The organism is Pedobacter superstes (genome assembly GCF_037622515.1).
GTDB lineage: Bacteria > Bacteroidota > Bacteroidia > Sphingobacteriales > Sphingobacteriaceae > Paradesertivirga > Paradesertivirga superstes.
Window position 1 is genome coordinate 346,030 of record NZ_JBBJCN010000005.1, and the last position, 57,671, is coordinate 403,700.

The 57,671-nt window shown below is 39.0% G+C and carries 49 protein-coding genes, 1 tRNA gene and 1 riboswitch (2 of these 51 only partly in view); of the genes, 43 read left to right on the top strand and 7 right to left on the bottom strand.

What is annotated here, in order from left to right:
* From dnaK to WG906_RS15540, 9 genes are all read left to right on the top strand, one after another.
* Window positions 1-845 carry the 3' end of a molecular chaperone DnaK gene (gene dnaK, locus WG906_RS15500; protein ID WP_339993730.1) on the top strand. Its footprint begins 1,066 nt before the window's first position, so 845 of the gene's 1,911 nt are visible here — the last part of the coding sequence; its start codon lies off the left edge, out of view; its stop codon occupies window positions 843-845.
* Between the two features lie 164 nt (window positions 846-1,009).
* On the top strand, window positions 1,010-1,522 hold the full coding sequence (locus WG906_RS15505) for a glutathione peroxidase (protein WP_339993731.1): 513 nt from the start codon (window positions 1,010-1,012) through the stop codon (window positions 1,520-1,522).
* Window positions 1,523-1,598: 76 nt separating this feature from the next.
* Window positions 1,599-1,673: transfer RNA gene (locus WG906_RS15510), tRNA-Val, on the top strand.
* A gap of 494 nt (window positions 1,674-2,167) precedes the next feature.
* Window positions 2,168-3,142, top strand: a complete 975-nt coding sequence (locus WG906_RS15515; RefSeq protein ID WP_339993732.1) for a PAS domain S-box protein — start codon at window positions 2,168-2,170, stop codon at window positions 3,140-3,142.
* A gap of 797 nt (window positions 3,143-3,939) precedes the next feature.
* Window positions 3,940-4,119, top strand: a complete 180-nt coding sequence (locus WG906_RS15520; protein ID WP_339993733.1) for a histone H1 — start codon at window positions 3,940-3,942, stop codon at window positions 4,117-4,119.
* 371 nt (window positions 4,120-4,490) lie between these two features.
* Window positions 4,491-5,033 carry a hypothetical protein gene (locus tag WG906_RS15525; RefSeq protein WP_339993735.1) on the top strand — a complete coding sequence of 181 codons (543 nt, stop codon included), beginning with the start codon at window positions 4,491-4,493 and terminating at the stop codon, window positions 5,031-5,033.
* Between the two features lie 35 nt (window positions 5,034-5,068).
* On the top strand, window positions 5,069-5,575 hold the full coding sequence (locus tag WG906_RS15530; RefSeq protein ID WP_339993737.1) for a YciE/YciF ferroxidase family protein: 507 nt from the start codon (window positions 5,069-5,071) through the stop codon (window positions 5,573-5,575).
* Window positions 5,576-5,781: 206 nt separating this feature from the next.
* Window positions 5,782-7,776 carry an ATP-dependent zinc metalloprotease FtsH gene (ftsH, locus tag WG906_RS15535; protein ID WP_339993739.1) on the top strand — a complete coding sequence of 665 codons (1,995 nt, stop codon included), beginning with the start codon at window positions 5,782-5,784 and terminating at the stop codon, window positions 7,774-7,776.
* Window positions 7,777-7,992: 216 nt separating this feature from the next.
* Window positions 7,993-8,784 (top strand): universal stress protein, encoded by a 792-nt coding sequence (locus WG906_RS15540; protein ID WP_339993740.1) that lies wholly within the window; start codon window positions 7,993-7,995, stop codon window positions 8,782-8,784.
* A 65-nt stretch (window positions 8,785-8,849) separates the two neighbouring features.
* Here WG906_RS15540 and WG906_RS15545 read toward each other — a convergent pair whose 3' ends face one another.
* Both WG906_RS15545 and WG906_RS15550 read right to left on the bottom strand, forming a co-directional pair.
* The gene (locus WG906_RS15545; RefSeq protein WP_339993742.1) at window positions 8,850-9,491 is read right to left on the bottom strand and encodes a YbhB/YbcL family Raf kinase inhibitor-like protein; all 642 of its coding nucleotides are present in this window, start codon (window positions 9,489-9,491) and stop codon (window positions 8,850-8,852) included.
* A 23-nt stretch (window positions 9,492-9,514) separates the two neighbouring features.
* Window positions 9,515-10,849: an erythromycin esterase family protein gene (locus WG906_RS15550; protein WP_339993743.1), complete on the bottom strand. Its 1,335-nt coding sequence runs from the start codon at window positions 10,847-10,849 to the stop codon at window positions 9,515-9,517.
* Between the two features lie 229 nt (window positions 10,850-11,078).
* Between WG906_RS15550 and WG906_RS15555 the strand changes: the two genes are divergently transcribed.
* The 4 genes from WG906_RS15555 to WG906_RS15570 all read left to right on the top strand — a co-directional run bounded on the left by WG906_RS15555 (window position 11,079) and on the right by WG906_RS15570 (window position 13,710).
* Window positions 11,079-11,606, top strand: coding sequence for a YciE/YciF ferroxidase family protein (locus WG906_RS15555; protein WP_339993744.1), 528 nt, complete (start codon window positions 11,079-11,081; stop codon window positions 11,604-11,606).
* A 2-nt stretch (window positions 11,607-11,608) separates the two neighbouring features.
* Entirely contained in the window at window positions 11,609-12,259 is a 651-nt protein-coding gene (locus WG906_RS15560) for a dienelactone hydrolase family protein (RefSeq protein ID WP_339993745.1), read from the top strand.
* A gap of 35 nt (window positions 12,260-12,294) precedes the next feature.
* Window positions 12,295-12,930 (top strand): phosphoribosyltransferase, encoded by a 636-nt coding sequence (locus WG906_RS15565; RefSeq protein ID WP_339993746.1) that lies wholly within the window; start codon window positions 12,295-12,297, stop codon window positions 12,928-12,930.
* Between the two features lie 75 nt (window positions 12,931-13,005).
* Entirely contained in the window at window positions 13,006-13,710 is a 705-nt protein-coding gene (locus tag WG906_RS15570; RefSeq protein WP_339993747.1) for a BON domain-containing protein, read from the top strand.
* A 2-nt stretch (window positions 13,711-13,712) separates the two neighbouring features.
* On the opposite strand, the gene WG906_RS15575 is transcribed toward WG906_RS15570, so the two are convergent.
* Window positions 13,713-13,955, bottom strand: coding sequence for a hypothetical protein (locus tag WG906_RS15575; RefSeq protein ID WP_339993748.1), 243 nt, complete (start codon window positions 13,953-13,955; stop codon window positions 13,713-13,715).
* A 408-nt stretch (window positions 13,956-14,363) separates the two neighbouring features.
* Window positions 14,364-14,954, bottom strand: a complete 591-nt coding sequence (locus tag WG906_RS15580; RefSeq protein ID WP_339993749.1) for a hypothetical protein — start codon at window positions 14,952-14,954, stop codon at window positions 14,364-14,366.
* A gap of 131 nt (window positions 14,955-15,085) precedes the next feature.
* Here WG906_RS15580 and WG906_RS15585 point away from each other — a divergent pair, with 131 nt between their 5' ends.
* The 18 genes from WG906_RS15585 to WG906_RS15670 all read left to right on the top strand — a co-directional run bounded on the left by WG906_RS15585 (window position 15,086) and on the right by WG906_RS15670 (window position 40,567).
* On the top strand, window positions 15,086-15,523 hold the full coding sequence (locus WG906_RS15585; RefSeq protein ID WP_339993751.1) for an HYC_CC_PP family protein: 438 nt from the start codon (window positions 15,086-15,088) through the stop codon (window positions 15,521-15,523).
* Between the two features lie 173 nt (window positions 15,524-15,696).
* Window positions 15,697-16,995, top strand: a complete 1,299-nt coding sequence (locus tag WG906_RS15590) for an efflux RND transporter permease subunit (protein WP_339993752.1) — start codon at window positions 15,697-15,699, stop codon at window positions 16,993-16,995.
* Window positions 16,988-18,931, top strand: a complete 1,944-nt coding sequence (locus tag WG906_RS15595) for an efflux RND transporter permease subunit (protein WP_339993753.1) — start codon at window positions 16,988-16,990, stop codon at window positions 18,929-18,931. Before WG906_RS15590 ends, WG906_RS15595 begins: the two co-directional genes overlap by 8 nt.
* Window positions 18,918-20,357, top strand: coding sequence for a TolC family protein (locus WG906_RS15600; protein WP_339993754.1), 1,440 nt, complete (start codon window positions 18,918-18,920; stop codon window positions 20,355-20,357). The genes WG906_RS15595 and WG906_RS15600 overlap by 14 nt, the downstream gene beginning before the upstream one ends.
* The gene (locus tag WG906_RS15605; protein WP_339993755.1) at window positions 20,335-21,675 is read left to right on the top strand and encodes a heavy metal-binding domain-containing protein; all 1,341 of its coding nucleotides are present in this window, start codon (window positions 20,335-20,337) and stop codon (window positions 21,673-21,675) included. Before WG906_RS15600 ends, WG906_RS15605 begins: the two co-directional genes overlap by 23 nt.
* A 177-nt stretch (window positions 21,676-21,852) precedes the next feature.
* Window positions 21,853-23,061 carry an efflux RND transporter periplasmic adaptor subunit gene (locus tag WG906_RS15610; RefSeq protein WP_339993756.1) on the top strand — a complete coding sequence of 403 codons (1,209 nt, stop codon included), beginning with the start codon at window positions 21,853-21,855 and terminating at the stop codon, window positions 23,059-23,061.
* A gap of 22 nt (window positions 23,062-23,083) precedes the next feature.
* Window positions 23,084-23,623: a DUF3347 domain-containing protein gene (locus tag WG906_RS15615; RefSeq protein ID WP_339993757.1), complete on the top strand. Its 540-nt coding sequence runs from the start codon at window positions 23,084-23,086 to the stop codon at window positions 23,621-23,623.
* Between the two features lie 297 nt (window positions 23,624-23,920).
* A complete protein-coding gene (rhaT, locus tag WG906_RS15620; RefSeq protein ID WP_339993758.1) occupies window positions 23,921-24,994 on the top strand; it encodes an L-rhamnose/proton symporter RhaT in 1,074 nt (357 codons plus the stop codon).
* 15 nt (window positions 24,995-25,009) lie between these two features.
* Window positions 25,010-27,130 carry a bifunctional aldolase/short-chain dehydrogenase gene (locus WG906_RS15625; protein WP_339993759.1) on the top strand — a complete coding sequence of 707 codons (2,121 nt, stop codon included), beginning with the start codon at window positions 25,010-25,012 and terminating at the stop codon, window positions 27,128-27,130.
* A 165-nt stretch (window positions 27,131-27,295) separates the two neighbouring features.
* Window positions 27,296-28,570: a sugar isomerase gene (locus tag WG906_RS15630; RefSeq protein WP_339993760.1), complete on the top strand. Its 1,275-nt coding sequence runs from the start codon at window positions 27,296-27,298 to the stop codon at window positions 28,568-28,570.
* Between the two features lie 152 nt (window positions 28,571-28,722).
* Complete coding sequence (locus WG906_RS15635; RefSeq protein WP_339993761.1) at window positions 28,723-30,114, top strand: FGGY-family carbohydrate kinase; 1,392 nt, start codon at window positions 28,723-28,725, stop codon at window positions 30,112-30,114.
* Complete coding sequence (locus WG906_RS15640; protein WP_339993762.1) at window positions 30,111-30,845, top strand: (Fe-S)-binding protein; 735 nt, start codon at window positions 30,111-30,113, stop codon at window positions 30,843-30,845. The genes WG906_RS15635 and WG906_RS15640 overlap by 4 nt, the downstream gene beginning before the upstream one ends.
* Window positions 30,846-30,873: 28 nt before the next feature.
* The gene (locus WG906_RS15645; protein WP_339993763.1) at window positions 30,874-32,256 is read left to right on the top strand and encodes a lactate utilization protein B; all 1,383 of its coding nucleotides are present in this window, start codon (window positions 30,874-30,876) and stop codon (window positions 32,254-32,256) included.
* A 50-nt stretch (window positions 32,257-32,306) separates the two neighbouring features.
* Complete coding sequence (locus tag WG906_RS15650) at window positions 32,307-32,888, top strand: LutC/YkgG family protein (protein WP_339993764.1); 582 nt, start codon at window positions 32,307-32,309, stop codon at window positions 32,886-32,888.
* 108 nt (window positions 32,889-32,996) lie between these two features.
* Entirely contained in the window at window positions 32,997-33,584 is a 588-nt protein-coding gene (locus tag WG906_RS15655) for an RNA polymerase sigma-70 factor (protein ID WP_339993765.1), read from the top strand.
* Between the two features lie 73 nt (window positions 33,585-33,657).
* Entirely contained in the window at window positions 33,658-34,680 is a 1,023-nt protein-coding gene (locus WG906_RS15660) for a FecR family protein (protein WP_339993767.1), read from the top strand.
* Window positions 34,681-34,858: 178 nt separating this feature from the next.
* Window positions 34,859-38,446, top strand: coding sequence for a SusC/RagA family TonB-linked outer membrane protein (locus WG906_RS15665; protein WP_339993768.1), 3,588 nt, complete (start codon window positions 34,859-34,861; stop codon window positions 38,444-38,446).
* Between the two features lie 105 nt (window positions 38,447-38,551).
* Window positions 38,552-40,567, top strand: coding sequence for a RagB/SusD family nutrient uptake outer membrane protein (locus tag WG906_RS15670; protein WP_339993770.1), 2,016 nt, complete (start codon window positions 38,552-38,554; stop codon window positions 40,565-40,567).
* A 322-nt stretch (window positions 40,568-40,889) separates the two neighbouring features.
* Here the strand turns inward: WG906_RS15670 and pruA are convergent, their stop codons facing one another.
* The gene (pruA, locus tag WG906_RS15675; protein WP_339993772.1) at window positions 40,890-42,524 is read right to left on the bottom strand and encodes an L-glutamate gamma-semialdehyde dehydrogenase; all 1,635 of its coding nucleotides are present in this window, start codon (window positions 42,522-42,524) and stop codon (window positions 40,890-40,892) included.
* 122 nt (window positions 42,525-42,646) lie between these two features.
* Between pruA and lpxK the strand changes: the two genes are divergently transcribed.
* Genes lpxK through WG906_RS15690 form a run of 3 tightly spaced genes read left to right on the top strand, consistent with a single transcriptional unit; the run spans window position 42,647 to window position 46,520 of the window.
* On the top strand, window positions 42,647-43,717 hold the full coding sequence (lpxK, locus tag WG906_RS15680; protein WP_339993773.1) for a tetraacyldisaccharide 4'-kinase: 1,071 nt from the start codon (window positions 42,647-42,649) through the stop codon (window positions 43,715-43,717).
* Complete coding sequence (locus WG906_RS15685; RefSeq protein WP_339993774.1) at window positions 43,680-44,495, top strand: purine-nucleoside phosphorylase; 816 nt, start codon at window positions 43,680-43,682, stop codon at window positions 44,493-44,495. Before lpxK ends, WG906_RS15685 begins: the two co-directional genes overlap by 38 nt.
* Window positions 44,496-44,498: 3 nt before the next feature.
* Window positions 44,499-46,520 carry a putative porin gene (locus WG906_RS15690; RefSeq protein ID WP_339993775.1) on the top strand — a complete coding sequence of 674 codons (2,022 nt, stop codon included), beginning with the start codon at window positions 44,499-44,501 and terminating at the stop codon, window positions 46,518-46,520.
* 104 nt (window positions 46,521-46,624) lie between these two features.
* On the opposite strand, the gene WG906_RS15695 is transcribed toward WG906_RS15690, so the two are convergent.
* On the bottom strand, window positions 46,625-47,806 hold the full coding sequence (locus WG906_RS15695; RefSeq protein WP_339993828.1) for an asparagine synthetase B: 1,182 nt from the start codon (window positions 47,804-47,806) through the stop codon (window positions 46,625-46,627).
* Between the two features lie 200 nt (window positions 47,807-48,006).
* Between WG906_RS15695 and WG906_RS15700 the strand changes: the two genes are divergently transcribed.
* A complete protein-coding gene (locus tag WG906_RS15700; RefSeq protein WP_339993776.1) occupies window positions 48,007-48,444 on the top strand; it encodes a peptidylprolyl isomerase in 438 nt (145 codons plus the stop codon).
* Window positions 48,445-48,586: 142 nt separating this feature from the next.
* Entirely contained in the window at window positions 48,587-49,105 is a 519-nt protein-coding gene (locus tag WG906_RS15705) for a DUF5606 family protein (RefSeq protein ID WP_339993777.1), read from the top strand.
* A 164-nt stretch (window positions 49,106-49,269) separates the two neighbouring features.
* Here the strand turns inward: WG906_RS15705 and rlmH are convergent, their stop codons facing one another.
* Window positions 49,270-49,743 (bottom strand): 23S rRNA (pseudouridine(1915)-N(3))-methyltransferase RlmH, encoded by a 474-nt coding sequence (gene rlmH, locus WG906_RS15710; RefSeq protein WP_339993779.1) that lies wholly within the window; start codon window positions 49,741-49,743, stop codon window positions 49,270-49,272.
* Window positions 49,744-49,873: 130 nt separating this feature from the next.
* On the opposite strand from rlmH, the gene WG906_RS15715 reads away from it, so the two are divergent.
* The 7 genes from WG906_RS15715 to WG906_RS15745 all read left to right on the top strand — a co-directional run.
* Entirely contained in the window at window positions 49,874-50,347 is a 474-nt protein-coding gene (locus WG906_RS15715) for a methionine-R-sulfoxide reductase (RefSeq protein ID WP_339993780.1), read from the top strand.
* Window positions 50,348-50,448: 101 nt separating this feature from the next.
* Complete coding sequence (locus WG906_RS15720; RefSeq protein WP_339993781.1) at window positions 50,449-50,799, top strand: septal ring lytic transglycosylase RlpA family protein; 351 nt, start codon at window positions 50,449-50,451, stop codon at window positions 50,797-50,799.
* A gap of 105 nt (window positions 50,800-50,904) precedes the next feature.
* Window positions 50,905-51,121, top strand: a riboswitch (cobalamin riboswitch).
* Between the two features lie 109 nt (window positions 51,122-51,230).
* Window positions 51,231-52,202 (top strand): ribonucleoside-diphosphate reductase small subunit, encoded by a 972-nt coding sequence (locus tag WG906_RS15725; RefSeq protein WP_339993782.1) that lies wholly within the window; start codon window positions 51,231-51,233, stop codon window positions 52,200-52,202.
* Window positions 52,203-52,348: 146 nt separating this feature from the next.
* Window positions 52,349-54,727: a ribonucleoside-diphosphate reductase subunit alpha gene (locus WG906_RS15730; RefSeq protein WP_339993784.1), complete on the top strand. Its 2,379-nt coding sequence runs from the start codon at window positions 52,349-52,351 to the stop codon at window positions 54,725-54,727.
* 56 nt (window positions 54,728-54,783) lie between these two features.
* Window positions 54,784-55,056 carry a cysteine-rich CWC family protein gene (locus tag WG906_RS15735; protein WP_339993785.1) on the top strand — a complete coding sequence of 91 codons (273 nt, stop codon included), beginning with the start codon at window positions 54,784-54,786 and terminating at the stop codon, window positions 55,054-55,056.
* A gap of 60 nt (window positions 55,057-55,116) precedes the next feature.
* Entirely contained in the window at window positions 55,117-55,860 is a 744-nt protein-coding gene (fabG, locus tag WG906_RS15740; RefSeq protein WP_339993786.1) for a 3-oxoacyl-[acyl-carrier-protein] reductase, read from the top strand.
* Between the two features lie 39 nt (window positions 55,861-55,899).
* A protein-coding gene (locus WG906_RS15745; RefSeq protein ID WP_339993787.1) for a hypothetical protein crosses the window boundary here: on the top strand, window positions 55,900-57,671 show its 5' portion. It continues 337 nt past the right edge of the window; 1,772 of the gene's 2,109 nt are visible here — the first part of the coding sequence; it begins with the start codon at window positions 55,900-55,902; its stop codon lies off the right edge, out of view.

Genomic DNA, 57,671 nt, shown 5'->3' on the forward strand with positions numbered 1-57,671 from the left:
CAAAAGGTGTTAACCCGGATGAGGTTGTGGCAATTGGCGCTGCAATTCAAGGAGGTGTATTAACAGGAGAGGTAAAAGATGTATTGCTTCTTGACGTTACCCCGCTTTCTTTAGGTATTGAAACTATGGGTGGTGTAATGACCAAATTAATCGAGTCAAATACTACTATTCCATCTAAAAAGTCGGAGACCTTCTCTACAGCGTCGGATAATCAGCCATCAGTTGAGATCCACATTCTGCAGGGTGAGCGCCCGATGGCTAGTCAGAACCGTACAATTGGAAGATTCCATTTAGACGGAATTCCGCCTGCACCACGCGGAGTACCTCAAATCGAAGTAACATTTGATATTGATGCTAATGGAATTTTACACGTAGGAGCAAAAGATAAAGCTACTGGTAAAGAGCAGAAGATCCGTATAGAGGCTTCTTCAGGCTTATCTGATGAAGATATCCAAAAGATGAAACAAGAAGCTGAGGCGAATGCTGAGGCGGATAAAAAAGCCAGAGAGGAAGTAGATCAGTTAAATGCTGCTGACGCTTTGATTTTCTCAACTGAAAAACAGCTGAAAGAGTATGGCGATAAAATTTCTGCTGATAAGAAAGCTCCTATTGAGGAATCTTTAACTAAATTGAAAGCAGCACATGCTTCCAGAAGCTTTGCAGATATTGAGACAGCTCAAACAGAATTAAATGCTGCATGGGCTGCTGCTTCCGAAGAGATGTATAAAGCTACAGAAGGCGCAGGTGCACAAGCACAGGGCGCTCAGCCAGGTGCTGAAGGTCAGGCGACATCGAATGATGCCGGTGACACTGTAACAGATGTAGACTTCGAAGAAGTGAAATAAATTTTATAGAATTAACTAAATAAAAACCGTTCCATTAAGTTGGAGCGGTTTTTTTTATACCCCGGACTATTGATGTTGTGATAATAGCTATAGTAATTTTACAAAGGGGTTTATTTTCTTGTTGTCTTAATGGTTAACTTTGTCAAAATTGAAAAAAAGAAATTATGAAAGTTCTTGTATTCCTTCTTCTGACTTTATTTATTGCACCAACGCAGTCTGTACATGATTTCAAAATAAAAACCATTGATGGTAAGTCTCTTTCTCTGAAAAAATTTAAAGGGAAGAAAATTTTAATTGTGAATACTGCTTCGAAGTGTGGCTACACCCCTCAATATACTGAATTACAGAAATTGTCGGAGCAATACAAAGGCAAGCTGGTTGTGATCGGGATTCCAGCTAACAACTTCAAAGACCAGGAACCGGGATCAAACCTAACCATTAAGGAGTTCTGCAAACAGAATTACGGAGTGTCTTTTACGCTGGGTGAAAAGATGAGTGTAAAAGGCGACGATATGGCGCAATTATTTAAATATCTTACTTCTGTTGATAATCCTGATTTTAAGGGCGACATTAAATGGAATTTTGAGAAGTTTTTAATTGATGAAAACGGCAAGTTGATTCATCGTTTTCGTTCTGCAGTGAAACCATTGTCCCCTGAGCTTACTAAGTATCTGTAAAAAAGGCAGTTAAAATTATTGTAAAATTTATTTTGAATAATAGACTAAGCCTCCTATATTTGCAGTCCCAAACGAGGGGAGATTAGCTCAGCTGGTTCAGAGCATCTGCCTTACAAGCAGAGGGTCACTGGTTCGAACCCAGTATCTCCCACAACGAAAGCCCTTCAGATTAAGTTTCTGAGGGGTTTGTTGTTTTAAAGCCAGGGCGCGGAAAGTGCGGAAACCATCAGTTTTGTAAAGCGTGTTTGTACATGATCACTAGACGAACAAAGATCTAAAAAGGCAGAGAAGCTGCCATTAATAAATACTTACCATTAAATAAAAACAACTGAGATACCCGCTGGTCTATACAGGCTTCTGTATTATCATCAATATTCACTACTCCTCTGGTTGGCTTTGCAGTAATATATTATTTAAATCCAGAGCAAAGTAATCGTTTTGACCTAAGTTGAAAATTTTGGTGTTTGCAAACAGAGGAGTAAAATGTCCAGAAGAGATATGACATTACTTACCTCTGATAGTTTATGTTTATCATCGGTTCCTTGTTTCTAGTGTGGCTCATATTTTCAATGGCAGACTCTTTAGATTCAGATGCATTAATGTATTTTTATATCCTAAATATTCATTCTTAGACCGAAACTAAACATGTTAGATTCCTATATCAAAGCGATATTGGACAATAGTCCGGAAAGCATCGTGCTTATTGGAAAGAACCATGAAGTTCTAGCCTACAACAAAACTATTAGTAAGGTTCTGAAGCAATATCATGGGAGAGAGGTTAAGGTTAATGACTTGTATTATCCCGACTTCGTTATTGAAGCGAATAAAAAACTATATCTAGACACTTTCAACAGAGCTATCAGAGGCGAATCTGTAACAGTTGAAGATCTAACGGAGAATGAAAATGTTTCAATCTGGTTTGAATATCGAATGACTCCGGTATACGATGCTCAAGATATTCTACTTGGCGTTACTTTAAGTGCAAAAGATATTACAACCAGGAAAAAGTACGAGATTAGCTTGAAAGAGAGTGAGATCCGATTTAGGAAAATATCGAATTTGGCACCAATCGGGATTTTAATAACAGATGAAAAACTTGGGATTACTTATGCTAATAATTCAGCTCGTACGATCTTTGACTATGAAGCAGGAGAACTCACCAGTCTTTCGCTGTCCGATCTGATTAATGGCCTTTCATTTAATGAAAACAGTGGAATAAATACAGACTCAGTCAGCTTCGAAACAGAAAAGCCCGTGTTTTATCAAGAACACTTTGAGGGACGGAGTAAGAACGGTAGAAAAGTTGACATCCTCTTGAGTTCAAGCACCTTTCATAGTAAGGAAAAGCTATTCTACATCTTTATTATTCAGGATGTTACAGATGCAATGATGAAAGAAAATAAGATTTCTCAGCAAAATGACAAGTTGAGAGATATCGCGTGGTCTCAGGCACACATAATAAGAGCGCCTTTGGCGAATATTATGGGTATCATATCCTTATTTGAAGACAAAAACGTGGATATGGATCAATTAGAAAGGGACACCATGAATCGGGCGCTGATTCAAAGTGCTAAAGATCTCGATAAAGTCATTTGTGAGATTATAAAGAAGGCTGAATAGGCTTAGTCCAAAATTTAAATAACTTTTTATAATCAATAATACGTTTTAAAAACGTAGCCTTCACTGAAGCCTCTAAAAGATACCGAGCATAAATCCTCAAACCCGATCTTTTATTCAATCACACTGTGTTGGTCTAATTCTGTATAGGGGTAAAGAGCGGGTGTAACTAAAAATTAATGGATCGGGCTCCAAATTAATTGGAATGCTTTCAAAAAGAAAGGTCTTCAAACGGGGAGAATGAAGACCTTTTAACTAACCAATTATAAACCTGAGACAAATATACAGTAATTGCCATAATTGCAAGAAATATTTAAAATATTTAACATTTTTTTAATTGCTGTGCAGGAAGGTTGCTAAAATAAGAAAGCCACTACTTTTCTAAGTAATGGCTTTTAGGTGTATTTGGATAGTTTGGTTTTTAAAAGTACGTTTTTTTATGATATTATCAAATTTTATTAAAAAAAGCGTAGTTTTTTTAATGAAATACTAAATTAGCATCACGATGCAATATTGCCTTCTTTATATAGTTAGAGGATAATTGTACTGGTTCAGTATTTTTTTTTTCATTTTTATTTTGTATCCGTAGATTAATCTCTGCATTTATTAAGCTTAAAAATTAATCTAAAATTGAAAATAATGGGCTGGCGAGCTCCAAAGTTTTCAAATAATTTAAATTATTATAAAAAACGAAAAAAAATGCGTTGATTAGTAAACTTAAAATCATCTCTGTAAAGGGTTATTTAAGACATTTAAAAAATTGTTGAATTTTATATATTAGAGCTTAAACTTAAAAAAACATGGAAAAATACAATCAGTTAAAAAGCCTTCTTGCATCAGTAGAAGAAGATGCCGACAAATTTTATAACAAAGGAGTTAATGCTGCGGGAACTCGCGTTCGTAAAGCTTTACAAGACATGAAAGCACTTGCTTCTGATATGAGAAAAGAAGTAACTGACATTAAGAATAAAGAGAAATAAAAAGTTTAATTCTTTCTGGAAAGCCGCCTCACAATATTTGCGAGGCGGCTTTCTGTTGTATTGTTTTTTCATCTTGTTTTACTTCGGGCACTAATTTTCACGTCTTCCTTCCAGTACGGTGTTGAGTTAATTCACCTCTTCCTTTAGATCTAAGCCGCGGCATTTTTCTTGCAATTTCTTCACCTCTCCGGCTCTTATAATATTTATAGTCTACTAGGATCGCAAATAATTATTCTAATTAGCTTAAAACTTGATTTTAGTTTTTTGCTTCTGATAATAATCAGTGAAGTATGTAATCATTATCAGGGATAATAAACTCATTCCTTCTGAAATTTACAGCCTCATGTACTTTAAGTCTAAATACGAATATCATGAAAACTCAATTTAACTTATGTAATGCAGCAGTAATAGTATTCTTACTGTGTGCCCTCAATGTTTCTGGTCAGGTGGGAAATATTGATACTTCGTCTAAAATAATTGATACCTTATCTGCCGGAAATATTGATACTCTGCCTACTGTATTAATTACGAGCTCCTCATCTGTCAATCAAAAAGTATCACAGGCTTTCAACAAAGATTTTCAAAATGCTTTATCACCCAAATGGTTTGAGATTAATAAAAGATATCTGGTGAAATTTATCTCTGAAGACCAAAGGAATACGGCCCTGTATAATAAAAGAGGATATTTAATTTACCATATTAGTTACGGCACCGAAAAGAATCTTCCGGTAATTGTAAAAAATCAAATTCTGGCGCAATATCCTAATGCTAACATCAATACCGCTATTCACGTAATTCAAAACAATAGAAAAATTTGGGTGGTAAGTCTGGAGCAAGATAAATATTATGTTTTGGCCCGGATCGAAGAAGATCAGCTTGACGAAGTAGACCGATTTAAAAATGCTTCAATGTAATATGGTATTTCAATGAATGGGTAAATTGAATCATTATGAGAGCCATAAATACACTCAATGACCTTATAAGCTATTATTTGCAGTCGTTATTGGATACTGAAATGAGATGGTCTGAAGAGATGGATGCCGTTTTATTTGAAGTTTGGTCACCTGATTTGATATCACTTTTAATTAAATACGAAGGTCTTTCCAGAAACCACCTCAGAATTTTGGGCGAAACTTTGGAGGGATTTCATAATGGAGAATGTTTTAAGGAGGGACTAGCGATAGATGGATTAATTGAGGAAATGAAGGAGTTTATTAAAATAACAACAGATCCTCAGGTTAAAGATGCAGCCATACTTGTTTTTCATCAATGTGTCGTACATTACAAAATCGCTCTGTATGGTACGGTGATCTCCTATGCAAGTATTTTAAAAATAGATGAAATACTCACGGTCATAAGTCATTTGCTAGAAGAGGAAAAGACAGCTGATAATGTTTTTACTCATCTTGCCGAAACCAAGATTAATCCCAGTGCACGATCTCCCTTATTGCAATAGAGAATTGTCTATTGAAAGTATTAATTATGGCGAAGAAAGTAGTACGTGCTTTTTTTAAACCGCCTTCTGTTAATTGATCCTGTTGTTTTGACTTTTCGCTTGTTGTAACCTGATCATAATCAATATATTACTTGATAAAATGGGGGTATTTTGAGTCCGGTATTTTGTTTATTTGTCCTTTAACGATGAAATAAAGGGCGATTCATATGGGAAAAAATCCTCCAGGGCCTGTAGAGAAAAAAGAGGAGCCGGATTTTATGGGACAAAACTTTCCTGAGGGCAGGAGCTTTAATACGGGATGGATTTATGTTTTGATATTTGCCCTAATTTTGGCCATTTCATTTTTTAGGGATTCTTCGTCTTCTACCCGAGAAATAACCTGGCAGGAGTTTAACCGGAACATGCTGCAACGTGGTGCAGTAGAACGGGTTGAAGTTATCAATAACGAGATAGTATCTGTTTATATCAAAAAAAGTTTTGCCAGGAGTCCGGAATTTAAGGAAGTATTCAAGCCATCTTTTGGAAAGGAACTTAATCCTGGGCCTCATTATCAGTTTACTATTGGTTCGGTTGATGCTTTTGAACGTAATCTAAACGAAGCTCAAAGCAATTTTAAAGATGAAGCCAAAGTTTCGGTAAGATACGTGAAACGCTCTAACTGGCTGCTTCATCTGTTTGGCTGGCTGTTCCTGTTTCTTTTTATAACGTTTATATGGCAATTCGTGTTCCGTAGAATGATGAGCGGAGGAGATAGTTCTTCTGTTTTTTCTTTTGGGAAATCGACGGCTTTACTCATGGAAAAGGAAAACAAAAGTACAGTTACCTTTGATGACGTTGCCGGACTGGAGGAAGCAAAAGTCGAGATTAAAGAAATTGTTGATTTTTTAAAGGACCCCAGCACGTACACCAGATTGGGAGCCAAAATTCCGAAAGGTATTATTATTGTTGGCCCCCCAGGAACGGGTAAAACGCTCTTGATAAAGGCTGTGGCAGGCGAAGCTCAGGTACCATTCTTTTCAATTTCAGGATCTGAATTTGTAGAGATGTTTGTAGGTGTAGGGGCGTCAAGAGTGCGCGATTTGTTTAAAAAGGCAAAAGAAAAGGCTCCATGTATTGTTTTTATTGATGAAATTGATGCTGTGGGGAGATCTCGTGGAAAAAACAACTTATATACCGGAGCTAACGATGAAAGGGAAAATACCTTAAATCAATTACTTACCGAAATGGATGGTTTCGGAACAAATAGCGGTGTAATTGTTCTGGCAGCTACCAATCGGGCCGATATGCTTGATCCCGCCTTATTAAGACCGGGCAGGTTTGACCGGCATATTTATCTGGAACTACCAAACTTTAACGAACGCCGGGCTATATTTAAGGTGCATCTGCGGCCGCTTGTGTTAGATTCTTCGTTGGAGATAGATTTCCTTGCAGCGCAAACACCGGGTTTCTCTGGTGCCGATATTGCAAACATTTGTAATGAAGCAGCATTAATAGCCGCCCGTCATAAAAAGGAAAAAGTAGACCGGCAGGATTTTTTGGAGGCTACCGACCGGGTTGTAGCGGGTTTGGAAAGGAAAAGCAAAATCATTTCTCCGGAGGAGAAGAAAATTATTGCTTACCATGAAGCAGGTCATGCAATTGTTAGCTGGCTACTAAGGTATGTGGACCCCATTACAAAAGTTTCTATTATCCCAAGAGGAAAATCACTTGGATCTGCATGGTATTTACCTGAAGAACGGCAATTGAGAACAGCAACTGAGTTTACCGAGCGCCTTTGTGCAGCGCTGGGTGGCCGTGCGGCTGAGGAAATAATTTGGGGTGAGGTTTCTTCGGGGGCCTTGGATGATTTAGAGAAAGTTACCAAGGATGCCTATATGATGGTAGCCTATTACGGGTTTAATAAAAAAATAGGCAATACAAGTTTTTATGATTCCACCGGAATGCGGGACACAGGTTTTCAAAAACCTTACAGTGAAGAAACCGCAAAAATGATCGATCAGGAGGTCCGAAAACTGGTAGAAGAGGCTTACCAGAAAACAAAGAATATTTTAACTGACCATAAAGATCAACTAGTTCAGATTGCTGGTCGTTTGTTAGAAAAGGAGGTGATTTTTAAAGAGGATTTAGAGGATATACTTGGTAAACGCCCCACAAACCGTGCTCATCAACCAGACATTGAGGAAATAAGATCTGGTGTTTAAGATAATTTAAGATTTTCATAAGCAAAAAAAGTAAGGCGGGCAAGAACTCTGTTGATATTCTCGAATGATGATGATGATGATCAGTTATCATGCTGATTATAAGAAATGAATTTGACTTTCTTATCAGCTCTTTGAGCGATGAAAGTCATAGGTTTTTACTCTTTTTCTGCTCAATTTTATTGCTTTCTGTTTTTTTTTTCAACCAATTTTTTTACTATGAAAAAGATATTGGTACCAATAGATTTCTCTCGGGGAGCCCGGGCAGCTAGCGAATATGCAGCTTCTCTTGCCAGGATATTTATGGGCGAAATATACCTTGTATACGTTTTTACAGAACCAATAGCTGTTATAGAAGGAACTGCGGTGGCATGGCCCGTAAAGGGAGGCGAGTCGCAGGAAAAGAATGATGCCCTGGTAGAGAATGAAATCAATTATTTAAAAGATACGTACGGTGTAAATGTTGAAGGATATGCCCTGATTGGTTCCAGGACAGATACAATAAATGATCTGATAAATGAGATCAGTGCGGATTTAGTGGTTATGGGTACAGGAAATACTGCCTTAAGTATAATAAGAAAAATTAAAACACCCGTTCTGTTGGTTCCGGAAAACGCTTCTTTTGTGCCTGTTAAACATATTGTATTAGCTGCTGATTTTAATGAAGTAACTAATATTGAATGTTTTAATCTTTTATTAGAATTCGCAGGTAAAATCGATGCCATGCTTCAGGTATTACATGTGAAAAGACAACATGACGAAGATCAGCCTGATAGTCCCGGAAAACAGCAGCTGCACGATGTTTTATCTAAAATTACTTATTGGTACCAGGAGGTGGAAGCTGAAAGTGTTGAACAAGGGATCGGAAATTTTATTGAGAGTCATCCTGCGGAATTACTGGTAATGGTTGCACATTCTCACAATGTTTTTGAACGGATTTTCGGCACTGTTCATACCAGTTCTATGATCTATGAAACCAAATTACCCTTATTGGTTTTAGAAGACAAATAGTAATTATACCTTTTTTCTAAGCTTAGTTAGCTTGAGATGATTTCCAGCCCAATATGTCAGTGGTTTCATTGTGTTCTTTTGTATGTCCCGATTAATTCTCCAAATCCAATTATGTGACCGCTCATTGCTTTTTCCAATTGTATTTTCCTTGTATTCTGACTCAAGTCGAGTAATGCATTTAGGGCATAAACTTTAAAGAAATAACGATGTGTACCCGAAGGAGGGCAAGGGCCGCCATAGCCATTTTTCTCAAAATCATTAACTCCAACTGTTCCATGTATCACATTTTCTTTAATGTGATGGGTAAGGGGAATATTCCATACAAGCCAATGCGCCCAGGTTGCGATGGGTGCATCTGGGTCATCCACAATTATTGCCAGGCATTTAGCTTCATCCGGAATGTGTTCAATTTCAAGCGGAGGATTAACGTTTTTACCATCGCAAGTAAATTTTGCCGGTATCGATTCCATGTTTTGGAATACCGGACTGCTAACCTTCAATTCTTTATAATAGACAGAGGTAGTTGCCTCAACTTCGTCATTAAGATCGCCGGTAGTTTCTTCAGTCCCGGAAGTAAACGTGTCCACTCCTTTAATAAAATCCGGATCTTCTAAATGAATGATCGGATCATCGGCATCAAGGGGTATTTGAGTTTGCGGAATATTTGTTGGTAAGGCTGTGTCGATTGTTTTTCTTGTCTTTTTCATGTAGAGTGTTTAATAGATAATAATTACTCGCCAAATGGATAAGTTTCAGGTATTTGCGATTTATCGGGTTGTAAATGAAGGGCGTGCAGAGCCCTGGTTTCATCCAGATATATAAAAGCATCATATCGCAGGGGCAAAATACTTGGTACATAATTTCCATATTCATTCGCAGGGTTATAGACAACTCCAATAGCGCGGTGTCCCAGATGATTTTCCATCAGGATATCATGATTAGCGAAATCATCCATTATCAGTAATTTGTTTTGTTGTCCTGCTGCATGCAGGTAATATTCCCAGCTGCCTTTTTTTGCCTCAGGCATTTCCATTATTTGCATAGGCGCACCCCAGCTTTTCCCGGCAGTTACCGAGCCTTTATACGATCCAAATCCTACTAGTACAACACCTTTATCTGCATGCTGCATTCTTGCCAGTTCGCCAATATTAAACATTCCCTCATCAATCATGTCTGTTGCTCTTGCATCTCCAATATGTGTATTATGTTCCCATACAATAGCTTTGGAATTTTCTCCATGAAAGGCAAGCAGGCGGTTTAAAGTTTCAGTCATGTGCCTGTCGCGTACATTCCAGCTATGCGGTCCTCCTTCTACCATGGCTCTGTAATATTTTTCAGCATGCACTGTTACCAGGGCATTCTGCTCGGCGCTAAATACATTTTCATGATCAGAGTTGTAATGAGGAGACTTTTGCTGTATCACTTTAAGAAGGTTAACAACTTCATGCTGACAAAGTTGTGGAACAAGCCTCGCGGCCCGGGCATAAGCTCTTCCTTCGTCTTTCCGGTAAGGCTCAAAACAATGGAAAGCATCTTCAGCTACTTTAAAAGCAGCAGGATCAATTTTTTTAAGGTAATTCATTATGCTCTCCATGCTTTCCCATAAGCTATATACATCCAGACCATAAAATCCGGCCTTCTTATTTGCAGGTAGCACGGAGTTATGTTTCTGCATCAATCCGGCAAGGGCAGCTATTTCCCAGTTGCCCCACATCCACGTTGGCCAGCGGTTAAATTGGTGCAATACCTTTAAAGCGGTGTAGTTATCAGTGTCATAACCTTTAATAAAACGGTTCAAACGATAACAATCGGGCCAGTCGCCCTCCACAGCAATAAAATTAAATCCTTTTTCTTCAATAAGCTTCTTTGAAATATGAGTGCGCCAGGTATAATACTCATGCGTGCCGTGACTGGCCTCTCCCAGCATTACAATTCTTGAATTCCCTATACGGTCAAATAGCGGTTGTAAATCTTCCTTTGCATTCAGGGGATAGCTCCACTGCTTAATGGCCCCGATTGTCGCAGGCTCATCTATAGTGATTTTATGTCTGCTATCTCGTCTCATAACGCTGCTTTTTATTTGTCATTTCAGATCCTAAATCCGGACTCAGAAAGGTGATGTTTTCGTTAGTTTTCGCCGGATCAGCTCAATTTTTTTTCTTTTAAAGAGATACATCAAAACAAGCTCATTTTGTGGGTTTTATGGATGATAATTGTCAGATGTTAGTCTGATGATTATCATGCCGTTAGCCTCGAAAGCAGGCTAAATTTGAGATTAAATAATATAAAACACCATGGAAAATAATTCTCATATCAGCACTCTTCATAATCTGATAGATTATGATATCAGCCGGTTTATAAGCGCAGAAGTGCAGTTAAAAAACAGCATACCAGAATGGATGGTTAAAGCCAGTTCGTTACAGTTAAAAAATGTTCTGCAGAAATATCTCAATTTTGTACAACAGCATGTAGAGAGGTTAGAAGATTTTTTTGAAGAGGAAAAAATAGATTCTTTGAGCTTAAATAATCCTTTGATGCAGGCATATATTAATGATACAAATGAGAAGATCTCTATTTGTACTCATATTGAGGTTAAGGATGCTTGTCTGCTTTCCTGTATACAGGCTATTAATCATTTTAAAATAAGTACTTACGGAACAGCGGCGGCATTCGCAAATGCCCTTGGGATGGAAAAATCTGCAGCGATTTTTCATGAAGCCGAAATTAATGAGAAGCACATCGACGACCGCTTATCTCAACTGGCGGAACACGAGATTAATTTTAAAGCGAAGTCGCCGATTGTTTTGCCGGAAAATAATTAAAAATGGAAATGCGTTTTGCTAAAGAAGTAGTCATTCCGGTTAACAAAGTAACCTTGAGGGGCGAACTGATTATACCGATGAGGGCAAGTGCGATTATCGTTTTTTCGCATGGCAGCGGAAGCGGCAGATTTAGCGTACGCAATCAAATGGTGGCAAAATACCTTCAGGAAAAGAACTTCGGTACCCTTTTATTTGATTTACTTACCGAGGAGGAGGACGAGGATTATGATAACAGGTTTAACATCGACCTATTAAGTAAACGGTTGACCGGAGTTACAGAATGGTTAAGCATCTATCATGCCTCAAAAGACAGCAGTATCGGATATTTTGGCGCAAGCACAGGTGCTGCATCAGCTTTACAGGCTGCCTCTGAGTTAAAAACCGTCAAAGCTATTGTTTCGAGAGGGGGCAGGCCAGATCTGGCAATGAAATCTTTATTTGGTGTAGTTGCGCCTACTTTATTAATTGTTGGAGGATTTGATAAGGTGGTGCTGGAGCTCAATCAGCGGGTGTTTGAGAAACTTCAATGCCCTAAAAAGTTAGTTGTAGTGGAGGGTGCAACGCATTTATTTCAGGAACCGGGTAAATTGGATAAGGTGGCAAGGCTGGCATACGATTGGTTTGAAAAATACCTAAACCCGGTAACAGTTTAAATCTGCCATATTTTTAATTAGTAAACATCTATCATATGTTTCTCGACAGATTAGAAGCGGGTTCGTTATTGGCTATTAAGCTTAAAAAGTATAAAAATGACCCAGGGGTAGTATTGGCAGTGCCAAGAGGAGGAGTGCCGGTTGCTTATGGGGTAGCCAATGAACTGGGATTCCCATTAGAAGTGATCTTCACCAGGAAGATCGGGCATCCCGGAAACGAAGAATATGCTATTGGAGCTGCAAGTCTCACTGATTATTTCATAATACCTCATGCAAATGTCTCAGAAGAATATATCACTCAGGAAGTGCAGAAGGTGAGAATAAGGTTGAAAGAAATGTATACTAAGTTTATGGGAGACAGTGTTCCTATAAATCTTAAAGGAAAAACCGTTATCGTAATTGATGACGGGATCGCAACTGGAAATACAATGATGGAGACCGTAAATATACTTCGTAAAAGCGAGCCGGGTAAAATTGTTATTGCTGTACCCGTGGCGTCAAAAAGTGCCATTCAGAAATTGTCGCAAGAGGTTGATGAGGTAATTGTGGTTATGGTACCTCATGAATTTTTTGGGGTAGGCGCATTTTATCAAAATTTTCAGCAGGTAAGCGATGAAAACGTGATGTTCTATTTAAATAAATTAAGGAGCTTGCGAAAAGCCAGTATATAAAATCACAAGTGAATGAAGTAGATCAATAATCATGTCAGTCGTCCATTAAAGAAATCAGCATCAATATACATTAATATGAAAACTGATATACAAATCCAGAAAGATGTGATGGACGAGCTAAACTGGGAGCCTTCCATAAATGCTTCTGAGATTGGTGTAGCGGTTAAAAATGGAATTGTTACTTTATCCGGTAAAGTTGATAGCTACTCAAAAAAACTAACCGCCGAGAAAGCGGCAAAGAGAGTTGCCGGCGTCAAAGCTGTTGCCGAAGAGATACATGTCGGGGTTCCTTTAGGCTATTCTAAGACGGATGCGGAGATTGCTGAAATTGTGCTTACTGCATTACAATGGCATACAGCTGTACAAGAAGAACGGGTGAAAATAAAAGTTGAAGAAGGAAATGTAACTCTTGAAGGGGAGGTCGAATGGGAGTATCAGAGAGCTTCAGCAAAAACTGCCATTGAGCAGTTGGCCGGGATCAGATCTATCACAAATTTAATTACTGTTAAGCCCCAGATATCGGCAATGGATATTCGGCAGAAAATTAGCTCTGCGTTTCACAGGAGTGCGAGTATTGATTCTGGAAAAATTAATGTAATTGTGGAGAATAGTAAGGTGGTTTTAACCGGAAAGGTTCGGTCATTAGCTGAAAAAGAAGATGCCGAAACAGCGGCATGGTCGGCGCCGGGAATTATAAGTGTTGAGAATAAACTGGAGGTCGAATTAGCAGAACATTCTTTGAAAAAAAAAAGGTCGGGAAATAATACTTTAGAAATTTAAAGTTAAAACCTGAGTTTCTCGTTTAATAATTCATTCAGTTCCTTATTATTCATTTGAAGAAGTAATGACCCGAAAAATACTGCGGATTTATCCTGTGCCTGAAAATGGCGTAATACTGCCCTCCTGATTTTATTATGATCTAAATTTCCTTCTGCGATAGTCTGTTTTAAATATTCAATAAAAGTATTTGCCCTGTTATATTTATGTTCCTCCAGATATCCTGAAGCGGTAGTCTTAACATCCATTCTAATCCTGTTACCTGGTTACGATGAATAAATTGAAAGACCTAATACCAGGAGAGTCAAAATAGCGTAGATTAAAATATCAAACTTCCGGGATTGATCTGCACTGAATTTATGTTTATGAGGAGCTGAGTTATAAGTTTTAACAATCATAAATAGGTGTTTTTCTATTTTTTGTGCAATTCTAAGGCCAAAACCCAGATTGTTTTATTAAAAAAATATATTCTACTAATAGGAAATAAAGCAAAGTCTTTAATTAAGCCCTTAGTGCCTGATGCACAATAAATAGGGCAGGAGGTGTCTTGCATAAAAAGCAGTTTTAATAAAATCGAACAGTTGTTTTAAGGTTTTGGCTGAGGTAGATATATTGCATTACCCAGAGCTTTTAAGCTGCATGGTTAATCTTAAATTTTAAAAATATATATCCACATAATCAGTCAGCATTCCTCCTTCACAATTAATCATGTTCTGTAGCCGCCAGTACTTCCGATTTTTCGTGATTTTAAATAGTTGTTCACCTGTTTTTATACACGGCTTTCCACTGTTATTGGTTTCAACCACCGATTTTATTTCCCCTTTAAATAACAAATCGGAGGCAGAGACCTTTTTTATCAGACCATTAATTGAAATATAATCTGAATTCTTTCTGTTTTTTTGGCCGCCTGCAATAGTATACCATCCATCTTCTGCGGGCTGAATGTTAACGCTTCCGGGTTCATCCCAACTAATCCAGTGGAGGGTGAAGTCGTGTTTCCCAATTCTTATATCTCCTTCAGGAACGGGATCGTTAATCTTTAGTTCAGGCTGATCTGCTTTTGAGGTACTGTCGGCTTTTATAGACTTTTCGTTGGCAATCTTTTTCTTTAAACTGTCAACTTCTTTTTGTAAAGCCGCGCTTTTCTTTTTCAGTTCTAGTGTTTCATTAGAGGGGTTATTACATCCGATGAAAAAGGCGGAAAGCAGAACAATATTCCGGAGTAGTTTAGGGATACACATATCCATATAATAATAATTTCAAAAAATAAGTTTGATTTGGCGTTTTGTAAATAGATGGCAAGACTAGAAATTTTATAAAATTCTCTCAAAATTTTATAAAACCATAGTAGAGAATTCTTTATATATTTGCTTTGTAAATGAAATTATTCCGAAGCTATATTGTACTTGCTCTGGCCATGCTGATAACTTTATCTGCAAGCGGAATATCTGTTTCTTTGCATAAATGCTGTGGTTCAATAGAAGGGATTTCGCTTTTTGGTAATTCTAAAGAGTGCAAGATGGCGAAAAGGCAAACCCCAAAAGATTGTCCGGAAGAGTCTAAAACTTCAATTAATAAAAAATCCTGCTGCACTGATCAAAAAATCTCTTTTACCCAGACTACAGATAAAACGTCTCCGGTAACAGCAAAAAATCAGGTTAAAGAAACAAAGCAGAATTTTGACGTATTATTTTTTTATACCTTAATCACAAGCTTTTTTAGTTCATCAGAACAAGAAGAAGAAATTCAAAAGCCATCTCCCGGCTTATTTATTACTGAAGCATTAATTCTTTTGCTTCAGCAGTTCAGAATATAAGATTTTTTGTCGCTTTACATTCAATGTAATCTCTGTTCGACAGGAGCGATTTTTAATTTGCCATCGGTGAGAGGCTTTAGTGTCTTTTATCAGATTGTTCCAAGGTCGAAATGACAAAGCGCCCATAGCTAAGTTTTAAACAGGTTAGTGTTAACTTAATTTAATAAATTCTCATGATAGAGAAACTGATTGCATTTTCATTACGCAACAGGTTTTTGGTGCTGCTGTTCTCTTCGTTAATATTAGTTTGGGGAATATATTCAGTCAAAACGAATAAAATCGATGCGATTCCGGATTTGTCCGAGAACCAGGTAATTGTTTTTACCGAATGGATGGGGCGTAGTCCGCAGCTTATCGAGGACCAGATTACTTATCCTCTTGTTACCAATCTGCAGGGCATTCCCAATGTAAACTATGTCAGGGCGAATTCTATGTTTGGGATGAGCTTTATCTATATCATTTTTGAAGACGATACCGACGTGTACTGGGCTCGTTCGCGGGTATTGGAACGATTGAATTCTCTTGGCAGCGCTTTGCCGGAAGGGGTAACCCCAACCATGGGCCCCGATGGTACCGGTGTCGGACATATTTTATGGTACACTCTGGATGCTCCGGGGATGGATTTAGGCGAACAGCGTGCGATACAGGACTGGTACGTGAAATTCGGATTGCAAAATGTAAAAGGAGTGAGCGAAATAGCATCCTTCGGCGGTTTTCAAAAGCAGTATCAAATCAGTATCGATCCCAATAAATTAAATTATTACAAACTTGGTGTAACCGATGTAATGCGTTCTGTAAACGCAAATAACAACGAAGCCGGTGGGAGAAAGTTTGAAATGAGTGATATCGGTTATATAATTAAAACCACCGGATATCTTAAATCCATTGAAGAAATTGAAAACCTTTCGATCCAAACGCGAAACTCTATTCCAGTGCGCATAAAAGATGTTGCTTCAGTTGAAATGTCAGGCGAAAGCCGCCTTGGAATTTTTGATTACAACGGGCAGGGGGAAGCTGTAGGAGGTATAGCTGTTCTTCGTTACGGCGAAAATGCTGATGAAGTGATTAACCGGCTCAAACTGAAAATGGAAGAAGTAAGCAAGGGATTGCCAGCCGGAGTAAAGTTTAATATTATTTACGACAGGGGAGAGCTTATTGAAGAATCAATATCATCTATCAAAACCACCCTTATTGAAGAAATGATTGTAGTTTCTCTTATCGTGCTGATTTTTCTTATGCACTGGCGAAGTGCCATCAGTATTATTATTCAGATACCGATCACTATCGCGGCCAGTTTTATTTTATTAAATGCATTTGATATCAGTTCAAATATTATGTCATTAACCGGAGTCGCATTGGCCATTGGTGTAATTGTAGATAACGGAATTATTATGGCCGAGAATGCATACAGGCATCTTGCAATAAGGCAGGCAGAATTAACTGCGTCGCAGAAAGGAGGCACAGATGTTTAATAAAATTAAACAATACTTTAAGACGAAGGACAAAGACGCTTATGTTACGCTGTCGGAAGAAGAACGTTTGAAAATCATCGAGAAATCATCCAAACAGGTTTCCCGGGGAGTTTTTTATTCTACCGTTATTATTATTACTTCGTTTTTGCCGGTGTTTTTATTAACCGGACAAGAGGGCAAGCTTTTTCATCCGCTGGCTTACACAAAAACATTCATTTTAATGATAGATGCGTTGCTGGTGGTCACACTGGCACCGGTGCTTATCTCATTTTTCATGAAAGGCCGTTTTCGTACTGAGCAGGAAAACCCTATCAACCGTAAACTGGAGGGTTGGTATGAACCTTTAATAAGAGCTTGTATGAAACATCGGAAAACCACCATTGGAGTTAATATTCTGGCTGTACTCGTAAGTATTCCTTTGTTGATGAGTATGGGCAGGGAGTTTATGCCTCCTCTGGATGAGCAATCAATCTTGTTTATGCCGGTTACTTTGCCTGACGTTTCAAATTCAGAAATCAAGCGTATTCTTCAGGTTCAGGATAAGATAATTAAATCTGTCCCGGAAGTAGATCAGGTTCTAGGAAAAGCGGGTCGCGCCAGCACAGCTACCGATAATTCTCCGATCAGCATGATAGAAACTATTATTTCGCTTAAGCCGAAAAGCGAATGGCGGCCGGGTCTTACTAAAAAGGCGCTGATAAATGAACTGGATGCTAAGCTGCAGATTCCGGGAGTGGTAAATGGCTGGACCCAGCCTATCATTAACCGCATTAATATGCTTTCTACAGGCATACGTACCGATGTCGGCGTAAAAGTATACGGTCAGGATTTACAGCAAATAGATAAGGTTCAACAACGGGTACATTCGCTTTTGCAGGATATTAATGGCGTTAAGGATATTTACGTAGAGCCTGTAACCGGAGGAAAGTACCTCGAAATCGACATTAAACGCGATCATCTGGAGCGTTATGGCTTAACCGTTGATGATGTAAACGCTACCGTTGAAAGTGCTATTGGGGGAGCCCCTTTTGCCAGTACAATTGAAGGCCGAAGGCGTTTTAATATTAATCTTCGGCTGGGGCAGGATTACCGTAACAGCATTGAGCGCTTAAAAAGGATTCCTTTAAATTCTCCGGATGCCGGCACAATCCCGCTTTCCTCAGTTACGGAAATTCGGTTTGTGAATGGCCCTCCAATGATTACTTCAGAAAATGCAATTCTCCGTGGGGCGGTAATGTTTAACGTTCGCGATCGTGACCTTGGAAATACCGTTGAGGAAGCTATGCTGAAGCTCAACAAGCAATTGGATCTGCCAAATGGTGCTTTTATTGAGTGGAGTGGTCAATATGAAAACCTGATTCGTGGTCAGCAAACGCTGATTTATATTGTCCCCCTTGTTCTGTTGATTATTTTTCTTTCGCTTTATATGGCTTTTAAATCCTTACGGGAGGCATTTTTAAGTCTGATTACTATTCCTTTCGCCTTAATTGGCGGCGCTTACCTTGTTTATTTCTGGGGGGTAAATCTCTCTGTGGCGGTAGCAGTGGGCTTTATTGCTTTATTCGGAATTGCGGTTGAAACGGGAGTGGTGATGGTGATTTATCTGAATGATGCCATGAGCAGGCTCGTTGCTCTGCGAGGAAATTCAAGCGAAACAATAACAAGGGATGAATTAAAAGAATATGTTATCGCAGGGGCGGCAAAACGCCTCAGACCAAAAATTATGACTGTTTGCGTGGCGCTTTTCGGATTGATTCCCGTATTGTGGTCTCAGGGAGTGGGAAGTGATGTAATGCAGCCCATCGTGCTGCCTATGATTGGAGGCGTGTTAACTTCTTCCATTCACATCCTGATTGTTACTCCCCTCATCTTTTTGATGACAAAAGAATATGAATTGAAAAAATTCGGAAAAATGGAGGTGCATGATGCGCATTAAGGAAATTAATTCAATGGTTTATAGTTCATTAGTGAGTTTAGTTGAGATGCCCTGTCTCCCTTCTCCCCAAGGGAGAAGGGCCGGGGATGAGGGGTGTACATGTCAAAGTCCCCTCACCCTTAATCCCTCTCCCCGGGGAGAGGGGTATGGCGCCTTAGGCAGAAAGCTTTATGAGGGAATATCATCAAAAGCGGTGTTTGCTTTGATTGTGTTGTGTATGCTTAATCTCAATATTTCAGCTCAGCAGCCAATGAACTTGCCTCAAATTATAAGAGAAATTGAATTGAACAATTCATCTCTCAAAGCCTTCGATTATCAGGCCAAAAGCCAGGACGCAAAAGTTGAAGGCGCCGGTGCATGGATGGCACCAATGGTAGGTGCAGGAACGTTCATGTCGCCTTATCCGGGGCAGGGGATGATTGGTGAAGGCGATAAAGGCGCATTTATGATTTCTGCAGAGCAGGATATTCCTAATCCTGCAAAAGTTAAGGCAAAGCGACAATATCTGGAGACTTTGGCAGAGACTTACACATTGGGAAAATTCGAACGTTTTAATGAATTGCGCAGCCAGGCACGCCAGCTTTATTTTGATTTGATAATCGCTGCTAAAAAACGCCACTTTCAATCAGAAAACAAACGGATCATGCAAACCATGAAAAAGCTTGCGGATATTCGTTACCCATACAATCAGGGTAGACTCAATGAAGTTTTTAAAGCAGAGGGCCGTCTAGCGGAAGCAGATGTTATGTTGCTCATGACGGAGGGTCAGATCAGATCTAATAAAATTGCCTTAAATGCCCTGATGAACCGACCTGCAACGGCTGTGTTAGAAATTGACACTGCATACAAAGCGTCCTTTACTCCGCTTGCCGGGCTTGATTCGACTTATCTTGTTGATACACGCAGTGATTTGCGACACATGCAGCATAATATTCATTCTATGAAGGCGAATATTAATCAAATGCGTCAGCAGGCTAAGCCCGATTTCCGGATCCGTTTCGATCACATGTCGAATTATTCGGCTATGATGCCAAAACAGTTTACCATTATGGGGATGCTTTCTGTTCCGATTGTTCCATGGTCGTCAAAGATGTACAAGTCTGAGATTAAATCGATGAATCTTGAGATAGATGCCATGCGCGCACAAAAGGAGGGAATGCTTACAGAAATGCTTGCGATGGCAAGGTCCATGACTGTTGAATTAACAGCGATGGAACAGCAGCTTAAAGGTTACGAGGACAAAATACTGCCGGCATTAAAGAAAGGTCTTGAGGTTTCTATGCTTTCTTACCAGGAAAATAAAATGGATTTGAGCATGGTAATTGACAGTTGGGAAGCTATTAATATGACGCAGATGAATTACCTGGATGCTTTACAGCGATATTATAAAATGATTGCAGAATATGAAAAGAGCATTGAAAGATAAGCTTAGGTATACGATATTTTCTTTCGCCTTGCTGCTGTTTTTAGGTTGCGAAAACAATACAGCACAGAAAGACCCGGGAATATTGGCTGCCAAATATACCTGCCCGATGCATCCTCAAATCGTTACCAATAAACCGGGGACATGTCCTATTTGCGCAATGGATTTAGTACCTGTCGGCAATTCTGATTTAAATGATTCTGCAGATGCTAATCTGAAAAACCTTGTTAAACCATCTAATCAATTTGTTCTTTCTGAAATAAGAACAGTCAACCCTGTGGAGGGCGTTCGCATAGCAGATGTAAAACTGCAGGGCGTTATAAATTACGATACGAATAACTGGAATTCTGTTTCAAGCAGGGTTAGCGGCAGAATAGAACGCTTGTACCTGAGATACAATTTTCAGAGTGTAAGTAAGGGGCAAAAACTAATGGATATTTATAGTCCTGATTTGGCTAATGCACAGCAAGAATTACTTTATTTGAAAAATAGTGGCGACAGAAACCTGTTAGAATCAGCAAAAAAGAAGTTGCGCTTACTGGGAGCAACGGATCAGCAAATTAATACCTTGCTAAGAACTGGCAAGCTCGATTATACATTTTCTGTTTATAGTCAGCATGCAGGTTATGTTTCAGAACAAACAATTTCTAAAGGAGCATCCGGCAGTAATTATGGCTACGGAACAAAAATTACAGTAGAAGGGGAGGACGATGCGATGAATTCGATGGGCGGAAGCAGTACCAGTTCGGGTTCTTCCCAGATTCTACAGGTAGAAACAAATTCGCCGCTGCAAATAAGGGAAGGTCAATATATTAATCAGGGGCAAAAATTATTCAACCTGATAAATGCCGGGGCCGTATGGGCAGAGTTTTATGCAGGGTCAGAAAAATTAAGTTATTTAAAGCGGGGTACATCTGTCCAGATTACAGCTCTTGATAATCCTTCTCAGACTTCATTTACTAAGATCAGTTTAATTCAGCCGTATTATAATGAGGGTAGTAATTTCTCACTGTTAAGAGCAAGAATTAATAATTCTTCCAGTCTCTGGAAAGTAGGTCAGTTAATTGAGGTTAAAACTGATGCCGACAGTAAGTTCGGTAACTGGCTACCGAGAAGTTCGGTGCTTCAGCTGGGCTCGCGGTTCGTTTCCTTTGTTAGAAAAGGAAGCAGTTTTGTTCCGGTTTATGTAAATGTGATTGAACGCAGAGGCGAATGGATAGATATTGGCGATAGTTTGAAGAAGGTTGAAAATGTCGCGGTCAATGCCTGGTTTATGGTGGATAACGAAAGCTTTGTTCGGGTGGATAGTCTAACCAGGTAATTGTTTTTCATTTTAAAGCGTTTTGTCATTTCAACCATCAAGAAAAAAACTTAAGGCGATTGATTCAAAGATCTCTCCTGCATTGGGAGGACAAAGCGCAGGGATGATAAAGGTTTATGGAGGATACTTGGGGTTATTGCAACCCTCTCCTGGAGAGACCCTAATAAATTTTAAGATATGATTTTAAAAGGAATAAATACTTCAGTAGTCATCTTGGCAAGCATAATAACAGTAATGCTTTACGGATGCAAAAATCAGTCAGCTGATCATTCAACTGATCATCAGGCGACCAAAGTCGGGCCGAAATACACTTGTCCTATGCATCCCCAAATTGTTCAGGATCACCCCGGGAATTGCCCGATCTGCGGAATGGAATTAGTTGTAATGAAAAATACTGGTGCCGAGAACTCACTTATGTTAAGTAAGAGCCAGATGCAACTGGCAAATATCAGTACGGTAAAAGTAGGTTCAGGAAACTTTAAAACTTCTACGATTTTAACAGGGCGCCTGGTTACGAATCCTCTGGAAACAGAGGTCATTTCCAGTCGTATGGCCGGAAGAATTGAGCGGCTTTTTGTAAAAGAAACCGGGATAAGAGTAGTTCAGGGAGAACCACTCTTTCAAATTTATAGCGAGCAGTTACAAGTACTTCAGCAGGACTATTTGCTTCAGATAAAACAAGTAGCAGCTTTTCCTGGTGAAAAGATCTATCAATCTTTAAAGGAAGCTGCACGAAATAAGCTGAAGCTTTTCGGATATTCAGATTCGCAGATTAATTCACTGGCAAAGAGGAATCAGGTTTCACCAACTGTTACGATTTATGCATCTGCCTCGGGTATTGTTAATGAAATAAATGTTTCAGAAGGACAGTATATCTCAGAAGGCAGTCCTGTTGTTCGGCTCGAAAATTTTAGCCGCTTGTGGCTTGAAGTGGATGTTTACCCCTCCGAAGTGAAGCAGGTGGCCATTGGATCAGTATTAAAAGTAATAATTAATGGATTCTCAGATTTGTCGCAGAATGTAAAGGTGGACTTTATTAGTCCTGCATTAAATCCCTCAACACAACGTTTAATTATCCGTGCTGTTATAGATAATTCTTCAGGAAAATATCAACCCGGAATGCAGGCGGATGTTTTTATAGCAACGGGCAAAGTTTCGGGCGCGGTAAGTTTACCTCTGGAAGCTGTACTGCGGGATGAAAATGGTTCGTATGTTTGGGTTAAAACGAAAGGTAATACTTTTACATCACGAAAGGTGATCACCGGGGCGGAAGATGCGGATAAAATAGTGATCACTTCAGGGATATCCGGGGGGGAAGAAATAGTGACCTCGGGGGCTTACCTGCTTCACAGTGAGTTTGTATTAAAACGCGGAACAACACTTTAATAAAATTAACATAGATATGAAAATGAACACAATTTTAGTAAACAGCCTTGCTGTACTTTTGACAGTATCTACGGCATGTCAATCGGAAACAACTAATCAGAGCGAAAACTCACAATCTGAAAGTACGGAACTAGAAAGCTCTATCACTGAAAATGGCAATCCTCAATTTAAAGATGAAACTTCAAAAGCAGTCTTTCAGCATTATATTCATCTTAAAACAGCATTAGTTAAATCGGATGTAAAAGAAGCAAAAACAGGTGCCGCGGCCTTGAAAATTGCTTTAAATAATGCGGGCAGTAAAAAAGGGGCCGAACTGGCTTCTAAAATTGCTGCCGCTTCAGATATTGGAAAACAGCGCAATGAGTTTGATGCTCTTACCGCAGAGGTAGAGGATATTATTAAATCAGCAGGACTGAAGTCTGGTAAGATTTACAAACAATTTTGCCCTATGGCTAAGAATGGAGAGGGAGCTTACTGGCTTGCGAGCGAAACAGAAATTAAAAACCCATACTACGGCAACGATATGTTAAATTGTGGTGAGGTAAAGGAAGAAATCAAATAAATTTAAGCTCCGGAGCTTAAATTCCGGAGCTCCTTATCTTCTGTTTCTGCCTGTGTTTGAAATTTCTCGTGCTCATTTAATAAGTATTTATAGTCAAAGAATATTAATTTTCTTTATTCTCAGGTAATTAAAGCTGGGCAACAGAAAACTCTCAATACCAGCCTTTATCCTGATAAGGCATCTTTTAAATAAAATAGTTGTAATTTAACTTCTGAAGTCATGACAGTCCATGACAGATGTAAGGCTCTACTTTTCTATTTTTAGCAGCTATTAAATAAAATATATAAACCGTAATACATGCAAGCAATTTTAGGTGTTATTTTTCACTTTATCGGCGGATTCGCCTCCGGTAGTTTTTACATTCCTTATAAAAAGGTAAAGGGCTGGGCCTGGGAAAGTTATTGGATAGTGGGTGGAATATTTTCATGGCTAATTGTTCCTCCCCTTGCAGCTTTTTTAACCATTCCAGGATATATTGATATTATTAAGAACACTGATGGAGGTATTTTGGGCCTTACTTATTTCTTTGGAGTTTTATGGGGAATTGGAGGCTTAACGTATGGTTTGGGCGTTAGATATCTCGGAGTTGCTTTAGGCAGCTCAATTATTTTGGGACTGTGTTCTGTTTTCGGCGCGCTTATTCCTTCGATATATTATGACTTTAATCCAAGTCCCGGAAAAGATACATTTACCGATCTGATAACATCCAGCTGGGGACAAATGGTTCTTATAGGTGTTTTAGTCTGCGTAATTGGTATTATTATCTGTGGAAAGGCAGGTGCCATGAAAGAAAAGGATCTTGCCGCTGAAAACAAAGCCAACAACGTTGAATTTAAAATAGGTCTGGGCTTATTTGTATCTATCGTGTCAGGTATTTTGAGCGCATGCTTTGCATTTGGCATCGATGCCGGAAAAGATATGGCAAATGTGGCGAATGAAGCATGGAAGGCAGCTAACCCTGGCGATGGAGAGTTTCTTTTTCAGAACAATGTAACTTATGTCGTTATTCTTTGGGGTGGTTTAACCACCAATTTGATCTGGTGCATGATATTAAATGCACGTAATAAAACCTTTTCAGATTATGGAAATAGTAAAACTCCTCTGCTTAGAAACTACATATTCTCGGCTTTAGCCGGCACAACCTGGTTCCTGCAATTTTTCTTTTATGGAATGGGTGAAAGTAAATTGGGGAATGGTCCAAGTTCATGGATATTGCACATGGCATTTATCATTCTTGTGGCGAATACCTGGGGATTAGCATTGAATGAATGGAAAGGCGTTCGTAAAGGGACGCTTACAACAGTAATAGTAGGTATCGTTGCTATTATCCTGTCAATTTTGATTGTAGGATACGGCAATTCATTAAAATAATAAATAAATATAATTATGTCTGTCGAAACAACACGATTTAAACATGTTAGCTACCTGTGGGATGATGCAAAAGCAGCTGAACTTGCAGGTGATGAAGTAGGATTATTAATTTACCGTTCTAATTTATTGGGTGCAGATCTGCGCTTAACTAATTATGGGGGTGGAAACACTTCATGTAAAGCAATGGCTAAAGATCCTTTAACGGGAGAAGAAACTGAAGTAATGTGGATTAAAGGTTCTGGTGGCGATATCGGGACCTTAAAACGGAGCGGTCTTGCTGCCTTATATGTAGATCGTTTGCGTAGCCTGAAGAATGTATATCGCGGCATTGAGCATGAAGATGAGATGGTTGAATTATTCAATCACTGCATTTACGATCTTAGCTCAAAAGCCCCTTCTATTGATACTCCATTGCACGGCTTTTTACCATTTAAACACATCGATCACTTGCATCCGGATGCGGCAATTGCTATTGCAGCAGCGAAAGATGGAAAGAAAATAACTGAAGAGTTATTTGCAGGAACGATAGGTTGGGTAGAATGGCAAAAACCGGGCTTTGATCTTGGACTTCAGTTAAAACAATGTCTTGACGAAAATCCTGGAATCCGTGGTATAATGCTGGGTTCTCACGGCTTATTTACCTGGGGCGATACAGCTTACGAAAGTTACATGAATACGCTTGAAGTTATTGAGCGCTGCGCTCAGTACCTTGAAGAAAATTACGGTAAAAAGGGTCCTATTTTTGGCGGTGAGAAAATTCAGAGTTTAGCTGAAGAAAACCGTAAAAAACAAGCAGCGGCGATCGCGCCGATTTTACGTGGTTTTTGCTCCAGCGAGAGACACATGATCGGTCATTTTACCGATGATTCACGTGTGCTTGAATTTATCAATTCAAATGACCTTGATAGGTTGGCTCCTCTTGGAACAAGCTGCCCTGATCACTTTTTACGTACCAAAATAAGTCCTTTAGTTTTAGATCTTACTCCTGATGCAGATCTGTCGGATGTTAATTCATTAAAAGAGAAATTAGCTCCTGCTTTTGAGGCTTACCGTAAGATGTACAATGAGTATTATAATACTTGTAAGCATCCAAACAGTCCTGCAATTCGTGACGCAAACCCTGTAATAATTTTATATCCGGGTGTGGGTATGTTTGCCTTTTCAAAAGATAAACAAACTGCACGCGTTGCCGCAGAATTCTATACAAATGCTATCAATGTAATGAAAGGTGCAGAGGCAATCTCCGAGTATACTTCATTACCACGTCAGGAAGCATTCAATATTGAGTATTGGTTATTGGAGGAAGCAAAACTTCAGCGTATGCCGAAGCCAAAAGCTTTGTCGGGTAAAATTGCTTTAGTTACCGGTAGCGCCGGCGGTATCGGTAAAGCTATCGCAAAGAAATTTGTTGAGGAAGGTGCTGTTGTTATTCTTAACGATATGAATGTTGAGCGTCTGGAAAGTGCGGGCGAAGATTTTAAAAGCCAGTACGGTAAAGATTCTTATGCTACTGCAGCTATGGATGTAACCAATAGCACTCAGATAAAAGAAGCATTTGATACAGCTGCACTGGCTTTCGGTGGTGTTGATATTATAGTTAATAATGCGGGTCTGTCAATATCTAAATCAATTGCCGACCATACTGAAAAAGACTGGGATTTATTATACGATGTATTGGTTAAAGGCCAGTTCTTCGTTACCCAGGCTGCAGTTGCTATTATGCAAAAGCAAAATATTGGTGGCGATGTTATTAATATTGTGAGTAAAAACGCTTTGGTTAGTGGTCCAAACAATGCCGGTTACGGTAGTGCTAAAGCTGCCCAATTACATTTAAGCAGATTGAATGCCGCTGAACTGGGTACTGATAAAATTCGTGTAAACGTTGTAAACCCTGATGCTGTAATCAGTGATAGTAATATCTGGGCTGGTGGATGGGCTGAAGGCCGTGCAAAAGCGTATGGAATTACCGTTGCAGAATTACCTGCATATTACGCTAAGCGAACTTTATTAAACGAAATTATTTTACCAGACGATATTGCAAATGCATGTTTCGCTTTCGCGGGAGGCCTTTTAAATAAGTCTACTGGTAACGTTTTAAACGTTGACGGTGGCGTTGCAATGGGATTTGTGAGATAAAAAAAAGTCTGAAAGTATGAGATCAGAAAGCTGGAAATAGCTGATCTGAATCATACTTTCTGATTTTAATTAATACTTACTTTGCCTGAAGTATTTAAGAAAATTAATCAGTTTTAAAATCTGTCTTTGGTCTTCCCGACTTTCGGACTGAATAAAGAAATAACCATGAAACTCGAAAAATATCAAATTGAGGAGCACAATAATAAACTTGCTCAGCAGCACAAAAGAAAATTTGAATTCCTTGCGCAGGATGTTCAAGGTCTTGATGGAATCATTCAAAAACTTATAAAATTTCAGATAGCAATTCCTAGCTGGGCTTTAGGTACAGGCGGAACTCGTTTCGGAAGATTTTCTGGTGGCGGTGAGCCTCGCAACCTTGAAGAAAAAATGGAAGATATCGGCTTATTGCATCAGCTGAATCAATCAAGCGGCGCGATTTCTCTTCATATTCCATGGGATATTCCAGAAAACGCAAATTCAATCAAAGCTTTAGCTGCACAATATGGTTTAAAGTTCGATGCGGTAAATTCAAATACGTTTCAGGATCAGCCGGGACAACAACACAGTTATAAATTTGGCTCTTTACAGCATGTAGATAAAGCAGTTCGTAAACAAGCCATAGAACACAATATCGAAGTAATTCGTCAGGGTGTTGAGCTGGGATCTGATTCCTTAACCGTTTGGTTAGCCGATGGTTCGAGCTTCCCGGGACAGCTGAATTTCCGTAAGGCATTTAATAATACTTACGAAAGTTTACAGGAAATCTACGCCGCACTTCCGGAGAACTGGAAAGTGTTTGTAGAATATAAAGCGTTCGAACCAAACTTTTACTCAATGTCTGTAGGAGATTGGGGACAATCACTTCTTTATGCAAATAAATTAGGTCCTAAAGCCTATACGCTGGTAGATCTGGGTCACCATTTGCCAAATGCTAATATTGAGCAAATTGTTTCTTTGTTGCTTAATGAAGGTAAGTTGGGCGGTTTCCACTTTAACGATTCCAAATACGGTGATGACGATTTGACTGCCGGCTGTATGAAGCCTTATCAATTGTTTTTAATCTTTAATGAACTGGTTGAAGGTATGGATGCTAAAGGATTAGATCATGCAACTGGTTTAGGCTGGATGATCGATGCTTCTCACAATATCAAAGATCCTCTGGAAGATTTATTGCAATCAGTAGAAGCGATCATGATGGCTTATGCTCAGGCTCTTTTAGTAGATTCTAAAGCACTAGATCAGGCGCGTCAGGAAAATGATGTGGTACGCTGCCAGGAGATTTTGCAGAATGCATTCCGCACAGATGTAAGATCTATAGTTGCTGAAGCAAGATTGCGTTCTAATGCTGCTTTAAATCCGGTTCAGTTATACCGTGAATTAAAAGTTAGAGAAGGCCTTGTTGGTGAAAGAGGCTTAAAGACAGTAGCAACAGGATTGTAAAATAGATTTGAGATATGAGGTATTAGATTTGAGATTTCTCATCTATTAGTCTCATATCTCATCTTTAAACATAGATGTATGATATGATACGTTGAGTTTTGGCGTTTGTCCTGCTCACAAGTCACATTTCTCGTCTGATATCTAATAAACCCATGAGTAAAATTCCAGTTATAGCCGTATTTGATGTAGGGAAAACAAATAAAAAGCTTTTCTTTTTTGATGAACAGTATAAAATTGTACTTGAACGAACGGCTCGTTTTGATGAAACTGTCGATGAGGAAGGTGATCCCTGTGAAGACTTAGAGAATTTAACTAACTGGATAAATAATACTCTTGCGGAAATTATTCTTTTAAAGCGTTTTGAAATTAAGGGAATTAATTTCTCTGCCTATGGTGCGAGCTTTGTACATCTGGATGACAACGGGAAACCTCTGAGCTGTTTATATAACTACCTCAAACCCTATCCGGAAGAACTGAAGAATCAATTCTATGCACAATATGGAGGCGAACTGAAAGTTTCAACTGAAACGGCTTCTCCGGTGCTCGGAAACTTAAATTCCGGTATGCAGTTGTACCGTCTGAAATATCAAAAGCCAGAAATATTTAACAAAATAAAGTACTCACTCCATCTCCCGCAATATTTAAGCTTTTTGATTACAGGTCAGTTTTATAGCGATATTACCAGTGTAGGATGTCATACAAATTTATGGGATTTTACAAAGCAGGATTACCATCAATGGGTGAAAGATGAAGGTGTAATAGACAGACTTGCTCCTCTTCATCCTTCAGATTCTGCTATTGAGGTAGATATTGAGGGTGCTTCATATGCTGTTGGCATAGGTCTTCACGATAGCTCCGCTGCGCTTATTCCTTTTTTTACGAGTTTTCATGAGCCTTTTGTTTTAATTTCTACAGGAACATGGTGCGTAAGCCTAAACCCTTTTAACGAATCTCCGCTTACGAGCGAAGAGCTTAAAAGCGATTGTTTAAGTTATATCAGTTATAAGGGGAAACCGGTGAAAGCTTCCAGGATATTTGCCGGAAATGAGCATGATCAGCAATCAAACCGTATTGCTGACTTTTATAAAAAGCCTGCGGATTTTTATAAAAAAGTTAAGTATAGTTCAACAACCATTAGCAAATTAAAGGGTAATGCAAAGGCTGTTGGCGTGCAGGTTAACTGGGATAACCTGGCAAGTTCAGGTTTTGATAAAAGAGATTTGTCTGCTTTCTCTAATGCGGATGAAGCCTATCACCAATTAATTATAGATTTGGTAAATTTGCAATCTGTGTCTACCTTTATGGTGGTTAAAGGAACAGATGTTAAACGCATTTTTGTTGACGGTGGCTTTAGTAATAATGTTATTTACATGCAATTGTTAGCTGCAGCTTTTCCTGATATGGAAGTTTTTGCTGCCGCGGTTGCTCAGGCTACCTCTATAGGTGCAGCGCTTGCCATACATAAATATTGGAATAGTCAATCTTTACCAACAAATATTATAGATTTGAAATTTTATTCAGCTTCACAGGAAATAGAAATATGAAAGTCGGGTTATTTATACCCTGTTATGTAGATCAGTTTTATCCCAATGCAGCAATCGCGACACTACAATTATTAGAAAAATTCGGGGTTGATGTCGTATTTCCAAAAAAACAAACCTGTTGTGGTCAGCCAATGGCCAATTCAGGTTTTTCGCATTTATCAGGAGATTGTGACGAGCTATTTGTCGAGAATTTTTCTGAATTTGACTATGTGGTTTGTCCTTCAGGGAGTTGCGTGCTTCATGTGAAAGATCATTTGCATTCCTCAAAACATCCCGAAAAGGCGAAGGAAATACGAACCAAAGTATACGAACTTGTCGAGTTTCTGACCGATATACTTCAGATAAAAGAGCTTAAAGCGAGCTTTCCACATAAAGTAGGGATACATCAGAGTTGCCATGGCCAGCGTGGCTTAAAGCTTTCTCAAATGAGTGAACTTGTCGCTCCGAAATTTTCAAAACCCGAAACTTTGTTAAATATGGTTGATGGTCTGGAACTAATTACTTTAACCCGGGTCGACGAATGTTGTGGTTTTGGAGGAACGTTTTGTGTTGCAGAAGAAGCAGTATCTTCTAAAATGGGGAAAGATAGAGTAGCCGATCATATCAATAACGGGGCGGAGTATATTACAGGAGCAGATTTATCGTGCCTGATGCACATGGAGGGTATTCTGAAAAGACAAAACAGCAATGTGAAGGTAGTTCATATTGCGGAAATTCTAAACGCAGGCTAATGCCTATAATCTTCTAAGAGAAGAAAAAATGAAAGAAACAGTTCAAGATCACGCTGCATTATCGGATATATTTAATCAGGATGAGGCACGGGTAAACTGGCACGATGAAACACTGTGGTTTGTGCGGCAAAAGCGTGATAAAGCAGTTAATACAATACCCGAATGGGAACTTCTCAGGGAAACCGCATCTCAGATCAAGCATAATGTACTGTCGAATTTAAGCGCTTATTTAGAGCAGTTTGAATTGAATGCACAGGCTAATGGAGCGCAGGTTCACTGGGCGGCAGATGCCAGGGAACATAATGAGATAGTTCTATCTATATTAAAGAGGAACTCTGTTGACAGGATGGTTAAAAGTAAATCCATGTTAACTGAAGAGTGTCATCTAAATGATTTTCTTGCCGAAAATGGAGTTGATGTGGTTGATTCTGATTTGGGAGAGCGAATTGTGCAGCTGGCCCAGGAACCACCCAGCCATATTGTTTTGCCCTGTATTCATAAAAAGAAGGAGGAAATCGGAGATTTGTTCCATATTCATTTGGGGACAGCTGCCGGTGAGGCGGATCCACAGGTTCTGACTGAAGCAGCAAGGCAGGATCTCCGGAATACATTTCTTACCAGAAAAGCGGCCTTAACAGGTGTTAATTTTGCGGTAGCAGAAACAGGAGAAATTGTGGTTTGTACCAACGAAGGTAATGCGGATATGGGCGTTCACCTGGCCGACGTTCACATTGCTTCTATGGGCATCGAGAAAATAATTCCTCAGAGAAAACACCTGGGATTTTTTCTGAGATTATTGACAAGAAGTGCCACCGGACAACCAATAACTACTTATTCGAGTCATTTTAAAAAGCCAAGGCCCGGTCAGGAAATGCACATTATTCTGGTTGATAATGGCCGGAGTCAGCAATTGGGCAGGGAAGATTTCAGGAATTCCTTAAAATGTATCCGTTGCGGAGCATGTATGAATACTTGCCCTGTTTATAGAAGAAGCGGAGGGCATAGTTATCATTATGCTATTTCGGGACCGATTGGTGCTATTCTCGCGCCTAATCTGGATATGAAGAAATATGCAGATCTTCCTTTCGCATCTACGCTTTGCGGTTCATGCTCCAACGTATGTCCGGTAAAAATTGATATTCATGACCAATTATACAAATGGCGCCAGGTGTTGGTAAAGGAAGGGCACGTGAGTCCTCTTAAAGCAGCGAGTATGAAAGGGATGGCCTGGATGTTCTCATTCCCGGCACTTTTTAATATCGCCGGTAAATCCGGACGATGGTTTATGAAATATTTGCCTTTTATGGTGAGCAATAAATTAAACCCGTGGTACAAAGAACGGGAAATGCCTGCTCCACCTAAAGAGTCATTCAGAGAGTGGTATGCCCAAAGGGAGAAAGATAAAAAGTAAAAGGGAAGTAAAAGTTAAAAGTTAAAGGTAAAAGGAACCCCCATTCAAGCATGTCAAGCAGAGATAAAATATTAGCCGCAGTTAAAGCTAATCAGCCAGAACTTATAGAAATTCCGGTAGTTAATATTCCTCAATCTACTGAAGGGTTATCTCAACGCTTTACAGCTATTGCAACGGCCATAGGTAGTAAGGTAATTGAAGTATCAAGTATAGAAGAAATAAAGGAGCATATATCGGGTCGTTTCAATAATTCATCCAGGATTATTTCATCCTTTACCGAGTTATCAGATATAGCAGAGACAGAAATAACCAAAGCTGATCCTCATACTTTGGAAAATGTTGATCTGGCAATTCTAAAGGCAGAAATAGCTGTTGCCGAAAATGGTGCGCTATGGGTGCCTGAGGAGAATACGATGCAAAGGGTTTTACCTTTTATTACTCAGCATATTGCTCTTGTAGTGAAAAAAGATTCTTTTGTACCAACCATGCATCAGGCTTATAAAGTTATTGGTGACAGAGACTATGGTTACAGTGCCTTTATTGCAGGTCCGTCTAAAACTGCCGATATAGAACAATCTCTCGTGTTGGGCGCCCACGGACCCAGAAGCATGACGGTTTTTATACTCAATTGAGGGTTTACAGGATAGTACAGGTTGATTAATTGTAAAATTAATGTTATGTTTATATATTAGCCAGTATTAACCAATCAACTTTTTTCGAGTGTTGATAAGCCTGTCAAAATGAGTAATCTGAAACATATTTCTGACGAAAATCTTCTTGCGTTATTTAGAGAAGGGCAGATGTCTGCGTTTGACGAGTTGTATAATAGATACTGGTCCAAATTATACTCTCAGGCGTACAAAAGAATTGGGAAATCCGAAATAGCGGAAGAGATTGTTCAGGATTTTTTTACCAGTCTTTGGATAAACAGAGAAATTGTACAGGTTCATTCCTTATTCAACAGCTATACGTTTAGCGCTATCAGAAATCTTGTTTTCCGGCATTATCAAAAAGAATATAATGCAAGAAAGTACGAAGTTGCTCAGAAAATGAGCATTGTAGAAAGCGACTTTTCTACAGAACAGCTTATTGAACTTAACGATCTGAAGCGGGCTTTAGAGCATGAGGTAGAGAGTTTGCCGCCAAAATGCAAGGGTGTTTTTAACCTTAGCCGTAAAGAATTTAAAACCAACAAGGAAATAGCGGCAATTCTTGAAATATCAGAAAAGACCGTTGAAAACCATATAACAAAAGCACTTAAAGTTCTTCGTTTAAGTGTTAAAAATATCATTCCTGTGATGTTTTTTCTTACGAAATATTTCCAATAATTTTTTTCACTTAACTAGGGGTTGGGGTGTAGTTAAAGAACTATACATCTATACCGGATAAAGTATTCATTCGATGCAAGACGAAACGCTATTTCAATTAATTGATAAATATCTTAAAGGAGAATGTTCCTTTGAAGAAGAAATGGTTGTTATTAACTGGTATAATTCTTTTAGTAATTCTGTTGATCCTGTCTCCAGATTGTCTGAAGAGCAGCAAGATGAACTTAAAGCTGTTATGCTTAAGCGTATAAAGGCGAAGATCTATTTGTCTATGGTTTCTAAATCTCAGACCCCGCCAAGTTCTTCAAAAAACATTTATTACGCTATAGCAGCTATTGCTGCCTCCCTCGTGATTGTATTTGGATTCTTCATTTTTCAATCTGCTAAAAACAGAGTGCCCGATACTCTTCAAGCCGGAGCTGTTTCCCGTCAGATTGATTTTAAGAATAATCTGAATAATCTGTATAAATACATTTTGCCTGATAGCAGTATTGTGTGGCTTAAGCCCGACGCGAGTATTAGTTACAGTACAAATTTTGTAAAAGAAACCAGGAATATCTCCCTGCAGGGAGAGGCCTTTTTTGAAGTTAAAAAGGATTCAAAACATCCTTTTCTTATCTATTCCGGCGGCGTTATTACTAAAGTTCTGGGTACAAGTTTTAATATAAAGTCGTATGCGAATGCCAACACAGCTGAAATTTCGGTTGTGACAGGGAAAGTAATGGTTTACACTCAGCCAAGTAAAAATGCGAAATTACGAAGTGTTTACTTGCTCCCGGAGCAAAAAGTAACCTATTTTAAGCTCAAGCATCAACTGCAGAAATATGATGTTAAAGAGCCGTCTTTAAGTATCTGGCAGAAAAATACCTTGTCTTTTGATAATATACCGGTTACCAAAGTGATCGAAACTTTAAATAAAACCTTTAAAGCAAATATAATTTTAGCGGATTCTGATATTAGTCAATTGGCTTTAAGCGCAGATTTTACTGAGGTGAATCTTCCGAATATTATGGAGCTGCTTTCTAAATCTTTAAACATTACCTATAAACTTGATGGAGATGCTATAATGGTCTCCAGGAAACCTGAAACTAACTAACTTAACCTAAATGTCGCGTGAATGAAAAAATAAAGTAAAAAAAACAATTCTTAAAAAAGTTAAGAAGTGGTTGCACACTCCTTAACTCAAACCGATTACTATCGTCTAAAATAGTGCATTATAAATAATGCCCAGGTTTTTTATTGTCTCATTTTTTGGAAATAAAACAAATAAAAGTATGAATTTTTATTTAGAACTCTCTAGTGACTTACGCTATATTATGAGAATTACATTAAGTCAGTTGATAATATTTATTGTCTTAACAGGAGTTTCTTATGCTGATGCCACTAACGCGCAGGGTGTATTAAACAATCCTGTTAAAATATCCTCCACTACAACTTCCCTGAATAATGTATTAAGGAAAATTGAGAAGGTGGCAAATGTTAAATTTGTTTATAGTAAGAGCATTATCAATGCGGACCAGTTGGTCTCAATATCGGCTGAAGACGATAAGCTTTCGGTTGTATTGGATGATTTGTTGAGCAAGAGGGGGATTGCTTACGAAGTGCTCAATGAACAAATTGTTTTAAGCGTATCAAAATCTGAAAATGGTTCAGCAGGTGGCAGCCTCACTGCAATTGAGAAAAAGGCTGATATAGTGGTATCAGGAGTTGTTACCGATCCTGCAAATGAACCATTAATTGGCGTAAGCGTTAAAATAAAAGGATTATCAGCCGGGACAACTACCAATGTTTCGGGACAATACTCAATAACAATAGCCTCCAGCGTAACAAATCCTGTATTAGTATATTCTTATCTGGGATATGCAACAAAAGAAGTTGCGGTAGAGGGAAGAACCTCACTCAATGTTCAATTGCTTGAAGATGTTAAAGCATTGGAAGAAGTAGTGGTAGTAGGTTACGGTACCCAAAGAAGAGGGGATGTATCTCAGGCTATAACTTCTGTGAATATGGAAAACTTAAAGGAGGTGCCGGTTACTAACGTAACGCAGGCATTGCAGGGCAGGGTGGCCGGACTGGTTTCCAACCCTAATTCATTCAGACCTGGTTCGCCTTCGACTATAAGATTGAGGGGAAGCAGGTCGCTGACAGCAGGTAATGATCCATTGTATGTTGTTGACGGAATTCCTATTAATTATAGCATTGATGATATCAATCCTTTAGATATCGAATCTATAGATGTTTTAAAAGACGCTGCTGCTACCGCAATCTACGGTTCAAGGGGTGCGAATGGAGTAATTCAGGTTACCACAAAAAAAGGTAAAGCGGGAAAAGTAACCATTGATTACAGCGGTAACACATCAGCAGATAATATTGTCAGGAAACTAGAGGTTTACAATGGTCCTGAATTCGCACAATTCAGGCGTGATGCCTTTATCGGTACGGGTTTGGGTGATTATTACGCCGGATCTTCAACAGCAGCGAACAGAAGGTATTTTCCGGATCCCGCGGCAGATTTTAATTTATTTACAAGCAACGATAACATGCTTTGGGACAATGTTAAAAATGCCTATGAATGGATTGATCTGGATATAACCAGTACCCCAAGAAGATTTGTTGCTAAGACGCGCCCCACTACTGCTGAAGAAAAGGCTTTATTAGCAAGTCTTGGATATCCTGTCTTAAATGAGGTAGCCATTTACGACCCTTCAAAAATTACAACTTACAACTGGGGCGACGATGCTTTAAGGACAGGTATTACACAAAATCATAATATTTCCGTATCAGGAGGTTCTGAGAAATTCACCAGTTCTTTCGGAGGTGGTTATTATAAGCAGAACGGTATAATAAAAAGCCAGGATTTTACCCGCTTTACCTTATCCAATAATAATAATTTCAGGCCCAGGGAATATTTGAATTTTGGCACCAATTTGAATTACTCTAATGCTATTCAGAATAACGGGGTTGATTTATATGGCGCCGCCAGCGGACAATTTCCTTTAGCTCATCCATATGACAGTAATGGAAAACTTCTGATTAATCCAGGAGCGGATGATCAGGTTTTTAACCCCTTGAACGACATAAATACAGTATTGGATGAAAATCGAATTAATCGCTTACTTGCAAATGTTTTCGGACAGGTAACTATATTAAAAGGCTTATCATACAGAGCTGCTTTTGGAGTTGATCTTAGCAATTCCCGCAGAGGCAGATTTAATGGTTCGCTATCTTCTGTTCAGAGACTGGCAGCTCCAAATGCATCATACAATATTAGTAATGGTTTGGTATGGACCCTTCAGAACCAGCTGAATTATACAACCACAATTGCAGATAAGCATGCTTTCACTTTTACTGCGGTTCAGGAATTACGTAAAAGAAGAGATGAAACAAATAATTCGAGCGCAAATGATCTGACTTACGAAAGTCAAAAATGGTATGCCCTACAAAATAATGCGAAAGGAACCTTTGTAGTAGAGGGTAATTATTTGCAGGATCAGCTGGCATCACATCTTGGCCGTATAAATTATTCCTATAATAATAAGTATATCCTTACAGCGGCTCTTCGGCATGATGCTTCCTCTGTTTTGTCTCCAGAGAATAACAGCCAGTTATTTCCTTCAGCTTCGGCTGCCTGGAGATTGGATCAGGAATCATTTATACAGGACATTGGTTATATTGACCAGTTAAAGCTACGTGCAGGCTTTGGTGCCGTGGGTAATAGCGGTATTACTCCTTATCAGACAGCAGGAGTTTTAGAGCGAAATCCCGCTTATTATAACTTTGGAAATACAGTTGCTCTTGGATATACTCCTCAATTTCTACGTTCTCAGGTAACCTGGGAAAGAACCCTAACCAAAAATTTAGGAGTTGATTATGGTTTATTGAAAGGGAGATTGTCTGGCTCAATTGATGTTTATGAATCAAATACAAATAATATTCAGCAACGTGAATTGCCCGGAGCGGGTGGAATACAGTATGCTCTCGTAAATCTGGGAAATGTAAAAAACAGTGGACTTGAAATTGCGCTTTCTACTATTAATATAGACAAGTCGGCCAGAAAAGGTGGTTTTAGATGGACATCTGATTTTGCTTTTTCGACGAATAAGGAGAAAATAACTGAATTGAATGACAGAGGCGCAGACCAGATTGCGCAGCAATGGTTTTACGGGCAGCCTATCAGAACCTATTGGGATTTTAAGAATGAAGGAATCTTCCAGTATACTGATACTCTTCCGGGCGGAATCTTAAAAGACTATTTCTGGAAGAAACCGGCAAATAAAGCCAATGAGCTATTCAGGCCTGGTAAAATCAGGGTACAGGACATAAGTGGTGATACAATTATTACGGATGCAGACCGGGTACACCTGGGAAGCCCAAATCCTAAATGGACCGGAAGTTTTAACAATACTTTTTCTTATAAAGGATTTGACCTGACCAGTTTTGTTTACATCAGTCACGGGGCGCTTATCAGAGATTTCAGACCTGGTTTAGTAGGGCGCTATCCCGGACCTGAAGTTAATTACTGGACACCGACCAATCCTTCAAACGATTATCAGCAGCCTAACAGAACCAGTGATATACCGGTATACTGGCAATCCCTAAGTTTCAGAAAAGGATCTTTTGTTCGGGTAAGAACTATATTATTGGCTTATCACGTTCCAGCTTCTTTTCTGGAAAGATTTAAATTGAGCAACATGACGGTTTCCGTCAATGCTGTCAATCCTTTCATATTTAGTAAGTACAAAAGATATGATCCCGAATCTGTTCCTTATAACTCTACATGGCCACAGGGTAGTACTAACAATCCTGCACCCACGTCGTATAGTTTTAGAAGTTTTGTATTTGGCTTAAGAATGGGCTTATAGATTGGTAATTATAAAATTGAAGAAAATGGAACTATCATTTGCATAAGCACTCGCAAAAAGGACTCATGATAGCTTCATCTCCATTAAAAAATAAATTATATACTGATGAAAAAATATTATATAGTAGCCATAACCATATTTATGGTTTTAAGCAGTGTCTCTTGTAAGAAATTTGTAGAAGAAGAGTTAGTTAGCACCTTGACTTTCGATTACTATAACACCGACAAAGGGCTTGAAGATTTAGTTGAAGCCGCTTACGCCCCGCTACGTTGGAAATTTAATGGTGAACAGGCCTATGCTCTTTTTAACTTCGGCGATGACGAGTTTATATTAGGTGATCAGTTTAACAATGTACATTACAATACCTATTCGTCTGTATTGAATCCTTCAGAAGCAATGTTAAACTCATTATGGCTTAATAACTATAATGGAATTAATCGTTGTAATATCGGGATTGATCTCATCAGTGCATTCAATGACGGAACTTCAACACTTCTTGGAACTGAGCTTCAGCGAAGACAGAGAATTGGAGAACTCAAATTTCTAAGAGCGTATTATTATTTGATGCTGGTTCAGCAATTTGGTGGAATCCCGCTTGTGCTTCAGTCGAGCAGTGAAGTACGTACAGATTTTCCAAGAGCTAGTGTAGCCGATGTTTACAAGGCTATAATTGCAGACTTTATCTACGCAAAAGATAATGTATCTCCCACAACTCTCCAGCTGGGTCGTGCAACAAAAGGAGCAGCGCAGCATTTTCTGGCTAAAACATATTTAATCAGGGGCAGTGCAGTTTCTACCGAAGCAAGAACGGAGAGAGGTTCTCTCGCCACCGATATGGATAGTGCCATAGTTCATGCTGAAGCGGTTGTTGCTGGTCCATATGTGCTTGAAGCTGACTTTATGAATTTATGGAACGGCGTTTATCCTAACGGTTATCCAAATACCATAACTCCGGCAATCGGTTCAAGCGGTTCTGCACCGGCGGGTGATTACAGCAAGATCACTGCCGCCAACAATAGTAAGGAGGTGATCTTCGCAGCCCAGTTTATAAACAACGTTACTGCAAATGGTACTTCCGGAAATCGGGTTCACGAATATTTTATTATGCAGTATGACTCAGGAATCCCGGGAATCGTGAGAGATCAGTTTAACGGCCGCCCGTTCAGGCGCCTGGGGCCGTCTGACTATACGATCGATCTGTTCGACAGGAAGAATGATTCACGGTTTTATAAAAGCTTCAGAACAGCATATTATGCAAATACAGCTTTGCCGTCTAATGTGTTTACGGCAGCCGACGCTCCCAATCCTTCTTTAATTGGAAAAACAAAGTTTGGTGTTGGAGATACAGCTGCGTACTTCATAGTAAACAACAGATCAAATCCTATTCTTGAAAGCGATTTGGCAAAATACCGGTTCAGAGCTTATGCACGGTGGATAAAAACTTCTGCTACAGGCCCTGCTGTAAAAGGGTACACAACAAGCAAATACTTAACATTAGTAAAACATCTTGATCCTGTCCGGGTAAGCACCGTAGTTAACGAGGAGTCGGGAGTAAAGAATGGTATTCTGGCCCGACTTGCTGAAACTCACTTGATTGCTGCAGAGGCCTATGGAAGAAAAGGACTGTTTGTAGACGCCCTGAGACATATAAATAAGATCAGAGCCAGGGCGGCATATCATGCAGGTGAATTTAAAAATCCGCAGACCTGGAAATTTGATGGGGGAACGCCTGGGGACGTGACAGATACGTATCCGAACATGATAGCGACGACTGTATTATTTATGACAAACGCCCCCAGCGAACTTTATCCGGTTACTGTAACAAGTAACGAAGAACGCTTTATTCATTTTATGCTGAATGAGAGAACCAGAGAATTGTGTGGTGAACTTTATCGTTGGGAAGATCTGAACAGAACAGAGAATTTATATAAGCGAGTTAATCAAACCAATGGTTCTTATGTCTTCAATGGTATAACCTATAAGTATAATCCAGATGCAACAGGTATTCAACCGCATCATAAACTGCGACCTATTCCAAATCAACAAATAGAGTTGACTACTTCAAATGGTGTAGCACTATCTCCTGCTGAGAAAGCTGCTTACCAAAACCCGGGGTATTAATAAAATATATCAGCCGCTGATTGCATTTGCAGCGATAGTATAAAAGACAAAGCGTTTCTGCTTTGTCTTTTTTGTTAATGAATGTGTCTGCATTTCCGGATCAGGATCAAAAGTGAGGATCAGCATACTTAGGTATTAATGAAACTAGTCCGAAAAATTGTAATTTCTTTCTACAAAATGAACCAGAGGTTTATAACATTAAACCAAATTTTTACCCGGTTTTTGAGCGATTAGATGCTGGTTTTTCTACTGCTGATTCGATTCAAAGAAAACCTTCCTGTTGTCAGCTAATTGTGATTCAGACATTTTGCATCTAGTATTATTATTCTTCCTGATGAAAGGGATATCTGTAATCTTTAGCAGGATCGAAAGTCTCCTTTATCGTTCTGGGAGAAACCCAGCGAAGTAAATTTATCATTGAGCCTGCTTTGTCATTTGTACCCGATCCACGTGCTCCGCCAAATGGCTGCTGACCCACAACGGCACCGGTACATTTATCATTAATATAAAAGTTTCCCGCAGAGTTGCGTAAAGCGTATGTTGCTTTGGCAATTGCATAACGGTCCTGAGCAATAAATGCTCCGGTTAGTGCATAGACGGATGTGTTATCAACAACAGACAGAATTTTTTCAAACTCTTCATCTTTATACACATGTACTGTTAGCACGGGGCCGAAGAGTTCCTCACACATCGTAACATAGTATGGATCCTTGGTTACGATTATGGTAGGGTCAATAAAGTAGCCTTTAGATTTATCATATTTACCTCCTGCAATTACTTCAAGGGACGAATCTTTATTGGCTTCATCTATTGCTTTGCTCAGTTTATCAAAAGATTGTTCGGTAATAACAGCATTTACAAAATTGCTGAAATCTTCAACCGGGCCAACTTTAATGCTTGCCAGATCTTTCAGTATCATTTCCTTTATTTCCGGCCACAAAGATTCTGCTATATAAACCCGTGATGCTGCCGAACATTTTTGTCCCTGGTATTCGAAGGCCCCCCGGATAATTGCGGTGCTGGCAACCTGTACATTGGCAGTTCCATGAATCAGGATGAAATCTTTACCTCCTGTTTCGCCTACTATTCTGGGATAGCTTTTATATTTATGAATATTCGTTCCGATAGTTTTCCAAATTTCCTGGAATACTTTTGTAGAGCCTGTAAAATGGATTCCGGCAAAGTCGTGATGGTTAAAAATCACTTCTCCGGCATCAGGGCCGCTAGCAAAAATTAAATTTATTACGCCATCGGGTAAACCAGCTTCCCTAAAAATTTCCATGATAACATGAGCAGAGTATATTTGTGAATCGGAAGGTTTCCATACCACAACATTTCCCATCAATGCTGCCGAGCCAGGGAGATTTGCCGCAATGGCGGTAAAGTTGAAAGGTGTAAGTGCGAATATAAAACCTTCCAACGGACGTTGTTCTACACGGTTCCAAACTCCTTTAGACGATGCCGGAGGTTGCTGGCCATAAATTTCTGCCATGTATTGCACATTAAATCGGATGAAATCTACGAGTTCGCAAACTGCATCAATCTCTGCCTGATAAACATTTTTTGATTGCCCCAGCATGGTAGCGGCATTCAATTTATACCTGTATGGTCCTGAGGCTAATTCTGCCGCCTTTAAGAATATAGCAGCACGTTGTTCCCATGGTAAATTTTCCCAATCGGCTTTCGCCGAAAGGGCAGCTTTTATCGCTTGCTCTACATGGGTTTTGTCGCCTCCATGATAATGTGCGATGATCTCTTTATGATTATGGGGAGGCCGAATTTCTTTTTTATTACCGGTCCTTACTTCTTTGCCACCAATATACATCGGTATATCAACCTGGGCGGAGTATGCGTGTGAGATGGCCTCTTTTAAAAGCGCTCTTTCAGGACTACCCGGAGCATAGTTTAAAACAGGCTCGTTAATTATTGGCGGTATTTTGAAGAATCCTTTTGTCATAATGCAATTTAATAATTACATACAATATATAGGAACTATCCGGGCAGGTAAATTGTTGATCACAAAGTTTTTTCAGCCAAGCTGGTCCTTAATCAAAACTGTGTATTTACTATCTTTACCCCATGCAATATTTGCGACTGCTGTTGCTCCCCTTTTCTCTTGTTTATGGATGTGTCATTTGGATAAGAAACTTCTTGTATGATACAGGTGTTTTTGCCTCAAAGAAGTTTAATAATCCGGTAATTTGTATTGGGAATCTTGTCATTGGCGGTGCAGGTAAAAGCCCTATGGCTGAATATATCATTCGGGTATTGAAAGAGAAGCATAAAATAGCGGTATTAAGTCGTGGATATAAGCGCGAAACCCGGGGCTTTAGAATAGTTGACGTTGAAGATACTGTTTCTGAGGTAGGCGATGAGCCTTTACAGTTTAAACGAAAATTTAAAGATATTACAGTTGCAGTTGCAGAAAAACGAGTTGAAGGAATTCAATTTCTCAAAGAAAATCATGAGGTGATTATTCTTGATGATGCTTTTCAACACCGGGCGGTAACACCTGGCTTAACTGTTCTCCTTTTTGATTATACCAAAGTAAATGATTTCTTGATTATGCTTCCCGCAGGAAATCTTCGTGAGCCATTCGCGAACAGAAAAAGGGCGGATATCATGGTGATTTCTAAATGTCCGGATGATTTATCAATTTTAGAAAAAGAGAGAATAAAAAACCGAATTAAACCTTTTAAGCATCAAAACCTTTTTTTCTCCTCGCTCGATTATGGTAATTTGATTTCATTAGCTTCAGCTGATGAAAAGCCATTGTCGGTAATTACATCTCAGACATCTGTGTTTTTGTTAACTGGTATCGCTAACCCGGATCCCCTGTTAAAAAAGGTTAAATCGTTAACTGAACACGTCATTCATTACGATTACCCCGACCATCACACTTTCAGCTCCAAAAATATTATTAAACTTGCAGAAGAGTTTAATAGCAGTGCTTTCTCTGAGAAATTGATATTAACAACAGAGAAGGACGCACAACGATTACAGCTTCCGGAACTACTCGCACTTTTAAAAAATTTACCGGTTTATTATCTGCCGGTTACAGCCAGGTTTCATCAGCCGGATGATGAACGTTTTAACAACTTAATAGAACTCTATGTTACAAGAGATATACAACACAACAGCGTACATTAAAAATAAGATTGGTGATTTTACTCCTGAGATCGGAATCATTCTGGGCACGGGATTAGGGGCTTTAGTCAACGAAATAGAGATCCAGCATAAGCTGATGTATTCTAATATTCCAAACTTCCCTATATCAACTCTGGAGTTTCATTCGGGCAGATTGATCTTTGGAATGCTGGAAGGTAAAAAAGTTGTCGCCATGCAAGGACGCCTTCACTATTACGAAGGCTATGATATGAGGCAGATAACTTTCCCTGTGAGAGTGATGAAAATGCTGGGGATCAATAAAATCTTTGTGTCCAATGCCAGTGGGTCCTTAAATCCCGATTACAAAACCGGTGACCTGATGATTATTGAAGATCATATTAACCTTCATCACGATAACCCGTTAAGAGGCAGAAACTTTGAAGAACTTGGTCCCAGATTTCCGGACATGAGCCAGCCTTATAACAGGGAATTGGTTAAAAGGGGGATGGAAATAGCATTCAAAAATACGATCAGATGTCATAAAGGTGTTTACGTTTCTGTTCCAGGCCCGAATCTTGAAACAAAAGCAGAGTATCGTTACTTAAGGATTATTGGTGGTGATGCTGTAGGAATGAGCACCGTTCCGGAAGTTATTGTAGCCAATCATATGGGATTGCCTGTTTTTGCAATATCTGTATTAACAGATGAAGGTTTTCTGGATGTGCTGGAGCCCGTTTCCGTAGAGGATATAATTAAAGTGGCTGAAACTGCTGAACCTAAAATGACGATAATACTTAAAGAGTTGATCGCCTCACTATAATCAATGAAGAATAGTTTTTTTGCTGTAATTTCATTACTTTTAATTTTGAACCTGTCGGATTCGATAGCTCAAATCAGAAATCCACAGCCCGGACGGGAGGGCACTAGCCGAAATCCTGATCCGAACGCGGAACTGGACTCCTTGCGTAAAATCGAAGATGAGGCCAGGGATACCTTGATTATAACCTCCAGGTTTATCCGATATACAACTTTGGGCTTGCTGCAGGACAGTACCCAGACCTTAGCCATTGATACAACATTTCGGAATTTCCATAATTATAACCCTTTAAATCAGCCTCAGAAACCAACGGTAAATCTTGGAAATCTGGGTATAGCATACAGAGAGTTACTGTTTACTCCTTCTTCCTCAATTGGTTTTGACCCCGGGTTTCATTCATTAGATGTCTATCGGTTAACCCAGGATTCACTAAAATATTACCGGGCCCGCTCGCCCTTCACCTCTTTAAGTTATATAAACGGAAATCTTAAAGAGCAATTTTTTAAAGTAACTCATTCACAAAATATAAAGCCCAACTGGAATATCGGGGCTAATTATTTCCGCATTGCATCAGAAGGATTTTACCGCAGCCAGAAAGGAGATCATTTAAACGCAGCCGCATTTACATGGTATGAATCACCAAATAAAAGATATAACCTGCTTGCTAACGGGGTTTTTAATACGCTCAGGGCGGCTGAAAATGGCTCTATCGTTAACGACTCTATATTCACATCCGAAAAGCCAAAAATAACCGGAACTGAAGCTGTTCGCTTAGGCAACAGTGTTCAGCGGTTTAGCCGGACTAGTTCGCCGTATCAGGAATGGAAGCAAAAGGAGTATTTTATCAAGCAGTTTTATTATGTCGGGCGCTTAGATAGCCTGGCTGCGAATTCTAATATTTTACCAACCCAGCGCTTTTCGCATGCCCTGACTTACTCGAACGATATATATAAATTTCATAAAAATGAATTACAGAATCCGTTAAATCCTGTCTTTCCGAATATTCCAAATGATACACTTGAATTAACTAAAGATTCTACTCATGTTAAAAATCTCAGAAATGAGTTTATGTATAGTTTTTACTTAAGGGGCCGTTCTTTAAGTTTTATAAAAAATGAGTTAAAACTTGACGTCGGGCTTCAACACGATTGGTATTGGTATGATCAGATGGATTATTCCACCAAATTTCAGAACGTTACCCTCAAAGCCAATGCAGGGTACCAGTTTAGCGACAGAGTTTCTATAACAGGAGATCTTCAGCAGATTGCCCAGGGAAGGCACGCGGGTGATTATTTATATAAGGCAGAAACTCAGATTTTATTAAGCCGTTCTGTTGGAAGAATTGTATTGGGGGCATTCCTTCAGAATAAATCTCCTCAGCAAATTTTTGAACGTACAAATTATACTTATCATAAATGGGTTGAGAACTTTGAACGCACAAAAACCAATAATTTATCGTTTGCTTACATCAATCCCAAATTTGCCTTCAAAGCAAGAGCAGATTATTACCGGATTGCAAATCATTTATATTTTGAAGCAGCCGCAGATTCATTTCAAATTAACCCGGTTCAATTTGATAAAAGCATTAATTTGTTAAAACTGACAGTAAGCAAGTATACTCGTTTTGGAAAATTCAACCTGGAAAATTTTCTGGTGTATCAGAAAACAGATTTCACAAGTATTTTGCGTACCCCAGAGATATACACTTACAACAGCTTTTATTTTGCAGCCCGGATTTTTAAATCTATTCATACAAATCTAGGGTTCGACGCACGGTGGAACAGTCCGTTTCCTGCACCATCTTATGCTATCAATGTTAGCCAGTTTTATAATGGCGAACCCGTTGAATTCTCATCTTCTCCGATATTAGACGTTTGGGCGAAATTTGCATTGAAGCGGGCAAATATTTTTGTGAGGTACGATTATGCCAATCAGGGCCTGTTTTCGAAAGGTTATTATACTGTAAACCGCTATCCGATGCCCGATGCATTATTGAAGTTTGGAGTAACCTGGAATTTTTATGATTAAGCCTTCATCAGTGTTTTGTGAAATATACCGAGCTTGGTTGCCATTAGCCAGATTGCTTTTTAACATGGTTTTTTGATTTTTGATTTTTGACTTTTCAATCAACCCTAAGTCTTCTGCTTTTTCTTTTTTGCTGCCGGGAACAATACATTATTTAAAATCAGCCTGTATCCGGGCGAGTTCGGATGTAGATTTAAGTCGGTAGGAGGGTCTCCTACGGCATGCTGATAATCTTCAGGGTCATGACCGCCATAAAAAGTAAACTGGCCTTTCCCTAAGTCACCATGAATGTAGCGTGCTTCATTCGCCGACTTCATTTCGCCCATCACTAGTACATCAGGCTTTATCTGGTCTTTTCGAAAGGCGGTGGTTTGTCCCATAAAACCTTTTATAACCTTATCGTGATTTTGAGTTAGCATGGTTGGAACAACATCCCATTTTGCCGAAAAGTCAAATAAAGTAAAGTAGTCGTTGCTGCGTTCAAGCACCCGGGATTGAGTGACGTCGATTGATGAAAATTCGTAATTGTAAGGATTTAAATCGAGCTTGAAATTTTGAAAGGCAAAGGTCTGGTTAAAATCCAGCTTTGCCTGGGCTTTAGGGTCGGCGCCATCGCCATCGAACATACTTTCGCAAATATCCACGCCATCAGCCGCCAGGGCGATGTCAAAGCTGTCAGTGCCCGAGCACATAGCAAACAGGAAGCCGCCACCTGCACAAAAGCCTTTAATTGTTTTAGCAACAGCCAGTTTCATTTCAGAAACTTTCTTGAAGCCAAGCTTGTTAGCCATAGCTTCCTGTTGCTTTACGTCTGCAATGTACCAGCTATGAGATTTATAGGTCGACCAAAAACGGCCATACTGGCCGGTAAAGTCTTCATGGTGCATATGAAGCCAATCATACTTTGGAAGATTTCCTTTTAAAACTTCTTCATCATAAATAATATCATAGGGTATTTCTGCATAGGTTAGAACCAGAGTAACCGCGTCATCCCATGGTAATTTGCTTTTTGGAGAATACACGGCAATTTTAGGAGCTTTCTCAAGCTTAACCATGTCCATATTAACCGATGGGTCAGAAATTTCATTATAGATTGCCGTAACTTTTGAGTCGGGGACAACCTCGTAAGATACGCCACGGATTTTGCACTCATTTTCTAACGACTGTGCATATTTTATCAGAAAACTTCCACCCCTGTAATTTAATAGCCATTCTGCTTCCAGGCCGTTCTTTAATGTCCAGTAAGCGATGCCATAAGCTTTTAAATGGTTCCTCTGGTCTTCATCCATCGGAATGATGATGGAAGCAGCTCTGGCACTAAGTGAGATCACTAAACACAGAAAGGTAAATTGCCATTTAAACATGAATGCAATAACGTAATTTATTAGCTTAAAGGTATAAATTAAGCGGTGAATAATCGATTTTTAAAAAGTGATTACCCAATGCCGCTGAAATAATTACCTTTGCCCACTCGTTATTTTTGAAACTTATGAGCAAAGCAATAATTAAAACAGAAAAAGGTGACATGACCGTACAGTTCTACGATAAAGATGCGCCTAATACCGTAGCTAATTTTTTGGGGTTAGCTAAGTCCGGTTTTTATAATGGCGTAACTTTTCACCGAGTTATTCCTGATTTTGTAATTCAGGGCGGCGATCCCACAGGCACAGGAGCGGGTGGCTCTGGTACCAGAATCAAATGCGAATTAACAGGTGAGAATCAATATCACGACAGAGGTGTATTGTCTATGGCTCATGCCGGACGGGATACAGGAAGTTCTCAATTCTTTATTTGCCATAGCCGCAACAATACCGCGCATTTGGATAGAAACCATACTTGCTTTGGTAAAGTAATTGAAAATGTAGAAGTTGTTGATGCGATTAAAGCAGGCGACAAAATTTTAAGCATTGATATAATTGAAGAATAGTAAATTGGATGTGAGACCTGAGAAATAAGATTTGAGAACTTGATGTCAAATCTTATTTCTTTACTCACATTTATTTTTTGATAATGATTTAGTTATGCGATTAGTTCGCATGTCTAAATCTCAAATCTCATATCTCACAAAAATGAATTTAAAAGGATTAGTAGCAGTTTCAGGTAAACCGGGTTTGTATAAAATTATAGGTCAAAATAAATCTGGATTTGTACTTGAAAGTTTGGATGAACAGAAATTAAAGCTGATAGTGAATTTAACTACAGCAAAATTAGCGTCCTTGGAAGATATTACAATTTTTGGCGAAGATGAAGATCTGAAACTGATTGATATTTTTGAAAACATGAAGGGCTCTTCATCCATCCCTGATCCAAAATCTGATGGCGTAACTTTGCGCAAGTATTTTAGAGAAGTAGCCTCTCAGCATGATGAGGACCGTGTTTATGCTTCTGATATGAAGAAAATCATTACATGGTTCAATCTGATAAAAGATCTTCCGCTGTTTACTGAGACCGCAGGAACGCCTTCAGAAGAACCTGTATCTGTTGAAAAAAACGTTGCGGCGGTTGAAGAAGAAGTGTCTGCTAAAGTCGAAGAAGTAAAGCCTGCAAAAAAAGCCACGGCAAAAAAACCTAAGAAAGCTGCCGAATAGCCAGCTTCTTAGGTTAAAAAAAGTACATAATAGCTGTTACGATTAATAAAGCCAGCAGAAACATTAACCAAAACTGCTTTTGTTCTTTCGATGGATTTATTCCTTTGAATCTATATCTTCTTTTATAATCCGATGGTAGCATAATATTTGTGTCTATAATGTGATTATTCGTGGTGGTAAGGCTCCCCTTTAAGAATGCTGAATGCCCTGTAAACCTGTTCAACAAAAAAAAGTCGAACCATCTGATGTGAAAAAGTCATTTTTGAAAGAGACAGCTTTTCGTTGGCTGTTGTTAGCAAACTGTTATCAAATCCGTACGGTCCTCCTACAATAAAAACCAGGTTTTGCACGCTCGAGAGCATTTTTTTGCTTATAAATCCCGAAAATTGGACAGAGCTAAATTCTTGTCCTTTTTCATCCAGCAAAACAATATAATCGGTGTTGCTTAAGTTTTTTGATATAAGTTCTGCTTCTTTTAGTTTTTGCTGATCCTCCGAGAGGTTTTTCGTGTTTTTTAACTCAGGTATTTCAACTATTTCAAATTTGACATAGTGTTTTAATCGTTTCAAGTATTTCTCTATTCCTTCTTTTAAATAGCTATCTTCTGTTTTTCCTAATACCAGAAAAGTTATCTTCATGCTAAATTTTTAATCTTAACAAAGGTACCGCTATATTTGATTCAGCTTCTATTATAAATTCTAAGCGTATAAAACTATTTTATGCCAAATAAACGTATATAATAGAGAGTGATAAAAACTTATTGATGTGATGAAAACCATATATATAATAGCAAGTTTATTATGCATAGCATTTTATTCGTGCGGGCAGGATAAAAAGACTGTAAAAGAAGCTTCAATTAATAATGCAAAGAAAATGGAATACAATAAATTAACTCCCGAAGAAGAACGGGTAATTGTAAATAAAGGAACGGAGTATCCCGGGACAGGAACACTCCTTAATAATAAAGAAAAAGGTACTTATACGTGCAAGCGATGCAATAACCCTCTTTACATTTCGGATAGCAAGTTCGATTCACACTGCGGATGGCCTAGTTTTGATGATGAAATTAAAGGGGCCGTAAAACGAATCCCAGATCCTGATGGTATGCGGACAGAAATTGTTTGTGCCAAATGTGGCGGCCATTTAGGGCATGTGTTTTTAGGAGAAGGATTTACGTCGAAGAATACCCGTCATTGTGTTAATTCAATTTCGATGAATTTTATTCCCGCTGCAAAGAAATAATCTCTTATCAGGGTGTTTTAAGCTTAATGTTTATTGACATTCAATCCCAAAAGTGGAAAACTTTTGGGATTGTTTTTTTTAATAAGTTTTACTTTTATTGGATGAGATGTCAATACCTGCTGCTGTCTTTATTTTTTTTGTCTTCCTGCTCAGAAACCGTAACCCAAACCGGGAAGGCCTCGTTCTATGCAAAAAAGTTTAACGGGAAAAAGACGGCCAGCGGTGAGAAGTTTCGAAATTCAAAACGAACTGCCGCGCATAAGTCATTACCTTTCGGTACTAAGGTTAGGGTAACGAATCTTAAAAATGGACAGTCTGTTAAAGTAAAAATAAATGACAGAGGGCCTTTTGTGTCTGGTAGAATTATTGATCTTTCAAAGAAAGCTGCGCGTAAAATTGGGATGCTTGAAGAGGGAGTAGCATCTGTTGAAATAAAATACAAAAAGAAATAGCCGGTTAAAGGCACCTCTTGCCCATATTGTTTAAAACTATTCTCCTGTTTAAAACTTCCCCGGTGCACTTCATTCAATCACACCTATATTTGTTTCAATAAGTTCTTTCACATATTTCATTCAGGTTCATAGTTAAGCAATGCCGAGCTATGATTAAAAGGGAACCGTGTTAAAATCACGGGCTGACGTGCAACTGTAAGGAGGTATTTCATTAGTTCTTAAGTTCATTAGTCATTAGTACATAAAACTAATCACTGATATACCCATGACTAATAAACTATAATATTCCAAGCCAGACACCTGCCAGAATGATTTTGTCAAAACTTTCACGTATAAGGTTTTGACAGAAGCTCGTCTCCGTTTAGCTCCTGCTTTATGGAATACCCGTCTTTTGTCAATTCCTGTTTCGCATTAATTAAATTTAAACTGCTATGCAACAGGACGAAATATTACTCAAAGAAAACAAGGATCGTTTTGTGATCCTGCCGATTAACTATCCCGCTATCTGGGAGATGTACAAAAAGCATGAAGCCAGTTTCTGGACAGCCGAAGAGATCGATCTTTCCGGCGATTTAAAAGATTGGGAAAATCTGAATTCCGGAGAAAAGCATTTTGTGTCGCACATTCTTGCATTTTTCGCAGCAAGCGACGGAATTGTAAATGAAAACCTTGCGGTAAACTTTATGAATGAAGTGCAGGTGCCCGAGGCACGTTGCTTCTATGGGTTTCAAATCATGATGGAGAATATTCACTCCGAAACGTACGCTTTGTTGATCGACACATACATTAAGGATCATGCCGAAAAGGACCGCCTGTTTCATGCCATTGATACCGTTCCCTGTGTGAAGAAAAAAGCTGATTGGGCATTACGATGGATTGATAATGGCAGTTTTGCTCAGCGACTGGTAGCCTTTGCTGCAGTAGAAGGTATTTTTTTCAGCGGAAGTTTCTGCTCCATTTTCTGGCTGAAAAAGCGCGGACTAATGCCGGGTTTAACATTCAGCAACGAACTCATATCACGTGACGAAGGGCTGCATTGTGAATTTGCATGTTTGCTTTACAGCATGTTGAAAAACAGACTTTCTCAGGAAGAAGTATTTCAAATAATTTCGGATGCTGTTAGTATTGAAAAAGAGTTTATCACTGATGCTTTGCCGGTTGCACTTATAGGGATGAACGCCAAACTTATGAGCCAGTACATCGAGTTCGTAGCCGACAGATGGTTATCTGAACTGGGATACGACAAAATGTTTGGTGTAACAAACCCATTCGACTTTATGGAAATGATCTCACTCCAGGGAAAAACAAACTTTTTCGAAAAGCGTGTTGGCGATTATCAGAAAAGCGGTGTCATGTCGGTAAATGAAGGAAGTCAGGCGTTTTCTCTGGACGAGGATTTCTGATCTGCTAGATATGAGATGTGAGATTTTAGATATGAGACAGTCTACTAACTTAACATCTCAATTGATTCATAATATTATAGAACTAAATAACTGATGAGATTTGCAAGTACTCAAATCTCATCTCTCACATCTCAAATCTCCCCTCAATGTTTGTAATAAAAAGAAACGGAACAAAAGAAACCGTAAAGTTCGATAAAATAACAGCCAGGATTGAAAAGCTGTGCTATGGATTAAACCCCTCTTTGGTTGACCCGATTGATGTTGCTAAGAAGGTAATTGAAGGCTTATTTGATGGAGTAACGACTTCGGAGCTGGATAATCTTGCTGCAGAAACAGCAGCATCCCTTACAACCAAACATCCTGATTACGCTTTGCTGGCATCCCGTATAGCGGTTTCTAATCTGCACAAAAATACTACCAAGTCTTTTTCAGAAACCATGCGGAAACTGCATCAGTATATAGATCCGAAGATTGAGAAGGCAGCATCGCTAATTGCAGATGATGTAATGGAAATTATTGATGAAAACTCAATCATTCTGGATAGCACCATAATTTACGATCGTGATTTTGGATTTGACTATTTCGGATTTAAAACTCTCGAAAAGTCATACCTGTTAAAACTTGACGGTGAGATTGCGGAGCGCCCTCAACACATGTTTATGCGGGTTGCTGTAGGGATACACAAAAGTGACATCGACAGCGTTATCAAAACGTATAATCTGATTTCTGAGCGATGGTTCACTCACGCAACTCCGACCTTATTTAATGCAGGCACCCCAAAGCCTCAGATGTCATCTTGCTTTTTGCTTACAATGAAAGATGACAGCATTGATGGAATTTATGATACGTTAAAGCAAACTGCAAAGATATCTCAAAGTGCCGGCGGTATTGGTTTAAGCATTCATAATGTCAGGGCAACAGGATCTTATATCAGCGGCACAAATGGGACCAGTAATGGAATTGTGCCGATGCTAAGGGTGTTTAATGATACTGCAAGATATGTTGATCAGGGAGGAGGTAAACGAAAAGGAGCTTTTGCCGTTTACCTTGAGCCATGGCATGCGGACGTATTTGAATTTCTTGATCTTCGGAAAAATCACGGAAAAGAGGAAATGCGCGCCCGCGATTTATTTCTTGCCTTATGGATTTGCGATTTATTTATGAAGCGGGTAGAAGCAAATGAAGACTGGAGTCTGTTCTGTCCCCATGAAGCACCTGGACTGCACGAATGCTGGGGCGACGAATTTGAAACCCTATATACAAAGTATGAGCAGGAGGGAAGAGCAAGAAAAACAGTCAAGGCTCAGGAACTTTGGTTCGCAATTTTAGATGCTCAGGTTGAAACAGGAACTCCTTATCTTTTATATAAGGATGCAGCAAACCGGAAATCTAATCAGCAAAATCTTGGAACGATTAAGAGTTCAAATCTTTGCACCGAAATATTAGAATATACCTCTGCTGATGAAATTGCAGTTTGCAATCTTGCATCTCTTGCATTACCACGCTACATCACGAATGGTGTGTTCGACCACCAGAAATTATATGAAGTAACTTACCAGGTAACATTAAATCTCAATAAGATAATTGACCATAATTATTATCCCGTTGAGGAAGCCAGAAATTCAAATATGAGGCATCGTCCGGTAGGTTTAGGCGTGCAGGGCTTAGCAGATGCTTTTATTCTTTTGCGTTTGCCTTTCGAAAGTGATGAAGCTCAGCAATTAAATAAAGAGATTTTTGAGACCATTTATTTCGCTGCAATGACAGCGTCAAAAGATTTGGCGATTAAGGAAGGTGCTTATGAATCGTTTAAGGGCTCACCATTGTCAAAGGGCCAGTTTCAATTCGATTTGTGGAACGTTGCCCCGGCAAGCAACAGATGGGATTGGGATAATTTACGTCTGGATGTGATGAATCATGGCGTGAGAAATTCTTTATTAGTAGCTCCTATGCCTACAGCTTCCACATCCCAAATACTTGGAAATAATGAATGCTTCGAACCCTACACTTCCAATATTTATACTCGTCGTGTTTTGAGCGGTGAGTTTATGGTTGTTAACAAACATCTTCTTAAAGATTTAGTGAATCTTGGTTTGTGGAATAATGATATGAAGAATAAAATTATTACCGCAAATGGCTCTATCCAGGATATTGAAGAAATACCTGTTGAGATAAAGGCTTTGTACAAAACTGTTTGGGAAATTAAAATGCGGACAATCATTGATATGGCTGCCGATAGGGGCGCCTATATTTGCCAGTCGCAGTCTCTGAACTTGTTTATCAATTCTCCAAATTCATCTAAGCTTACATCCATGCATTTTTATGCCTGGAAGAAAGGCTTGAAAACCGGAATGTATTATCTCAGAACACAGGCGGCTTCTCAGGCAGTTAAATTTACGGTAGAGAATCAGGCAGGAAAAAATATGGAGCCTGTACTTCCGGGGCAGGTCATTGATGTTGAGGAGGAAATTCCCGCTGGTCCGGTTTGTTCTATGGAAGAAGGCTGTATAAGTTGTTCTGGATAGAATCGGTAAATTTGAAAATTTAGCTAATCTAATTTAAAGTATCAGACACCTCCAGGGTGGCTGGTACTTATTTAATAAGCCGCATTCAATTGACAAAACACGAAATAATACCCTGTGAACGATGTGGAAACCGCATTGAGTGTAAAGCGAATTCTTATACCAAATGTCAATGTTCAAAAGTTCAGCTTAGTTTAAACGAAACTCAGTATATCTGTGAGAATTACGATGGATGTTTATGTGCGGATTGTCTTTTAGATTTGCAAAAAGAGTATCTGAAAATGATCAATACCGTAGATATTAACACTAATCCATCAATCTCAAAATTGTAAGTCACTTCTCTTTTTGACTTTCTTTAAAAAACTCTAACTTCACGCCGAAAATAAATTTTTATGAAATTACTTGAAGGAAAAACGGCATTGATAACTGGCGCCTCGAAGGGAATTGGACGCAAAATAGCCGAGAAATTTGCCGAGCATGGTGCTAACGTTGCCTTTACATATTTATCTTCTGTTGAAAAAGGCCTTGCTTTAGAGCAGGAATTAAAGACTGCAGGAACCAAAGTAAAAGGCTATCGTTCGGATGCTTCTAAATTCGATCAGGCAGAGCAATTAATAACGGATATAGTGGCAGATTTCGGTACAGTAGATATCGTGGTAAATAACGCCGGTATCACCAAAGACGGGTTATTAATGCGTATGAGCGAACAACAATGGGATGAGGTTTTAGAAGTGAACTTAAAATCGATTTTCAATGTGACAAAAGCAGCCTCGAAAATTATGATGAAAAACCGTAAAGGCGTTTTTATTAATATGAGCTCTGTTGTTGGTGTTCAGGGAAATGCGGGTCAGAGTAATTATGCAGCTTCTAAAGCTGGCATTATCGGGTTTTCAAAATCAATGGCTAAAGAACTGGGTTCAAGAAATATTCGTACAAACGTTGTTGCCCCAGGTTTCATTAAAACTGAGATGACTGAAGTTCTGGATCCAAAAGTTGTGGAAGGCTGGGAAGCGGGTATACCGCTTAAGCGTGCAGGCCAAACAGAAGATGTAGCAAATGCTTGTGTGTTTCTGGCATCAGATTTAAGTTCATACATCACCGGACAGGTAATTGCTGTTGATGGAGGAATGTTATAATTGTAACAATTTTGATTTTTATACCGCTTTAAATAAAAAATGGCATATTTACGTTCTGTAGATATGCCATTTTTGTTTCAGCTTCAGTTTACTTCAACTACCTTTTTATCGTTGCTGTTCTGCATTTTGCTTGGCATTGGCTATGCTATTCTTCTATATAAACCCAGGCAGCTAAATTCTTCATTAAATAAATCCCTATTTGCTTTAAGAAGTTTAGCAGTGGCTTCTATTGCCTTTTTATTAGTTGCGCCGATGATTAAATTTTCGGCAAATACAACAGAAAAGCCGCTTATAATTCTTGCTCAGGATAATTCTGCTTCAATATCACTTTCCAAACCGCTCAACTTTGATACTGCGGATTATACAAAGGATTTAAAAGATTTAGAGAAAGAGCTTTCTAAAAATCACGAGGTAAAGTCGCTCACCTTCGGTACAACGGTTAAAACAGGCTTAAACTTAAACTATAAAGAATCACTGACGGATATTAATTCTTTATTTAAGCATATAAATGAGCAATACCCGAATAGAAATATTGGCGCTGTAATTTTATCATCAGATGGTATTTATAATCAGGGTGGTAACCCGGAATACGAGGCACAGAATCTTAAGTCACCAGTTTACACAATTGCACTGGGCGACACAATTGCTAAAAAAGATCTACTCATCGCTAATGTGAATTATAATAACATAGCTTATCTCGGGAACGACTTTCAGGTGGAAATAAGCATTGAGGCTTTTCAAAGCAGGGGCATTTCCAGCCGGTTGAGTGTTTCAGGTAGTTCCGGTACCGTGTTTAGTAAGGGCATCGTGGTTGGTTCAAATGAATTTCGTTTGAATATTCCAGTTACATTATCTGCAAAGAAAAAGGGCATTCAGAGATTTACTGTAAATTTATCTCCGGTATCAGGCGAGCTATCCACTCAAAATAATACTCAAACGTTTTTTGTGGAGGTAATTGATGGCAAAAATAAGGTGGTTATTCTTGCTAATTCCCCTCATCCTGATATTTCCGCAATTAAACAGTCAATCGAACTTAATAAGAACTATGAAGTAAAAAGCGTATTAATATCAGACTATAAATCTTCTGATATTACTGATGCAGGATTAATCATATTGCATCAGCTTCCATCTGCCGGAACGGACATAAAGCCCATTTTACAACAGGCGGGAAATAAACCTGTCTGGTATATTTTGGGTGCCCAGACCGATGTATCCTCGTTTTCTGCGATGCAAAGTTTATTGACTATCAACTCGGCAAGTGCTTCAGAAGAAGTTATCGCAAAAGTGAACGATGACTTTTATGAGTTTACTTTATCAGAGCAAACACTGAATAACCTTCAAAACTTTGCACCCTTACTTTCACCATTTGGGAGTTACGCTGTCAAATCTCCGGCTTCAATACTATTTAATCAACAAATAGGCAAGCTTGCCACTACCCGGCCTCTTTTATTGTTTTCTAAAGATGCTGATAAGAAAGTTGGAGTTCTTACCGGAGAAGGTTTATGGAGATGGCGATTAGAAGATTTTAAGGAAACGGGCACACACAAGGCTGTTGATGAGTTACTCACTAAGGTAATCCAGTTTATGGTGACAAAAGATGATAAGCGAAAGTTTAGGGTCTATCCTGCTAAGAATACTTTTGATGAAAGCGAGAATGTGATTTTAAATGCCGAACTGTATAATGATAGTTATGAGTTGATTAATAGTCCAGACGTGGCCATTACTTTAAAACAGGGTAATTCAAAAACCTATCCCTATTTGTTTACTAGAACAGGAAATGCTTACATTCTAAATGCTGGTATTTTACCTTC

What these genes read in the sequence shown, in the direction of transcription:
- WG906_RS15505 (WP_339993731.1), top strand. Translation starts at nt 1,010, where the DNA reads ATGAAAGTTCTTGTATTCCTTCTTCTGACTTTATTTATTGCACCAACG.
- WG906_RS15515 (WP_339993732.1), top strand. Translation starts at nt 2,168, where the DNA reads ATGTTAGATTCCTATATCAAAGCGATATTGGACAATAGTCCGGAAAGC.
- WG906_RS15520 (WP_339993733.1), top strand. Translation starts at nt 3,940, where the DNA reads ATGGAAAAATACAATCAGTTAAAAAGCCTTCTTGCATCAGTAGAAGAA.
- WG906_RS15525 (WP_339993735.1), top strand. Translation starts at nt 4,491, where the DNA reads ATGAAAACTCAATTTAACTTATGTAATGCAGCAGTAATAGTATTCTTA.
- WG906_RS15530 (WP_339993737.1), top strand. Translation starts at nt 5,069, where the DNA reads ATGAGAGCCATAAATACACTCAATGACCTTATAAGCTATTATTTGCAG.
- ftsH (WP_339993739.1), top strand. Translation starts at nt 5,782, where the DNA reads ATGGGAAAAAATCCTCCAGGGCCTGTAGAGAAAAAAGAGGAGCCGGAT.
- WG906_RS15540 (WP_339993740.1), top strand. Translation starts at nt 7,993, where the DNA reads ATGAAAAAGATATTGGTACCAATAGATTTCTCTCGGGGAGCCCGGGCA.
- WG906_RS15545 (WP_339993742.1), bottom strand. Translation starts at nt 9,491, where the DNA reads ATGAAAAAGACAAGAAAAACAATCGACACAGCCTTACCAACAAATATT.
- WG906_RS15550 (WP_339993743.1), bottom strand. Translation starts at nt 10,849, where the DNA reads ATGAGACGAGATAGCAGACATAAAATCACTATAGATGAGCCTGCGACA.
- WG906_RS15555 (WP_339993744.1), top strand. Translation starts at nt 11,079, where the DNA reads ATGGAAAATAATTCTCATATCAGCACTCTTCATAATCTGATAGATTAT.
- WG906_RS15560 (WP_339993745.1), top strand. Translation starts at nt 11,609, where the DNA reads ATGGAAATGCGTTTTGCTAAAGAAGTAGTCATTCCGGTTAACAAAGTA.
- WG906_RS15565 (WP_339993746.1), top strand. Translation starts at nt 12,295, where the DNA reads ATGTTTCTCGACAGATTAGAAGCGGGTTCGTTATTGGCTATTAAGCTT.
- WG906_RS15570 (WP_339993747.1), top strand. Translation starts at nt 13,006, where the DNA reads ATGAAAACTGATATACAAATCCAGAAAGATGTGATGGACGAGCTAAAC.
- WG906_RS15575 (WP_339993748.1), bottom strand. Translation starts at nt 13,955, where the DNA reads ATGGATGTTAAGACTACCGCTTCAGGATATCTGGAGGAACATAAATAT.
- WG906_RS15580 (WP_339993749.1), bottom strand. Translation starts at nt 14,954, where the DNA reads ATGGATATGTGTATCCCTAAACTACTCCGGAATATTGTTCTGCTTTCC.
- WG906_RS15585 (WP_339993751.1), top strand. Translation starts at nt 15,086, where the DNA reads ATGAAATTATTCCGAAGCTATATTGTACTTGCTCTGGCCATGCTGATA.
- WG906_RS15590 (WP_339993752.1), top strand. Translation starts at nt 15,697, where the DNA reads ATGATAGAGAAACTGATTGCATTTTCATTACGCAACAGGTTTTTGGTG.
- WG906_RS15595 (WP_339993753.1), top strand. Translation starts at nt 16,988, where the DNA reads ATGTTTAATAAAATTAAACAATACTTTAAGACGAAGGACAAAGACGCT.
- WG906_RS15600 (WP_339993754.1), top strand. Translation starts at nt 18,918, where the DNA reads ATGATGCGCATTAAGGAAATTAATTCAATGGTTTATAGTTCATTAGTG.
- WG906_RS15605 (WP_339993755.1), top strand. Translation starts at nt 20,335, where the DNA reads ATGAAAAGAGCATTGAAAGATAAGCTTAGGTATACGATATTTTCTTTC.
- WG906_RS15610 (WP_339993756.1), top strand. Translation starts at nt 21,853, where the DNA reads ATGATTTTAAAAGGAATAAATACTTCAGTAGTCATCTTGGCAAGCATA.
- WG906_RS15615 (WP_339993757.1), top strand. Translation starts at nt 23,084, where the DNA reads ATGAACACAATTTTAGTAAACAGCCTTGCTGTACTTTTGACAGTATCT.
- rhaT (WP_339993758.1), top strand. Translation starts at nt 23,921, where the DNA reads ATGCAAGCAATTTTAGGTGTTATTTTTCACTTTATCGGCGGATTCGCC.
- WG906_RS15625 (WP_339993759.1), top strand. Translation starts at nt 25,010, where the DNA reads ATGTCTGTCGAAACAACACGATTTAAACATGTTAGCTACCTGTGGGAT.
- WG906_RS15630 (WP_339993760.1), top strand. Translation starts at nt 27,296, where the DNA reads ATGAAACTCGAAAAATATCAAATTGAGGAGCACAATAATAAACTTGCT.
- WG906_RS15635 (WP_339993761.1), top strand. Translation starts at nt 28,723, where the DNA reads ATGAGTAAAATTCCAGTTATAGCCGTATTTGATGTAGGGAAAACAAAT.
- WG906_RS15640 (WP_339993762.1), top strand. Translation starts at nt 30,111, where the DNA reads ATGAAAGTCGGGTTATTTATACCCTGTTATGTAGATCAGTTTTATCCC.
- WG906_RS15645 (WP_339993763.1), top strand. Translation starts at nt 30,874, where the DNA reads ATGAAAGAAACAGTTCAAGATCACGCTGCATTATCGGATATATTTAAT.
- WG906_RS15650 (WP_339993764.1), top strand. Translation starts at nt 32,307, where the DNA reads ATGTCAAGCAGAGATAAAATATTAGCCGCAGTTAAAGCTAATCAGCCA.
- WG906_RS15655 (WP_339993765.1), top strand. Translation starts at nt 32,997, where the DNA reads ATGAGTAATCTGAAACATATTTCTGACGAAAATCTTCTTGCGTTATTT.
- WG906_RS15660 (WP_339993767.1), top strand. Translation starts at nt 33,658, where the DNA reads ATGCAAGACGAAACGCTATTTCAATTAATTGATAAATATCTTAAAGGA.
- WG906_RS15665 (WP_339993768.1), top strand. Translation starts at nt 34,859, where the DNA reads ATGAATTTTTATTTAGAACTCTCTAGTGACTTACGCTATATTATGAGA.
- WG906_RS15670 (WP_339993770.1), top strand. Translation starts at nt 38,552, where the DNA reads ATGAAAAAATATTATATAGTAGCCATAACCATATTTATGGTTTTAAGC.
- pruA (WP_339993772.1), bottom strand. Translation starts at nt 42,524, where the DNA reads ATGACAAAAGGATTCTTCAAAATACCGCCAATAATTAACGAGCCTGTT.
- lpxK (WP_339993773.1), top strand. Translation starts at nt 42,647, where the DNA reads ATGCAATATTTGCGACTGCTGTTGCTCCCCTTTTCTCTTGTTTATGGA.
- WG906_RS15685 (WP_339993774.1), top strand. Translation starts at nt 43,680, where the DNA reads ATGTTACAAGAGATATACAACACAACAGCGTACATTAAAAATAAGATT.
- WG906_RS15690 (WP_339993775.1), top strand. Translation starts at nt 44,499, where the DNA reads ATGAAGAATAGTTTTTTTGCTGTAATTTCATTACTTTTAATTTTGAAC.
- WG906_RS15695 (WP_339993828.1), bottom strand. Translation starts at nt 47,806, where the DNA reads ATGGATGAAGACCAGAGGAACCATTTAAAAGCTTATGGCATCGCTTAC.
- WG906_RS15700 (WP_339993776.1), top strand. Translation starts at nt 48,007, where the DNA reads ATGAGCAAAGCAATAATTAAAACAGAAAAAGGTGACATGACCGTACAG.
- WG906_RS15705 (WP_339993777.1), top strand. Translation starts at nt 48,587, where the DNA reads ATGAATTTAAAAGGATTAGTAGCAGTTTCAGGTAAACCGGGTTTGTAT.
- rlmH (WP_339993779.1), bottom strand. Translation starts at nt 49,743, where the DNA reads ATGAAGATAACTTTTCTGGTATTAGGAAAAACAGAAGATAGCTATTTA.
- WG906_RS15715 (WP_339993780.1), top strand. Translation starts at nt 49,874, where the DNA reads ATGAAAACCATATATATAATAGCAAGTTTATTATGCATAGCATTTTAT.
- WG906_RS15720 (WP_339993781.1), top strand. Translation starts at nt 50,449, where the DNA reads ATGAGATGTCAATACCTGCTGCTGTCTTTATTTTTTTTGTCTTCCTGC.
- WG906_RS15725 (WP_339993782.1), top strand. Translation starts at nt 51,231, where the DNA reads ATGCAACAGGACGAAATATTACTCAAAGAAAACAAGGATCGTTTTGTG.
- WG906_RS15730 (WP_339993784.1), top strand. Translation starts at nt 52,349, where the DNA reads ATGTTTGTAATAAAAAGAAACGGAACAAAAGAAACCGTAAAGTTCGAT.
- fabG (WP_339993786.1), top strand. Translation starts at nt 55,117, where the DNA reads ATGAAATTACTTGAAGGAAAAACGGCATTGATAACTGGCGCCTCGAAG.